At 68.8% G+C, this 55,732-nt stretch carries 58 protein-coding genes and 2 pseudogenes (2 of these 60 running past the window's edge); 28 read left to right on the top strand and 32 right to left on the bottom strand.

The genetic code is table 11. From position 1 onward, the window contains the following. Together H284_RS0117620 and H284_RS0117615 are read right to left on the bottom strand one after the other, a co-directional pair. Nucleotides 1–369: the 5' portion of a LacI family DNA-binding transcriptional regulator gene (locus H284_RS0117620; protein WP_020077267.1), read on the bottom strand. Its footprint begins 663 nt before the window's first position; 369 of the gene's 1,032 nt are visible here — the first part of the coding sequence; the start codon lies at nt 367–369; its stop codon lies off the left edge, out of view. A gap of 151 nt (nt 370–520) precedes the next feature. Next, a complete protein-coding gene (locus tag H284_RS0117615; protein ID WP_020077266.1) occupies nt 521–2,260 on the bottom strand; it encodes a PucR family transcriptional regulator in 1,740 nt (579 codons plus the stop codon). Between the two features lie 92 nt (nt 2,261–2,352). Here H284_RS0117615 and H284_RS0117610 point away from each other — a divergent pair, with 92 nt between their 5' ends. From H284_RS0117610 to H284_RS0117595, 4 genes are all read left to right on the top strand, one after another. Further along, on the top strand, nt 2,353–3,849 hold the full coding sequence (locus H284_RS0117610; RefSeq protein ID WP_020077265.1) for a CoA-acylating methylmalonate-semialdehyde dehydrogenase: 1,497 nt from the start codon (nt 2,353–2,355) through the stop codon (nt 3,847–3,849). A 14-nt stretch (nt 3,850–3,863) separates the two neighbouring features. Then, entirely contained in the window at nt 3,864–5,282 is a 1,419-nt protein-coding gene (locus tag H284_RS0117605; RefSeq protein WP_231371270.1) for an aspartate aminotransferase family protein, read from the top strand. A 108-nt stretch (nt 5,283–5,390) separates the two neighbouring features. Then, nucleotides 5,391–6,485, top strand: coding sequence for an NYN domain-containing protein (locus H284_RS0117600; RefSeq protein ID WP_081630429.1), 1,095 nt, complete (start codon nt 5,391–5,393; stop codon nt 6,483–6,485). Nucleotides 6,486–6,541: 56 nt separating this feature from the next. Further along, nucleotides 6,542–7,492, top strand: a complete 951-nt coding sequence (locus H284_RS0117595; RefSeq protein WP_020077262.1) for an NADP-dependent oxidoreductase — start codon at nt 6,542–6,544, stop codon at nt 7,490–7,492. 31 nt (nt 7,493–7,523) lie between these two features. On the opposite strand, the gene H284_RS0117590 is transcribed toward H284_RS0117595, so the two are convergent. The 3 genes from H284_RS0117590 to H284_RS0117580 are packed head-to-tail and all read right to left on the bottom strand — an operon-like array spanning nt 7,524 to nt 8,531. Continuing rightward, entirely contained in the window at nt 7,524–7,814 is a 291-nt protein-coding gene (locus tag H284_RS0117590; protein ID WP_018191525.1) for a DUF4287 domain-containing protein, read from the bottom strand. A 2-nt stretch (nt 7,815–7,816) separates the two neighbouring features. After that, on the bottom strand, nt 7,817–8,152 hold the full coding sequence (locus H284_RS0117585; RefSeq protein ID WP_020077261.1) for a DUF7882 family protein: 336 nt from the start codon (nt 8,150–8,152) through the stop codon (nt 7,817–7,819). Between the two features lies 1 nt (nt 8,153). Then, complete coding sequence (locus tag H284_RS0117580; RefSeq protein ID WP_018191527.1) at nt 8,154–8,531, bottom strand: DUF7882 family protein; 378 nt, start codon at nt 8,529–8,531, stop codon at nt 8,154–8,156. An 85-nt stretch (nt 8,532–8,616) separates the two neighbouring features. Here H284_RS0117580 and H284_RS0117575 point away from each other — a divergent pair, with 85 nt between their 5' ends. The 3 genes from H284_RS0117575 to H284_RS0117565 all read left to right on the top strand — a co-directional run bounded on the left by H284_RS0117575 (nt 8,617) and on the right by H284_RS0117565 (nt 11,458). After that, nucleotides 8,617–8,862: a hypothetical protein gene (locus H284_RS0117575; protein ID WP_018191528.1), complete on the top strand. Its 246-nt coding sequence runs from the start codon at nt 8,617–8,619 to the stop codon at nt 8,860–8,862. A gap of 27 nt (nt 8,863–8,889) precedes the next feature. Then, entirely contained in the window at nt 8,890–10,290 is a 1,401-nt protein-coding gene (locus H284_RS0117570; RefSeq protein ID WP_039731523.1) for an MFS transporter, read from the top strand. A gap of 490 nt (nt 10,291–10,780) precedes the next feature. Beyond that, nucleotides 10,781–11,458: an alpha/beta hydrolase family protein gene (locus H284_RS0117565; protein WP_020077259.1), complete on the top strand. Its 678-nt coding sequence runs from the start codon at nt 10,781–10,783 to the stop codon at nt 11,456–11,458. Nucleotides 11,459–11,467: 9 nt separating this feature from the next. Here H284_RS0117565 and H284_RS0117560 read toward each other — a convergent pair whose 3' ends face one another. Further along, the gene (locus H284_RS0117560; RefSeq protein WP_020077258.1) at nt 11,468–11,929 is read right to left on the bottom strand and encodes a DUF8821 family protein; all 462 of its coding nucleotides are present in this window, start codon (nt 11,927–11,929) and stop codon (nt 11,468–11,470) included. Between the two features lie 110 nt (nt 11,930–12,039). Between H284_RS0117560 and H284_RS0117555 the strand changes: the two genes are divergently transcribed. Continuing rightward, on the top strand, nt 12,040–12,579 hold the full coding sequence (locus H284_RS0117555; RefSeq protein ID WP_020077257.1) for a sugar O-acetyltransferase: 540 nt from the start codon (nt 12,040–12,042) through the stop codon (nt 12,577–12,579). A 139-nt stretch (nt 12,580–12,718) separates the two neighbouring features. Here H284_RS0117555 and H284_RS0117550 read toward each other — a convergent pair whose 3' ends face one another. Next, the gene (locus H284_RS0117550) at nt 12,719–13,111 is read right to left on the bottom strand and encodes a hypothetical protein (RefSeq protein ID WP_020077256.1); all 393 of its coding nucleotides are present in this window, start codon (nt 13,109–13,111) and stop codon (nt 12,719–12,721) included. A 221-nt stretch (nt 13,112–13,332) separates the two neighbouring features. Between H284_RS0117550 and H284_RS0117545 the strand changes: the two genes are divergently transcribed. Continuing rightward, a complete protein-coding gene (locus H284_RS0117545) occupies nt 13,333–13,887 on the top strand; it encodes a hypothetical protein (RefSeq protein WP_155885515.1) in 555 nt (184 codons plus the stop codon). 274 nt (nt 13,888–14,161) lie between these two features. Here the strand turns inward: H284_RS0117545 and H284_RS0117535 are convergent, their stop codons facing one another. The 4 genes from H284_RS0117535 to H284_RS0117520 form a co-directional block, all read right to left on the bottom strand. Then, a complete protein-coding gene (locus H284_RS0117535) occupies nt 14,162–14,554 on the bottom strand; it encodes a hypothetical protein (protein WP_020077253.1) in 393 nt (130 codons plus the stop codon). 580 nt (nt 14,555–15,134) lie between these two features. Continuing rightward, entirely contained in the window at nt 15,135–15,635 is a 501-nt protein-coding gene (locus H284_RS0117530) for a DUF4279 domain-containing protein (protein ID WP_020077252.1), read from the bottom strand. 86 nt (nt 15,636–15,721) lie between these two features. Continuing rightward, nucleotides 15,722–17,956, bottom strand: a complete 2,235-nt coding sequence (locus tag H284_RS0117525; protein ID WP_020077251.1) for a winged helix-turn-helix domain-containing protein — start codon at nt 17,954–17,956, stop codon at nt 15,722–15,724. Nucleotides 17,957–18,104: 148 nt separating this feature from the next. Continuing rightward, complete coding sequence (locus H284_RS0117520; protein WP_029043000.1) at nt 18,105–18,707, bottom strand: LON peptidase substrate-binding domain-containing protein; 603 nt, start codon at nt 18,705–18,707, stop codon at nt 18,105–18,107. 35 nt (nt 18,708–18,742) lie between these two features. Here H284_RS0117520 and H284_RS0117515 point away from each other — a divergent pair, with 35 nt between their 5' ends. Further along, complete coding sequence (locus H284_RS0117515; protein ID WP_039731422.1) at nt 18,743–19,240, top strand: DUF427 domain-containing protein; 498 nt, start codon at nt 18,743–18,745, stop codon at nt 19,238–19,240. Nucleotides 19,241–19,274: 34 nt separating this feature from the next. Here the strand turns inward: H284_RS0117515 and H284_RS20600 are convergent, their stop codons facing one another. Continuing rightward, nucleotides 19,275–19,718 carry a WapI family immunity protein gene (locus tag H284_RS20600; protein ID WP_020077248.1) on the bottom strand — a complete coding sequence of 148 codons (444 nt, stop codon included), beginning with the start codon at nt 19,716–19,718 and terminating at the stop codon, nt 19,275–19,277. Nucleotides 19,719–19,766: 48 nt separating this feature from the next. Then, nucleotides 19,767–20,108, bottom strand: a pseudogene (locus H284_RS0117505) (DUF933 domain-containing protein); the annotation flags it as partial. Between the two features lie 226 nt (nt 20,109–20,334). Here H284_RS0117505 and H284_RS20815 point away from each other — a divergent pair. Genes H284_RS20815 through H284_RS20805 form a run of 3 tightly spaced genes read left to right on the top strand, consistent with a single transcriptional unit; the run spans nt 20,335 to nt 24,649 of the window. Next, entirely contained in the window at nt 20,335–21,684 is a 1,350-nt protein-coding gene (locus H284_RS20815; protein ID WP_196802847.1) for a class I SAM-dependent DNA methyltransferase, read from the top strand. Next, on the top strand, nt 21,684–23,099 hold the full coding sequence (locus tag H284_RS20810; RefSeq protein WP_081630426.1) for a restriction endonuclease subunit S: 1,416 nt from the start codon (nt 21,684–21,686) through the stop codon (nt 23,097–23,099). Before H284_RS20815 ends, H284_RS20810 begins: the two co-directional genes overlap by 1 nt. Further along, nucleotides 23,096–24,649: an AAA family ATPase gene (locus H284_RS20805; RefSeq protein ID WP_029042998.1), complete on the top strand. Its 1,554-nt coding sequence runs from the start codon at nt 23,096–23,098 to the stop codon at nt 24,647–24,649. The genes H284_RS20810 and H284_RS20805 overlap by 4 nt, the downstream gene beginning before the upstream one ends. 1,468 nt (nt 24,650–26,117) lie before the next feature. Here H284_RS20805 and ychF read toward each other — a convergent pair. Continuing rightward, nucleotides 26,118–27,209, bottom strand: a complete 1,092-nt coding sequence (gene ychF, locus H284_RS0117485) for a redox-regulated ATPase YchF (protein ID WP_020077243.1) — start codon at nt 27,207–27,209, stop codon at nt 26,118–26,120. Between the two features lie 53 nt (nt 27,210–27,262). Continuing rightward, nucleotides 27,263–28,009: a class I SAM-dependent methyltransferase gene (locus H284_RS0117480; RefSeq protein ID WP_029042997.1), complete on the bottom strand. Its 747-nt coding sequence runs from the start codon at nt 28,007–28,009 to the stop codon at nt 27,263–27,265. Nucleotides 28,010–28,191: 182 nt separating this feature from the next. Here H284_RS0117480 and H284_RS0117475 point away from each other — a divergent pair, with 182 nt between their 5' ends. Both H284_RS0117475 and H284_RS0117470 read left to right on the top strand, forming a co-directional pair. Then, on the top strand, nt 28,192–28,773 hold the full coding sequence (locus tag H284_RS0117475; protein WP_039731421.1) for an exonuclease domain-containing protein: 582 nt from the start codon (nt 28,192–28,194) through the stop codon (nt 28,771–28,773). 124 nt (nt 28,774–28,897) lie between these two features. Beyond that, nucleotides 28,898–30,298, top strand: a complete 1,401-nt coding sequence (locus H284_RS0117470) for a DNA recombination protein RmuC (RefSeq protein WP_020077241.1) — start codon at nt 28,898–28,900, stop codon at nt 30,296–30,298. A gap of 15 nt (nt 30,299–30,313) precedes the next feature. On the opposite strand, the gene glpX is transcribed toward H284_RS0117470, so the two are convergent. Beyond that, nucleotides 30,314–31,315 carry a class II fructose-bisphosphatase gene (glpX, locus tag H284_RS0117465; protein WP_018191542.1) on the bottom strand — a complete coding sequence of 334 codons (1,002 nt, stop codon included), beginning with the start codon at nt 31,313–31,315 and terminating at the stop codon, nt 30,314–30,316. Nucleotides 31,316–31,537: 222 nt separating this feature from the next. Between glpX and fbaA the strand changes: the two genes are divergently transcribed. Both fbaA and H284_RS0117455 read left to right on the top strand, forming a co-directional pair. Continuing rightward, entirely contained in the window at nt 31,538–32,566 is a 1,029-nt protein-coding gene (fbaA, locus tag H284_RS0117460; RefSeq protein ID WP_020077240.1) for a class II fructose-bisphosphate aldolase, read from the top strand. 79 nt (nt 32,567–32,645) lie between these two features. Further along, a complete protein-coding gene (locus H284_RS0117455) occupies nt 32,646–33,260 on the top strand; it encodes a DUF6264 family protein (protein WP_020077239.1) in 615 nt (204 codons plus the stop codon). 26 nt (nt 33,261–33,286) lie between these two features. Here the strand turns inward: H284_RS0117455 and H284_RS0117450 are convergent, their stop codons facing one another. Next, a complete protein-coding gene (locus tag H284_RS0117450; protein ID WP_029042996.1) occupies nt 33,287–34,318 on the bottom strand; it encodes a 4-hydroxy-3-methylbut-2-enyl diphosphate reductase in 1,032 nt (343 codons plus the stop codon). Between the two features lie 73 nt (nt 34,319–34,391). Between H284_RS0117450 and xseA the strand changes: the two genes are divergently transcribed. The 6 genes from xseA (at nt 34,392) to H284_RS0117420 (ending at nt 39,406) form a co-directional block, all read left to right on the top strand. Further along, complete coding sequence (xseA, locus tag H284_RS0117445; protein ID WP_029042995.1) at nt 34,392–35,702, top strand: exodeoxyribonuclease VII large subunit; 1,311 nt, start codon at nt 34,392–34,394, stop codon at nt 35,700–35,702. 10 nt (nt 35,703–35,712) lie between these two features. Further along, nucleotides 35,713–35,991, top strand: a complete 279-nt coding sequence (locus H284_RS0117440; RefSeq protein ID WP_018191547.1) for an exodeoxyribonuclease VII small subunit — start codon at nt 35,713–35,715, stop codon at nt 35,989–35,991. After that, the gene (locus H284_RS0117435; protein WP_018191548.1) at nt 35,988–36,650 is read left to right on the top strand and encodes a DUF4245 domain-containing protein; all 663 of its coding nucleotides are present in this window, start codon (nt 35,988–35,990) and stop codon (nt 36,648–36,650) included. Before H284_RS0117440 ends, H284_RS0117435 begins: the two co-directional genes overlap by 4 nt. Before the next feature lie 38 nt (nt 36,651–36,688). After that, the gene (locus H284_RS0117430; RefSeq protein ID WP_172823249.1) at nt 36,689–37,285 is read left to right on the top strand and encodes a carbonic anhydrase; all 597 of its coding nucleotides are present in this window, start codon (nt 36,689–36,691) and stop codon (nt 37,283–37,285) included. A gap of 35 nt (nt 37,286–37,320) precedes the next feature. Then, nucleotides 37,321–38,727, top strand: a complete 1,407-nt coding sequence (locus H284_RS0117425; RefSeq protein WP_020077235.1) for a class II fumarate hydratase — start codon at nt 37,321–37,323, stop codon at nt 38,725–38,727. A 100-nt stretch (nt 38,728–38,827) separates the two neighbouring features. Further along, entirely contained in the window at nt 38,828–39,406 is a 579-nt protein-coding gene (locus H284_RS0117420; protein WP_231371269.1) for a P-loop NTPase family protein, read from the top strand. A 61-nt stretch (nt 39,407–39,467) separates the two neighbouring features. Here H284_RS0117420 and H284_RS21280 read toward each other — a convergent pair whose 3' ends face one another. The 5 genes and pseudogenes from H284_RS21280 to H284_RS0117400 form a co-directional block, all read right to left on the bottom strand. Further along, nucleotides 39,468–39,671 carry a MepB family protein gene (locus tag H284_RS21280; protein ID WP_286132325.1) on the bottom strand — a complete coding sequence of 68 codons (204 nt, stop codon included), beginning with the start codon at nt 39,669–39,671 and terminating at the stop codon, nt 39,468–39,470. 82 nt (nt 39,672–39,753) lie between these two features. After that, nucleotides 39,754–39,915 (bottom strand): annotated as a pseudogene (locus H284_RS21275) (MepB family protein); the annotation flags it as partial. A gap of 95 nt (nt 39,916–40,010) precedes the next feature. After that, nucleotides 40,011–41,375 carry an RNA 5'-3' helicase PhoH2 gene (phoH2, locus tag H284_RS0117410; protein WP_442911231.1) on the bottom strand — a complete coding sequence of 455 codons (1,365 nt, stop codon included), beginning with the start codon at nt 41,373–41,375 and terminating at the stop codon, nt 40,011–40,013. Nucleotides 41,376–41,627: 252 nt separating this feature from the next. Further along, entirely contained in the window at nt 41,628–42,746 is a 1,119-nt protein-coding gene (locus tag H284_RS0117405; RefSeq protein ID WP_020077233.1) for an aminotransferase class V-fold PLP-dependent enzyme, read from the bottom strand. 62 nt (nt 42,747–42,808) lie between these two features. Then, nucleotides 42,809–43,585, bottom strand: a complete 777-nt coding sequence (locus H284_RS0117400) for an isoprenyl transferase (RefSeq protein WP_020077232.1) — start codon at nt 43,583–43,585, stop codon at nt 42,809–42,811. Between the two features lie 97 nt (nt 43,586–43,682). On the opposite strand from H284_RS0117400, the gene trhA reads away from it, so the two are divergent. Next, complete coding sequence (gene trhA, locus H284_RS0117395; RefSeq protein WP_020077231.1) at nt 43,683–44,528, top strand: PAQR family membrane homeostasis protein TrhA; 846 nt, start codon at nt 43,683–43,685, stop codon at nt 44,526–44,528. Between the two features lie 40 nt (nt 44,529–44,568). Here the strand turns inward: trhA and H284_RS0117390 are convergent, their stop codons facing one another. Next, entirely contained in the window at nt 44,569–45,021 is a 453-nt protein-coding gene (locus H284_RS0117390) for an Lrp/AsnC family transcriptional regulator (RefSeq protein WP_020077230.1), read from the bottom strand. Nucleotides 45,022–45,135: 114 nt separating this feature from the next. On the opposite strand from H284_RS0117390, the gene H284_RS0117385 reads away from it, so the two are divergent. Then, the gene (locus H284_RS0117385) at nt 45,136–45,768 is read left to right on the top strand and encodes a LysE family translocator (RefSeq protein ID WP_020077229.1); all 633 of its coding nucleotides are present in this window, start codon (nt 45,136–45,138) and stop codon (nt 45,766–45,768) included. 6 nt (nt 45,769–45,774) lie between these two features. On the opposite strand, the gene H284_RS0117380 is transcribed toward H284_RS0117385, so the two are convergent. After that, a complete protein-coding gene (locus H284_RS0117380) occupies nt 45,775–46,062 on the bottom strand; it encodes a hypothetical protein (protein ID WP_020077228.1) in 288 nt (95 codons plus the stop codon). Beyond that, nucleotides 46,059–46,910 (bottom strand): mycothiol conjugate amidase Mca, encoded by an 852-nt coding sequence (mca, locus tag H284_RS0117375; protein ID WP_020077227.1) that lies wholly within the window; start codon nt 46,908–46,910, stop codon nt 46,059–46,061. The genes H284_RS0117380 and mca overlap by 4 nt, the downstream gene beginning before the upstream one ends. A gap of 115 nt (nt 46,911–47,025) precedes the next feature. Here mca and H284_RS0117370 point away from each other — a divergent pair, with 115 nt between their 5' ends. Further along, complete coding sequence (locus H284_RS0117370) at nt 47,026–47,436, top strand: DUF4307 domain-containing protein (RefSeq protein WP_020077226.1); 411 nt, start codon at nt 47,026–47,028, stop codon at nt 47,434–47,436. Between the two features lie 109 nt (nt 47,437–47,545). Beyond that, entirely contained in the window at nt 47,546–48,037 is a 492-nt protein-coding gene (greA, locus tag H284_RS0117365; RefSeq protein WP_018191562.1) for a transcription elongation factor GreA, read from the top strand. 97 nt (nt 48,038–48,134) lie between these two features. Here the strand turns inward: greA and ilvA are convergent, their stop codons facing one another. The 7 genes from ilvA to H284_RS0117330 all read right to left on the bottom strand — a co-directional run bounded on the left by ilvA (nt 48,135) and on the right by H284_RS0117330 (nt 55,517). Beyond that, nucleotides 48,135–49,397: a threonine ammonia-lyase gene (ilvA, locus tag H284_RS0117360; RefSeq protein WP_018191563.1), complete on the bottom strand. Its 1,263-nt coding sequence runs from the start codon at nt 49,395–49,397 to the stop codon at nt 48,135–48,137. Nucleotides 49,398–49,447: 50 nt separating this feature from the next. After that, nucleotides 49,448–50,710 (bottom strand): AI-2E family transporter, encoded by a 1,263-nt coding sequence (locus H284_RS0117355; RefSeq protein WP_018191564.1) that lies wholly within the window; start codon nt 50,708–50,710, stop codon nt 49,448–49,450. Nucleotides 50,711–50,839: 129 nt separating this feature from the next. Then, nucleotides 50,840–51,439: a hypothetical protein gene (locus H284_RS0117350; RefSeq protein ID WP_231371268.1), complete on the bottom strand. Its 600-nt coding sequence runs from the start codon at nt 51,437–51,439 to the stop codon at nt 50,840–50,842. Nucleotides 51,440–51,459: 20 nt separating this feature from the next. Continuing rightward, on the bottom strand, nt 51,460–52,548 hold the full coding sequence (locus H284_RS0117345; protein WP_018191566.1) for an ABC transporter ATP-binding protein: 1,089 nt from the start codon (nt 52,546–52,548) through the stop codon (nt 51,460–51,462). Nucleotide 52,549: 1 nt separating this feature from the next. Next, nucleotides 52,550–53,416, bottom strand: a complete 867-nt coding sequence (locus tag H284_RS0117340; RefSeq protein ID WP_020077224.1) for an ABC transporter permease — start codon at nt 53,414–53,416, stop codon at nt 52,550–52,552. Beyond that, a complete protein-coding gene (locus tag H284_RS0117335; protein WP_020077223.1) occupies nt 53,404–54,402 on the bottom strand; it encodes an ABC transporter permease in 999 nt (332 codons plus the stop codon). The genes H284_RS0117340 and H284_RS0117335 overlap by 13 nt, the downstream gene beginning before the upstream one ends. Continuing rightward, nucleotides 54,381–55,517 carry an ABC transporter substrate-binding protein gene (locus H284_RS0117330; RefSeq protein ID WP_020077222.1) on the bottom strand — a complete coding sequence of 379 codons (1,137 nt, stop codon included), beginning with the start codon at nt 55,515–55,517 and terminating at the stop codon, nt 54,381–54,383. The genes H284_RS0117335 and H284_RS0117330 overlap by 22 nt, the downstream gene beginning before the upstream one ends. A 140-nt stretch (nt 55,518–55,657) precedes the next feature. Between H284_RS0117330 and H284_RS0117325 the strand changes: the two genes are divergently transcribed. Beyond that, nucleotides 55,658–55,732, top strand: partial view of a winged helix-turn-helix domain-containing protein gene (locus H284_RS0117325; RefSeq protein WP_020077221.1) — the 5' portion only. It continues 1,155 nt past the right edge of the window; the window shows 75 of its 1,230 coding nt (coding positions 1–75); it begins with the start codon at nt 55,658–55,660; its stop codon lies beyond the right edge, outside the window.

Here is a 55,732-nt window from a genome sequence, read left to right as displayed (position 1 = left end):
GCTCCAGCGACGGTAGGCGGCGACCTCCTGACCTGCGTCCGTGCCGACCATGCGCAGCAGCAGCGACTGCCCGGTCTCGGACAGCTCCGACTCGACCCCGGCGAGCAGGCTCATGTAGTACGGCTCGGCGCCGAGCAGGCTGGGATCGCGGCGGAGGACGATGCCGATCGTGTCGGACCGCGCCCGTGACAGGGCACGGGCGGACGAGCTGGGATGCCATCCCAGCTGCTCCGCCAACGCCAGCACCCGCTCGCGCGTCTCGTCGCTCACTCCGGGCAGCCCGTTGAGCGCGTACGACACGGACGCCTTGGAGAGCCCCAGCTGGTCGGCCAGCCCCGCGATGGTCACGCGCCCCGCTCCGTTGCTCACGGCCGCCTCCCTTCATGGTGCGCGGCCAACAATACTTGTTCGCGCGTTTCGCGCACCCGTCGCATCGTGCGAGAGCGCTCAGGCGGCGAGGGGATGCGTTCCCAGGCACGACACGCGAGACTCGGCACGGATGCTGCAGCAGCGGCCGCCGTCAGGTCGCCGCACGACCCCGCGCCAGCACCGCGGCGTGAAGGGCCGCGACGGTCTCGCCGTCGTCCAGATCCATCCCGAGCAGCTCCTCGATCAGGGCGATCCGCTGGTAGAAGACCGACCGGGACAGGTGGCTCGCGGCAGCCGCACGCGTGCGGTTTCCGGGGTGGCTGAGGTAGGCGCGTAGCACCTCGACGAGGTCTCCGCCGGTCGCCAGGTCGTACTCGATCAGCGGCCGCAGCAGCTGCTCGGTGTGCTCCAGCAGCCGCGGATCGCTGCCGAGCGCGTTGACGAGCCGCAGCAGTGGCCGATGCTGCACGCGCTGGATGTGCGGCTTCCGCCCGAGACGCGCGTCGGCCCGCGCGGCGGAGCCGGCCGCCAGTTCGACCGCCTCCTCCAGCGACGACAACAGCCCGGTGATCCCGCGCGCGTCCGACCCGACGGCGACGACAGCAGCCGGGTCGTCGAGCCGCACAGACCCGACGGCGTCCGCGATCGCTCCGAACAGCCCATCCGTGAGCTGGCGCCCCGGCCGCGCGGACACAGCGACGACGAGCGTTCCCGGCTGCTCGGGATGCCGCCCGGCCACCGCGTCGGCACCCGCCGTCCGCGCCGCCTCGACGGCTCGCGCTGCGGCTGACACGGGCAGCGTCCCGGAACGCAGCCGCACCGCCGCCCCGGCGACCAGCCGGCCGGAGAGCGGGAAGCCCGCCGCCTCGAACCGGGCCGTCACGCCGCCCTCCCCGGAGAACCGCCGGCCGATCAGCGCCGCGAGCAGCGCGTCGTGGCTGCGCCGCGTCCACTCGTCGTCGTCGCGGTCGGAGAGCCGGCTGAGCGCGAGCGCGACCGCGGCCTGCTCCAGCACATTGGAGCGCCCGGCGGGATGCGGCTCCCCGGGCAGCGCGACGAGGTGCCCCCAGCGCATGCCCCGCGCTTCGACCGGGACGATCGTCCACCCGCTCGCGCCCGACCGGTGGGCCGCGCGCGAACGCTGCTCCCAGTCGGCGAGCTCGTCCTCGCCTGACGTGTTCGCCCCGCCCGAGACCGGGCCGCCGCCAGCCGCTGGGCCGCCGGCCCCTACCCCGCTGGCCGTCAGCCCGCTGGCCGCGATCACCCGGTGGCCGGTGTCCTCCAGCACCACCGGCGAACCGAGCACGCGCGCCGCCTGCTCCACGATGAAGTCGGCCGGGCTCCCGCGCAGGCTGAGCCCGGTGAAGAGCGCGTGGATGTCGTCCCGCGCCCGCAACGCCACCATCTGCTCCGCGATGATGCGCGAGTGAACGGCCTCCGTGATCGCGACGAAGCGCGCCTCCCGGTGGAGGACGACGAACGGCAGCCCGGCCGCCTGGAACTCCTGGACGAGCGCGGCGGGCGCGCTCGGCATCAGGGGTCCGAGTTCCAGCACAAGGCCGGCGACGCCCGCATCCACCAGCACGCGTCCGAGCCGCCGCAGGGCCGCGGCGTCGGCCGGCCAGCCGACGCCCGTGGCGAGCAGCAGTTCGCCGCCGGAGCCCAGCCGGGCCGCCTCGGCCGTCTCGGCGACGTGCACCCAGCGCACCGGCGCATCCAGCCGATCCCGGCCGGTCAGCACCTCGGGCAGGGCGACGGCGACCGGCTCCATGCGCAGCACCTCGCGCACCGTCGGCAGCACCGACGACGACGGCACGGCCGGCTGCGCGGCGCCGCCCGAGCCGTCCGGACGAACTGTTCGGACCGCGTTCGGGTCCCGACGATCTGGCATCGCTCCTACCGCCTCTGCTCTGTGATCATTGGGAGGAAAGCTTACTGTCACCGCCGGGCAGAACGTCCGGCGAAACCGCGAGGAGGATCCCCGTGGCCCTGATCCGCCACTTCATCGCCGGCGAAGAGACCGCCGCAGACTCGACCGGCGCCCTGCGCACCGGCCCGGTGTTCAACCCGGCCACCGGCGAGCGCCAGCACGAGGTCGCCCTTGCCGACGCCGCCGAGACCGAACGGGCGATCGCCGCCGCGCGTGCCGCCTTCCCCGCCTGGCGTGCCACCAGCCTGACCAAGCGCGCCGACGTGATGTTCCGCCTCCGTCACCTGCTCACGGAGCGCCGCGACGAGCTCGCCGCCATCGTCACCAGCGAGCACGGCAAGGTGCTCTCCGACGCTGCGGGCGAGATCGGCCGGGGGCTCGAGAACGTGGAGTTCGCGAGCGGCCTGATCGACAAGCTGAAGGGCGAGTACAGCGAGCAGGTGTCCACCGGCATCGACGTGCACAGCGTCAAGCAGCCGGTCGGTGTGGTCGCCTGCATCACCCCGTTCAACTTCCCGGTCATGGTGCCGCTGTGGATGGTCGCGAGCGCCATCGCCTGCGGCAACACCGTCGTGCTGAAGCCGAGCGAGAAGGACCCGAGCGCCTCCGTGTTCCTGGCGAAGCTGTTCCGCGAGGCCGGACTGCCGGACGGCGTGCTCAACGTCGTGCACGGCGACAAGGAGGCGGTGGACACCCTCCTCGACTCCCCCGACGTCGCCGCGGTGAGCTTCGTCGGATCCACGCCGATCGCCCGCTCGATCTACCAGCGCGCGTCGGCGAACGGCAAGCGCGTCCAGGCGCTCGGCGGCGCCAAGAACCACATGGTGGTGCTGGCGGACGCCGACATCGACGCCGCCGCCGACGCCGCGGTCTCGGCCGCCTACGGCTCCGCCGGCGAGCGCTGCATGGCGGTCAGCGTGGTGGTCGCGGTCGGCGACGTCGGCGACCGGCTGGTGCCGGCCATCCAGTCGCGCCTCGGCGCCTTGCGCATCGGGCCGGGCACGGATGCGGCCAGCGAGATGGGACCGCTCATCACGCGCGAGCACCGCGACAAGGTGGCGTCGTACGTCACAGGCGCCGCGGCGGAGGGCGCGACGGTCGTGGAGGACGGCACCGCGCGCTCGTTCGACGGCGACGGCTTCTTCGTCGGCGTCAGCCTGCTCGACAACGTGAAGCCGGGCATGAAGGCGTACGACGACGAGATCTTCGGCCCGGTGCTGTCAGTGGTCCGCGTCGACACCTTCGACGAGGCGATCGAGCTCATCAACGCCAACCCGTACGGCAACGGCGTCGCGCTGTTCACCCGTGACGGCGGGGCAGCGCGCCGCTTCGAGTTCGAGGTGGAGGTCGGGATGGTCGGCATCAACGTGCCCATTCCCGTGCCGGTCGGCGCCTACTCGTTCGGCGGCTGGAAGAACTCGCTGTTCGGCGACTCGCACATCTACGGACCCGAGTCGTTCCACTTCTACACGCGCAGCAAGGTGGTCACCACGCGCTGGCCCGACCCCCTGCACTCGCGCATCGAGCTGGCTTTCCCGGGCAACGCGTGAGCGAGGAGTCGACGATGACGGACACCATCCCGACCACCGGCACCCGGTCCGGCTACCTCGACCGGCATGGCGTCGAGCATCCGTTCGGGGATGCGGCGGCCGAGCGCCAGGTGCGCAGCGACGACCGCGCGCACGTCTTCCACTCGTGGAGCGCCCAGGCGAAGATCGACCCGCTGCCGATCGCCGCGGGCGAGGGCTCCACGTTCTGGGACTACGACGGGAATGCGTACCTCGACTTCAGCTCGCAGCTGGTGAACCTGAACCTGGGGCACCAGCATCCCGACCTCGTCGCCGCCATCCAGCAGCAGGCGGGCCGCCTCGCGACGGTGCAGCCGTCCATGGCGAACGACGTGCGCGGCGAGCTCGCGCGCCGTATCGCCGAGGTGGCTCCGGGGACGCTCAACAAGGTCTTCTTCACCAACGGCGGCGCGGATGCGAACGAGTACGCGGTGCGCCTGGCGCGCGCGGTGACCGGCCGCCGCAAGGTGCTGTCGATGTACCGCTCCTATCACGGCGGCACCTCGACCGCGATCGCCCTCACCGGCGACCCGCGGCGCTGGGCGAACGAGCCGAGCGACCCGTCGGTGGCGCACTTCTTCGGCCCCTACCCGTACCGGAGCGCGTTCCACTCGACCTCGCCCGAGGAGGAGACCCAGCGCGCGCTGGAGCACCTCGAGAGTGTGATCGTGCTGGAGGGCGCCGGCACGATCGCGGCGCTCATCGCCGAGACCGTCGTCGGCACGAACGGCGTGCTGGTGCCGCCGCCCGGGTACCTCGCGGGCGTGCGGGAGCTGTGCGACCGGTACGGGATCGTGTACATCGCCGACGAGGTCATGGTCGGCTTCGGGCGGATCGGCGAGTGGTTCGCCGTGGATGCGTTCGACGTCGTTCCCGACCTGATCACCTTCGCGAAGGGGGTCAACTCCGGGTATGTGCCGCTCGGGGGCGTCGTCATCTCGGACGCCATCGCCGCGCGGTTCGACGATGTGGCGTTCCAGGGCGGCCTCACCTATTCGGGACACCCGTTGGCCTGCGCCGCCGGGGTCGCGACGTTCGACGTGTTCGAGCGGGACGGCATCCTGGAGCGGGTGCGCGACCTCGGCTCGCGTGTGGTCGAGCCGGAGCTCCGGTCGTGGCAGGAGCGGCACCCGTCGCTCGGCGAGGTGCGCGGCCGCGGCCTGTTCTGGGCGCTGGAGTTGGTGCGCGACCGCGAGACGCGGGAGCCGCTGGTGCCGTTCAACGCGGCGGGACCGGATGCGGCGCCGATGGCCGAGGTCGCGGCGGCCTGCAAGGCCGCGGGCGTCTGGCCGTTCACCCACTTCAACCGCGTCCACGTCGCGCCGCCGCTGGTCATCGGAGAAGACGAGCTGCGTCGTGGTCTCGCCGCGATCGACGCGGCGCTCGACGTCGCGGACCGCTACGCACGGGTCTGACCGGCGAGTGGATGGGCGGCACCTGGTGTCGTCCATCCACAGCCGCAGCTTGTCCACATCCTGCTTCCCGCCGGTCGGCTCACGGCGGCCGCAAGCTATCGTGGCAGCATGAGTGAACCCGGAGACGGCCGTGTCGCTGTCTACATAGACTTCGACAACATCGTCATATCCCGTTACGACCAGGTGCACGGTCGTGGCTCCTATATGCGTGATCGGCCCAAGTCGAGTTCGACCGCGCCCAAGGCGGGCTTCGCCGAGAAGCTGGCGGAAGCGCGCGTCGACCTGGGTGCGGTGATCGACTTCTCCTCGTCGTTCGGCACGCTGGTGCTGACGCGGGCGTACGCCGACTGGTCGTCCGCCGTCAACGCCGAGTACCGCGGCCAGCTCGTGGGCCGCGCGGTCGACCTCGTTCAGCTCTTCCCGGCTGCCGCCTACGCCAAGAACGGCGCCGACATCCGGCTCGCGGTCGACGCGGTCGAAGACCTCTTCCGGCTTCCCGAGCTCACGCACGTCGTCATCGTCGCGGGCGACTCGGACTACATCCCGCTGGCCCAGCGGGTGAAGCGCCTCGGGCGCTATGTGATCGGGATCGGCGTCGCCGGCTCGACCGCGAAGTCGCTCGCCGCGGCGTGCGACGAGTTCGTCAGCTACGACGACCTCCCCGGCATCGCCCGTGACGAGGCGGAGGACGCGGACGACGTCGAGGTCGCGGCCGGCACCGAGCCGGTGACCGCGGTCGCCGCGGAGCCTGCGGGTGACCAGGCCGAGACGGATGGTGCCGCTGCCGAAGCCGGGGCGGTGGATGCGTCGACCCCAGCCGCCGAGCCTGCCCAGCGGCCGAAGCGCGGCAGCCGCAAGCGCGCCGCGGCCACGACCAGCGCGGACGACGCGGACGAGGAGCAGAGCGAGGACCCGCAGCACGTGGCCACCCGCCTCCTCGCCCGCGCCATGCAGCTCGGCCACGAGAAGGACGACTCGCCGTGGCTGCACAGCTCGACGGTCAAGGGCCAGATGAAGAGGATGGACCCGTCCTTCAGCGAGAAGGCCCTCGGGTACCGCTCGTTCAGCGACTTCATCAAGTCGCGCGGCGACCTGGTCGAGCTCGACGACAGCTCGACGGCTCAGATGCTCCGCCTCGCGCCGACCCGCCCGCGCCGTGCCCGGCACAGCGGCCGCGCTGCGGACCGCGTCTCCGCCACCTGAGACACCGTCGTGCGCTTCTTGAGCCGGCGCACAGCCGACGGGAGTTGACTGCGACCATGGCGAGCCAGAAGACAGGACGACAGTGGCGAGCGACCCGCTGGGGCGGGCCGGAGACATGGGAGTTCGCGGAGGTCGAGGTTCCGGAACCTCGGCAGGGCGAGGTCACGATCGAGGTCCGCGCCGCGGGCGTCAATCCGGCGGACTACAAGCACGTGTCCGCACCCCGAGAGGGCCTCGAGCTCCCGGTCCCGATCGGCTACGAGGTGGCCGGCGTCATCGCGGCCATGGGTCCGGATACCGAGATCGCGTCCGGCGGCGGGGCCGTCGGCGACGCGGTCGTCGCGTTCCGCATCCAGGGCGGCTATGCCACCGCCGTCACCGTCCCGGCGAAGGACGTCTTCGCCAAGCCCGCTCGGCTGGCCGACGAAGAGGCCGCGAACCTGCTGCTCGTCGGCACGACGGCCGCCCAGATGCTCGACGTGACCCACGTCCGCGCGGGCGAGACCATCCTCGTGCACGGAGCATCGGGTGCGGTCGGCGTGAGCATCCTCCAGCAGGCGGCCGAGATCGGCGCCCGCGTCATCGGAACGGCGAGCGAGGCGAGTTTCGCCCGAGTCCGCCGCTTCGGCGGCCTGCCCATCGCATACGGACCGGGGCTCGCAGAGCGGGCGACCGAGGCCGCCCAGGGTCCCATCGCCGCGGCGCTCGACACGGTCGGAACCGACGAGGCGATCGACGTCTCCCTCGAACTCGTCCCCGACCGGCTGCGCATCGTCACGATCGTCGCGGCGCAGCGCGCACAACAGGAGGGCTTCCACGCCGTCTTCGGCGCGCAGCCGGAGAGCCAGGCGTTCCGCGATTCCGTGCGCGGCCCGCTCCTCGAGCTGGCCGGCAGCGGCCGCCTCCAGGTCCCGATGGCGCGGACGTATCCACTCGCCGACGCGCCGGAGGCCCTCGCGTTCCTGAAGGAGGGACACCCGGGCGGCAAGCTCGCGCTGCTGCCCTGAGTGCGCCCAGGCGGGCCGCGAGGCGAAGGAATCAGCCGGCGGGCTTGGTCGCCTTCCCGTCGAGCCACAGCGTTGCCGACTCGTCCCGGTGCACGCCGTCCGTCCCGACGAACTTCGTGTCGATCTGCGGGCCCTTGGTGATCACATGCACCATCGCCATCCCGTGTCCGCGCCCCAGCCCGTAATCGTCCTTCAGCCAGGCGAGGATCTCACCCGCCTTGGTGCCCGGGCCGAACCCGCGCTCCCCCGCCTCCGCGACCAGTTCGCGCGGCGTCTTGCCGGTCTTGTCCTCGACGGCGTCGAGGTAAGCCTGGAACGACATCCTCAGTCCCCTCTCTCGTCGCGCTCGACGATGGCTTCCGCCTCCGCTTCGGAGACGACCACCATTCCACCAGTGCGCTGGCTCGTGCGCAGGAGCACATCCATCCACTTGTCGTTGAGTCGCGGCGGCTTGGTCCCGCTGAACACGAACGCGAGCGGGATGTCCCGGCTGATCCAGAGGCTCACCCGGCCTCCGCCGAGATCCGCGGGGATCTGCCAGTTCAGCAGGAAGCTCTCGTGGCGGCGCAGCTTCGTGACGACGGCGATCTTGACGTGCGCCAGGGTGCGGTCGTCGAACTCGTACTCCTGCGGCGCGGTCCCGTAGACCAGCCTGCCCACGTCACGCCCCCTCGCGGCGCTTGCCGTTCCTCGTCCGGCTCGCCCGGTAGGTTCCCTCCGGGATCTCTTCGCGGATCTCCGCGCGCAGGTCGTCCTCGAGCATCAGCCCGGAATTGCTGTTGGCGCGCTCGCCGAGGATGGTCAGCCAGTCGCGGTTCAGCTCCGGCAGCTCCGGCCGCGCGAACACGAACTGCAGCGAGATGGAGGGGTCGAGCCAGATCGACCGCAGCACACCCTCCGCTCCGGCCGTGCGATCCGTCCAGATGAGGAGGAAGCCCTCCCGGCGCCGCAGCTTGGTCTGGACCACCGCTTGGAGGTGCGCGAGCACCCGGTCGTCGAACGTGAAGCCGTCGGCCCCGTCGTAGATCAGCGTTCCCACGCGAGTCCTTCCTGTCGGGATCACTTTCTCCAAACCACCGCGCGCCGTCAAGTCACGGTTGTGCGAATCGCCGTAAAGTCCGGTCATGGACGCACTTACGCGAACCATCAAAGCGGCCCTCCTCTACGAGGACGGCCGGACCCTCGACAGCGTCGTGGTCGTGCCCCTGATCGGCGGATGCCCTCCCGGCGAGATCCGCGTCGCCACCCTGTTCGCCGGGGCCCTCGCCTACGACGTGTACGAGCTGGCCGACGAGGAGGAGTACTCGTCGATGCCCGCCTACCCCTACCGCTCCACCGTGCCCGTCACGACCGAGGACCTCGACGACTGATCGCGCGATCCGGGTAGCGTGGACGGGGTGACCCGCTCCGACGATCCTGCGCGCCCGCGCACGGGGGCGGCCGTCGCCGCGCTCAGCCTCGGCACGCTGCTGAACCCGCTCAACTCGTCGATGATCGCCGTGGCCCTCGTGCCGCTGCAACACGACTTCGGTGTGGATGTGACGGCCGTGACCTGGGTCATCACGTCGTTCTACCTGGCGTCGGCCGCCGGCCAGCCGCTGATGGGCCGGCTCGGCGACCGCTTCGGCCCGCGCCGCCTGTTCCTGTTCGGGATGCTGGTCGTCGTCCTCGCGTGCGCGCTCACGCCGTTCGCCGGCTCCCTCGCCGCCGTCTGCGTCGGCCGAGTGGCTCTCGCGGTGGGGACGGCGACCGCGTTCCCCTCGGCGATCGCCCTGCTGCGACCGCTCGCGGCGGCCTCCGGGGTGGGGACGCCGCGACTGCTCGGCCGCATCCAGATCGCCAACACTTCCGGCGCCGCGATCGGGCCGGTGCTCGGCGGCGCATTGATCACGTTCCTCGGCTGGCAGTCGATCTTCTGGGTGAACGTGCCGCTGGCCCTGATCGCCTTCGTCGGCGTGTGGTTCTTCGCACCGGCGGACGCCGAGCGGGAGCGGGTGCCGCTGGCGCGCACCCTGGCCGAGTCCGACATCCCGGGCATCCTGCTGTTCATCGCGACCCTCACGTCGCTGCTGATCTTCCTGCTCGACCTCGAACCGCACCCGCTCTGGTGGCTGCTGCCGGCGTGCGCCGTGGCCGCCGTACTGTTCGTCTGGCGGGAGTTGCGCACGGCGCACCCGTTCCTCGACCTGCGGCTGCTGGCGGCGAACCGGCGCCTGCTGCTCGTCTACCTCAGCTTCGCGATCTTCAACGTCGTCTACTACTCCGCCTTCTTCGGCCTGCCGCAGTACCTGCAGACGCACGGCGGCTACAGCGCGGGCGTCGCCGGGCTGCTGATGTTCCCTCTCGCGGCCGTGACCATCGTCGTCACGCCGCTCGCCGCGCGCGCGATCGAGTCCGTCGGGCTGCGGCCGACGTTGATCACCGGTGCGATCGCGCTCGTGGTCGGGGCCGCCCTTCTCGCCGTCGCCGCCGCGACGACGGCGCCCTGGGTCGTGCTCGTGCTCACCGCGGCGCTCGGCATCCCCTACTGCGTCGTCAGCATCGGGATGAATCAGGCGCTCTACTCGGCGGCCCGCCCGGAGGACAGCGGCGTCGCCGCGGGCATCTTCCAGACGTCGCGCTATGTCGGGGCGATCGTCGCGACCACGGTGCTCGGACTGCTGTTCAGCGGTGGGACGACCGCGGGCAGCTGGCTGACGGCCGTCGGCGTCGCGACCGTGCTGGCGGTGGTGCACCTGGCGCTGCTGGTGTTCGTGCGGCCCGGGCGGGCGGGGCGGGCGGCCGCCGCTGCCTCCTGATCGCGCCTGCTGGCGCCTTGGCCTGTGGGTCGCAACACGCCGTTATGGGCGCGCCAGAACGGCGTGTTGCGACCCACAGGCGGTCGGCCGGTCGCCTTCGCTCAGGCGACCAGGGTGGTGCCGGGCGGCACCATGCGCTGCTGCGCGATCGACGACGCGCGGCAGAGCGGATTTCGGCAGCCCACCGCGACCGTCACCACTGCCCATGCCCCGCGTGACGTCGGCACCAGCCGCCGTTCCGCAGAGATCGGCCCTCCGCACACTTTGCACACCCGTGAGTCCGCGACCATCGTGATCATCCCCATCCGACCCGTGGCGCCCGCATCGCCTCTTCCATGGTCCGCCCGGCGGCGTGCGGAAGCAAGAGTTGCGACGAATGCCGGGCGGTCGGGATGTGCGCAATTCCGTCCCCAGCGCAGACCCTCTCCCGCTTTTCCACAGTTCCCTCGCCGACCGTCCCCCGCTGAGCCGAACGGGTAGCGTCGACTCCATGCAGATCGACGTCCCCACCACGGTCGGCCCCGGCCGCCTGACCGTCTCCGCGGCCGAACGCCCCACCGCAGTGCTCTGGTTGGGCCACGGCGCCGGCGGCGGCATCGAGGCGGCCGACCTCGCAGTGCTCGCCTCCCGGCTGCCCGAGGACGGCATCACCGTCGTGCGCTACGAGCAGCCGTGGCGCGTCGCGGGCAAGCGCGTGGCCGCCCGTCCGGCCACCCTCGACATCGCGTGGCAGGAGACGGCCCCGCGGGTCCGGGAGCTCGCCGGCGACCTCCCGCTGGTGACCGGCGGCCGCAGCGCGGGCGCGCGGGTCGCTTGCCGGACGGCGACGGCCCTCGGCGTTCGAGCTGTCGTCTGCCTTGCGTTCCCGTTGCACCCGCCGGGCAAGGCCGATCGGTCGCGGCTCGACGAACTGCTCGAGCCGGTGGTGCCTGTGCTCGTCGTCCAGGGCGGAGGCGACCCGTTCGGATCAGCGGCTCTCGTCGCCTCCGAAGTGGGCGCGGAGGCAGTCGGCGCCTCCTCGGCCGAGGCAGCCGATCGCATCCGGGTGGTGGAGATCCCGGGCGCCGATCACGGCATGAGGGTGCCGAAGGCGTCCCCGCTGGGCGCAGCCGGTGTGCGAGACCTCATCGCTTCGACCGTCGCGGAGTTCGTCCGCGCCGTCATGTGACGGAGGAGGTCAGTACTCGCCCTTGATCACGAAATAGGACCCGCGGATGGTCCCCGCGAGCCGGGACTTCTGGCGCGCGAACTTGAACGACGACAGCTCCTCCGGCACGTCCATCCCGTCGGAGAGCTTGAATCCGACCGCCCGCTTGCCGCCCTCGGCGAGCGTGTACATCACGTTGATCGACAGCCCGGACTCGTAGAAGACGTACGTCATCCGCATCCCGTCGACCTCGAAGTCCGTGGCCTCGAGCGCCGGAGAGCCGATGACGATGCCGCGCTCCTCCTTCAGGACGCGCGCGACCCGGTCCACCGCATCCTGCTCTTCCTCCGCGGTCCCGACGGTGAAGACGTGGTCGTACTTGTTGCGGTAGTACCGCGCTTCGTTCGCGCGGAGGCCGGCGAGCGCGTCCGCGACGGGCGACGATTCCAGCCCGACGGTGGAGACGTTCGCGAAGTCGACGACGTACGGCATGGGTCCTCCTGGATGTGCGGTGTCGAGCCTTACCGTAGCGTGCGTCACGCTCTGAATGCGCGCTGGCGTGTCCGCTGCCCGCACGCTCGGCGCCGCGTCAGGATCGTGGGATGTCCGAGCTGCTGATGCGCATCCACAGTCCCGAGTTCCAGGCGATGTCCGAGCGGGTGCTGGAGGTGACCGCGATCACCTCGCGGCTGAACGTCCTCCCCTTCGACGACGAGGAGGGCAAGTCCGCACTGTTCGAGCAGATCCTGGGCCGCCCGCTCCCGCCACGGGTGACCATCTACCCGCCGTTCTTCACCGACCACGGCCGCAACCTGGAGCTGGCGGAGCGGGTGTTCATCAACCAGAACTGCACGTTCCTCGACTACGCGGGCATCACCCTCGGCGAGCGCGTCATGGTCGCCCCGAAGGCGACCTTCATCACCGTCGGCCACCCCGTCGACACCGACGACCGCCGCATCTGGTTGACCGGCGGCCCCATCACGGTCGAGGAGAACCTGTGGATCGGCGCGGGAGCCACCATCCTCCCCGGCGTCACCATCGGCCGCGACTCCGTGATCGCCGCGGGCGCGACCGTCGCGGAGGACGTGCCCGCGCGGACGCTGGTCGCCGGCCCGAAGGCGGCGGTGCTGCGGAGCTGGTGAAGGGGCCGGCGGCCGCGGAAACGGAGGATTCCCGCTCCGACGCACCGCGAGCCCGCAGGAAACGGAGGACCGCTCGCTCCCGAGGTGGCGCTCTAGCCTCCGTTTCGGCTGAATCGGCGCCCCGATGCATCCCGAGTCGTCAGAAACGCACGCTCGACTTTCCCGCGCGCCGACGGCTCCACTCCCGTGGCGTCCGCGCCGCGAGAACGAGGGAACCGACGATCAGCGCCGCGCCCGCGGACATCCCGACGAAGGCGAGTTCGGCATGGTCGCGCCAGAAATGGCGGGCACGAGGCATCAGGCGGAGCGGAAGGCCTCCCGCCATGACGATGACCGTCGTCACGATGGCTGCCGCGGCGCTTAGCATGAACCACCCGATCATCGTCGGAATGCCGTCATAAGAGCCCGCCGCGATGCAGACGACCAGCCCTGCGAAGCCCATTACGGCGAGGGTCAATGCCGACTGTCCACCCGCCTCCAGGAGCCCGCGCAGTATGCCGGCCGTCACGCCGTTCTGCTGCCCGCCACGCATGCGTCCACGCTAGTGAGGCGCAGCCCCCGAGGGATCATCCCTCAGAGGGATTCTCGCCGGGGCACGAGCACACGCGTCCGCGGTCGGAGGTCAGGTCGAGCGGCATGAGATGACAGTATCGACCCGTGACCGCCGAATCGACCGCCGAGCCGCTGAAGCGACCTGCCGGCTCCGGGCGGACGACGGAGGTCCGGCTGCGGCAATCGAGTCGCGGTTCACGCGTGGCGGCCATCACCACGTTGATCGTCTTCCTGCTCGCCTGCCTGCTGGGTCTGCTCAATCTATCCCCGGATCAGTCAACGCTCGATCGGAGTCTGGCCCCGCTCATCTGGGCTGCCGTCTGCCTGCTCGCTGTCGCTGTGGTGCGGTCGCTGTTCGTCGGTGTCTACCTGTCCGACCGCCACATCCGGGTGCGGAGCTGGTTCCGCACCTACACGATCCCGCTCGATGCCGAAACCCGGTGCAGAACCGACAGGTGGAGCAGTTGGTTCGTCACCCGCGGCACCCCGTACCGGTCGGTGCAGATGCTGTTTCTGTCCTGGACGCGCGAAGGAAGACGCACCTCCCGCTCGTTTCCGGCGACGGCCGTACGCCGCTCCCGCGCTATCGCCCAGGTAGACGTCGTCAACGCGTTCATCAGCGCCACCGCAGCGGGCGCGGCGCCGGCTGTACGCGACTTCGCTCGCGGATCCGAATGGCTCCGGATCACCGCCGACTCCCGTCGACGGCTGGCTGAGCGGGACGCCGAACGGGACCGCCGCGGCACGCACGCGTGAATGGTCGCGAACCGCAGGCTGCTACTTGGTGAAGACCGCGTCGAGGACGCGCCCGTCGACGAGGTTCAATCGCACGCGCCAGCACGACCACGTATGAGCGACGACGGCGTCATCCACCAGCCGAGCATCCGTCCATGCGTCATCGGAGCCGAAACCGGTCGGAGTCGCAGTCCAGAGGACGGCCCCATCGGGCTGGACAAGAGAGACGGACTCGAACAGATTCCCATCCGGGTGTGGGTCCAGCCGGAGGGTGACTCCTCCACCGCTGTCATGGTCACTCACGGTCGTGGGCCTCCACCACATCGCCGTCCGGCCCGCGTCGGAAGCTGCGCGTCACCTCGATGCGCCCGACGATGTTGCCGTTGAGGTCCTCGAGCTGCTCGGCGGGAATCCAATACTCGAGGATGGTCTCACCACCGACCTGCTGCACCTCGAAACTGTCCAGAAAGTCCTTTCGCACGCGGAAGCGGGTGACGTGCCCGACGCCGGACGCTTTGACGTTCCAATCTCGCGCAATGCGGACCGCGTAGTCCTCGTTGAGCACCGGATAGAAGATCGGCTGGTCCGGCAACCGCGGAGGCCATCGCGTCCAGCCGGATTCCTCCACCAGCACCAGCTCTTCGGGCCCCGTCGGACGCCAAAGCGTGACGGTTTCGACGTCGGTCATGGCTCATATGCTAGACGGCCGTTCGAGCCTCGCTTCGACTATTGCGACCCGCGGTCTGCAAGGAGGTCGGCGACATCCCTCGCACACCGGCTGAGTTCTTCCCCGGGCTCGATGAGCAGCATCGACCGAGCGGACCAACGACGATGCGGTCCCTCCCGAAGGCGCACGTCGAGTGACCCCGGAGGAGACCGACCTGCTCGCGGGAACTCGATACGACGATGTCGCGCTTGTCTGGGCCCTGATCCACCTCGGAATCAGGACCAATCCGCCGCCGACTCCCGACTGGCGACCAAGCGACGACGATATTGCCGCGGCCTTCGGCAGCTTCGAAAAGCTCAGCGCCCTGGGTCTCATCAGCGTCGGACGCATGGAGTATATCGACGGAGGTCCGCCTGGCCGCCATGCGCCCGTTCGTCACGTTCCGGAAGCCCTCGAGGACGTCAGAGCACGGGTTCAGAGCGAAGTGGCGGCCTCGAAGGTAGCGACCGATTGGGAGTTCGCCTGCTGGATCGTCGCGACAGAGGCAGGGCTGGCCGTCGCGGAGGAAGCCAGCGTAGAGATTCGGCCACGGAAACGGTCACTACGGGAGATGTTTTCGAGACGCTCTCGCGCTTGGTGAATTCGGAGAATCCGCGTCGGGCTCGCCGTCATTCAGATACGCCGTCCCCTGGAACTCGCACCCGAGCGAGGCGAGGTCCGCCAGCAAGTCCGGTGGCATGACGAATGTCCCTTGAGTGCTGTCAGAGGAACCGGACCACCAGATGACCGTCTCGCACTCCGGCCTCAGCGATTGGAGCGCATTGACCCTCTGCCGAAACACGTCGACGAGCGCTCTCAGGGAGGCGACCCCTTGGTCGTCACTCACATCCAGGGTCGATGCACCCACGTCGAAGGACCACTGAGCGCGCTGATGGATCATGTACTCGGCGGCGAGCACTCGGCCAGCCACGGCCGCTCTCGTAGGATCGCCCACATCCGCGCTGCTGCTCGGCTCAAGCCCGAGCGCGGCACTGATCTCAGACACCGTTCGTTCGTGACTGTAGACCGAGAGAGTGGACCGGTTCGCGAGGATCACAGCCATCTCTCTTTCGCTCAGAACGCGGGTGATCCATCACCCGGCTACCCAAGCGAATCTAGCGTGCTGACAGGGGATTTCCGCCGCCCGCATCAGATCGGCGCGAGCTCGGTCGCCTTGCCGAGGAGCTCCAACTCGACCCCCCGCCGCACCGCTTCTGAACGCGACGACACCCCGAATTTCTGGAAGATCGCGCTGATGTGGGTCTTGACGGTGTTGGGCGAGACGTAAAGGCGCTGTGCGATCTCCGGTCGGGTCAGGTGAGTCTGCAGGTACGGAAGCACACGCTGTTCGGCTTCGGTGAGCGCCACGGAGTCGGCACGACGCTCCCGTGTCCGCGTGTGCTCGGCAAGCAGATTCCGGGCGAACGCTCTCCGTGTGTCCAAGGCGTCGCCTGGGAGGCCCGGGGGAAGGACTTCATCGATCTCATCGAGGAGGATCCGGGCCGCATCCGCATCCCCGACGGACAATTGCGCACGGACGAGGAGCAGCCGGGTCGGGATGCTGAGGAGCGGCACGGCGCTCCCGCATCGTTGGCGTTCTGACATGGCCCTCGCCAGGTACCGTCTTCCCGACAGGGTTCGGCCGGCATGGAGTTCCAGACAGGCGGCGGACGCGTGCGCGTACGCGGACATGACGTAGCCTTCGATGCCTCCCGCCCGGATGGTGTCCAAGGCTCTCTGGACGTGCGGCGCCGCCTGCTCCCACGCTCCGGCCTCGATCGCGAGGAAGGCGAGCTCGGACTCGCAGATCACGATGGAGGCGGGATTGCCGTGGACGCTGGCGATGTGGATCGCCTCACCGAGCACGATCCTGGCGCGCTCTTCATGGCCGGCATGGAGCAGGGTGCTTCCCAGTATCTGAACGGCGGGGTCTCGCCACGGACTCTCGAGCGGTTCGACCTCGGCCGCGAACTCCGCGTCCTCGAGGGCTGATTCGATGCCGTCGCGCATCATGATGGCCCGGATCATCGCCTTCGCCGAAGCGACATTGATTCCGGCGGCTGCAGCGTTGTCGGGAACCATCCCCAGCAGGGTTCCCCACTTGCGGGCGTCGTCATCCGATCCCGCGAGGACCGCGAACCAGGCGAAGACGACGACGGCTGACGGGTTCGCCAGGAGGTTGGCGTCGCCGATCTCGCGCAGCCACCGGCCGAGTGTCGCGCTCTGGCCCGCCTCGTAGGCCGGGAGACCGGCGGCGGTCACGAGGGCCGTCGCGGTAGGGAAGTCCCCCGCCGCGATGGCATGATCGATGGCCGCGGGGAGTTGCCCGCGCTCGGCGAACCACTGCGACGCTCGAGCGTGCAAGGCCGGCACCAGCGAGGCGGACTCGAGCTGCAGCTCATCCGACAGGTACTCCCTGAACAGGGGATGCAGGCGGAACGCGCGGCCGTCCACGTCCGCGGTGACGAAAAGCTGGCGCGCTTCCAGGTCCCGAAGGATCCGGATCGAATCGTCACGTTCCAGTACGGCATCGCACAGGTCCGGGATGTGGGTGCTGAGGATCGAGGTGCGGAGCAGAAACTGGCGGGTGTCCTCCGGGAGGTCGCGCACGCATTCTCGATAGAGGTAGTCGGCGAGCGCGCTGTGGTCGCTCGTGACGGCGAACGGCCGGCTTCTGGAGAGCAGTGCGTACATGTGCAGCCCGGCCGCCCAGCCCTCGCACCGCTCCACCCAGTCCTCAAGGATGCTCTGGTCCACGTGAGCGCCCGCTTCGTCGGCGATCCGCGCCGCCCCGTCGAGGTCGATCCGCAGCTCGGCCGCCCCGACCCTGGCTGCCGACATCTCGACGCGACCTCGGGCCAAGGCCGCCAGATGCTGCCGGCTCGCCAGCACCACCTGCGATCCCGCCGGCACCCGAGCCAGAGCCACCTCCAAGGCGTCGATGCACCCGATCGTTCTCAGCACGTGGACGTCGTCGATGAACAGGACGAACGGGCGTTCGCACCGAGAGAGCGCGAGCGCCAGCGCAGGAGCGAGCCTGCTCAGCACTCCCGTCTGGGTGGTCGCGATCTGCGTGAAGACCGACTCGGCCTCCGAAGCGAACGCTGTGCACACGCGGGCCAGGAGGCGGATCAGCGCCGCCGGATCGTCATCGTCTTCGCGGAGCGTGAGCCAACCGGTCGCCCGATCTTCGTCGTGTTCCCATTCGGCGAGGAGCGACGTCTTCCCGTAGCCCGCGGGCGCCTCGACCGTGACGATCCGGGAGGTACTGGCGCGCAGCGATTGGATGAGGTCCTGCCGGCGAACATAGGCCGGGTCGAAGAGCGGAGCGGTGGTCTTGCTCTCGAAGAGCAGAGTTTCCAGATCGTCGTTCGCCGAACCCATCCGATATCCCATCGCCGCACGGGCTGGAAGGCTCGTGCGAGCCACCAGGACATAACCGCATCACCTGCATTTATACCGGGGCGGCCCGCCGCCATGGAGAAAGTGGTTCGTCACGCACAGTGAAGCGGGAGTCCACGCGTCAGACGCCTCACTCGGCGGACCAGAGCTCCTCGGCTTCGATCACCAGATCGATCGTCTGACGCAGGAGATCTCCCAGCGATGTCGATCTCAGCAGCGTGTACCTGTCGTACTCGCCCAGTGGGGCGATCGCCGCCAGTTGCCACGCGGCCTCGACGGGGTCGTTCGACAGCTCGATATCGGCATCCGACTGCGGCTCCGCGACGCGGGCGACCACGCGGCGGACAACCGATTCCGCCTCGGCCCGTAGAGGATCGAGTGCCTCGGACCACTCCAGATCCGGCAGCATCGAGAGCTCAGCCCGGGGATACGGGTCGTCGTCGAGCCATCGCTCGACCGTGAACCGCCGGGTCCCCACGCCGACGATGAGCAGGTCGTCGGCGCCCACGGCGGCGCTCACAAGACGCGCCATCGTCCCGACCGAGGCGCGCTGGTCGCCGCCCCCGGCTTCGAATCCGCGCTCGATGAGCACGACGCCGAACTCGAAACCCGGTTCCACCTCGTCGAGCAAACGTCCGACCAGCGTGAGATACCGCGGCTCGAACACCCGCAACGGGATGGGCACGGAGGGAAACAGCACTGATCCGAGCGGGAACATCGGTGAGGCGGCCATGCTCCAGTGAAGCACCGCGGACGTAGAGTGAACAGGTGCCCCGACCGCGCCCCGAGATCCCCGGACCGGGGCAGGAGTCTGTGTGGGACTACCCGAGGCCGCCGCGCATCGAGAGCGTCGCCGTGCCTGTCACGATCCGTCTGGGCGGGCAGCTCATCGTCGAAACCCGGGACGTCGTCCGAGTGCTCGAGACAAGCCATCCGCCGGTCTACTACCTCCCGATAGCGGACTTCGCGACCGGCGCCCTGGTCGACGCCGACGGCTCGTCGTTCTGCGAGTTCAAAGGCACCGCACGCTATTTCGACGTGCGCGGCGGAGGCGAGATTCGGCCCGCGTGCGCGTGGAACTACCCGCATCCGTCGCCGGGGTTCGAGCCGCTCCGCGACCGCGTCGCCGTCTACGCCCAGCAGATGGACCAGTGCACGGTCGACGGCGAGGTCGTCACGCCGCAGCCCGGAGACTTCTACGGCGGCTGGATCACGAGAGCAGTGGTCGGGCCCTTCAAGGGGTCGCCCGGGTCACAACGGTGGTGAATGCTCTTGTCGTGCCCGCGCGGGCACATCACGGTCATCGCATCGGATAGGCGGCGAGCTCCTTCTCCCACTCTGTGGCGGCCGTCGCGAGCTCTTGCGGCGTCAATCTCAGGATGACCTGATCGGGCGCCGCTGAATCGTCTCGTGGGGCTGACTCGTGCGAGAACGTGACGCGCACGGTGACGCACTCTGCGGTCTTGTCGCTCAGACCGAAGACCAGATTCGGCTCCAGGAACCAGAGATCCTCCGGCGAGCCCCCTCTGGCCGCATCACGCAGCCAACGCCCGAGTTCTTGCGCCTCGACCGTCAACAGACAAGGGTCGTCGAATGACCAGCCGACGCCATCAATGTCGATGACACCATGAATCTCCAACCAATTGGCATCGTGGTCGAACGACCGCGAGCGGGACGACGCATCGGGGAACTGATAACCGTTGATGGTCAACTCGAGAGTCGACCCATGTGAGCGCAGCCTCATGGTCTGACAAGACTAGCCACGGCGCATGAACCGAAAAGAACCTCAGGTCTACACGCTGAAGCGGAACTCGACCACGTCGCCGTCCTGCATGACGTAGTCCTTGCCCTCCATGCGCGCCTTGCCGCGCGAGCGGGCCTCGGCAACGCTACCGGCCTCCATCAGGTCGTCGAAGGAGATGACCTCCGCCTTGATGAAGCCCTTCTCGAAGTCGGTGTGGATGACGCCGGCCGCCTGCGGGGCCTTCGCACCCTTGGGGATGGTCCAGGCGCGCGATTCCTTCGGGCTGGCCGTCAGGTAGGGCTGCAGGCCGAGGGTGTCGAATCCAATGCGGGCGAGCTGGTCGAGGCCGGACTCCTCCTGGCCCGTCGACGCGAGCAGTTCGGCGGCGTCCGTGAGCAGGATTGGCATAATCGGCGGCATCCTTACTTTCATTGGGGGACGCACTGGATCGTGCGAACGACGCGCCCGGTTGCAGTGCGCACTGCTGACCGAGCGGACCAAAAGTAGACTAGGCGCGTGGCGTTCTGCTCAGAAGCCTCCTCGCGTTGTCCCACACTGCCTTTCCCGAGCTCGGATGGGGCCATTTGCGAAACGCGTTCATGTGGATGGGAGAATTATGCAGGTCGGACCAATCCTGTGGCGCTACTGCCATATTTTGAGGCACGATGGCGTGGATTATGGTCAGTATTTGGACCAGCTGACCTACCTGCTTTTTCTCAAGATGTGGGACAGTGACGAGAGTGCCACCGACTCATCCTGGGCAACGCTCGAGCGGGCCATTCCTTCAGAGATCCTCACCACCTATGAGCGCGAACTCGCGAGACTCGCCAACCGAGACGATCTCGTCGGGGCAATCTTCGCCGGCGCTCGCTCAGAATTTACTTCGGGTGACGCGCTTGCTCGACTGATCAAATTGATCGACGAATTGCGGTGGAACGACCTTGATCGCGATGTTCAGGCAGATGCGTTTGAGTATCTGCTAGAGCAAGCCGCCGCAGAAGGTAAGAAGGGCGCCGGCCAATATTTCACTCCTCGCTCTCTCATGCGCTCCATAGTTGCTTGCGTAAAGCCCGGCGCAGTCAGCACGGATGTAATCATCGGAGATCCAGCCGCTGGTACGGGCGGCTTCTTGATAACCGCCAACGAGTGGGCCACAGACAACATCCCGCAGCGGCGCGCTCTGCGCTATTGGGGCCGTGAACTGGTTCAGCGTCCACGACGACTGGCTCTGATGAACGCAATGCTCCACGGGCTCGACGGCGCAACGATTGAACTGGGAGATGCTCTCGCTGCCGAGACATCGGCTGTGTCTGCGGACGTAATCCTCGCTAATCCACCTTTCGGCAGTCAGGGCAGCCAGATTCCCCCGAGGGGCGACTTCTGGTTCCGAACCAGTAACAAGCAAGCCAACTTCATCCAACAAATCGCATTGTCACTGTCCGAGGTTGGACGCGCAGCAGTTGTGGTTCCTGACAACTGCCTCTTCGGTGATGTTGCGCGAGGCTTGATGCCAGAGTTGGTGCAGCGCGTTGACTTGCACACTGTACTGAGGCTTCCAGATGGAACCTTCTCTCCGTATACTTCGGGAACTCGCACCAACGTACTTTTTTTCACGAATGCGCGCCCCACGACTTCCACATGGATATACGACGCTCGCACGCGCGAACATGCCGGGCGCCGGCCCCTCGAAAAGGGTGAACTTGACGAGTTCGTGAAGTGCTTTGGCACCGATCCGCTCTCGGTTTCCCACCGAACAGAAAGCGACTCGGCGGCGGGTAGATGGAAGCGGTTCGACCTGAGTGAGTTGCGCGATTGCGCCTACGAAATCGATCGCCTGCCTTGGAGGATGGCCACCCCGCCTAGGCACCAAGCCAACCACCTAAAGCCACTTTTGGAAGCACGCGCTGAGATGGAGTCAGCCCTAAGACAAATAGACGCTTTAGTCCAGCAGCTCGAGGCATCTTGATGACAGGCTTCGCCACGCTCGACCAACTGGCGGAAATCAGTGGGGGATGGACTACGGCCGCGGCCGATACAGGGAGCGTCCGGCTGCTTCGCACAACGGATATCGCTGGCGGCAGCGTCGATTGGGCTGCCGTTCCATATTGCAAAACCCCTCCGCGTGGCGGGGGCCGAATGCTGCTCAAGCACGGTGATCTTGTCATCGCGCGTACCGGGGTGGGTTCAGTTGGCAATGTCGCCATCGTCTTAGACCCGCCCGCCGCCGTACATGCCTCGTATCTAATCCGCCTTCGGGTCAACCAGGCGATCTCCCCACATTTCCTCCTCTGGTACCTGCGTACATCCGAAGGGCGTGCGCAGCTTATGGACCGCTCGGTCGGAAGCGTGATTCCCAACTTGAGCGCGAAGCGCTTGGGCGGCGTCCGAGTGCCCGAAAGAGAGTTGGCGGACCAACTCGAAATTGCGGACGCAATCGAGACGTCGGCACACTCGTATGAACTTGCGGCCCAAGCTCTCAAGCGCGCAAGAAGTCACGTCGACGGCATTAGAAAGAACTCTTGGCAAGTTGCGATTGAGGCAAACAAAATTGATCCCAACTCATGGCCAACCGCACCTTTGGAAGAAGTCGCTACGTTCCGCGATCGCGATCGCGTCCCACTCAATCGTTCACAAAGAGGGCTTCAGCCGGGGCATACGCCGTATTACGGTGCCTCGGGCGTCATAGATCGCATATCGGGTCATACACACGCTGGTGAATTCCTGTTGGTGAGCGAGGACGGCCAAAATTTGGAATCGCGTAAACAGGACATCGCCTTTGCGGTTGACGGCGAATTCTGGGCGAATAACCACATTCATGTACTTGAGCTTCGCGAAGGTTTGATCCCTAGCTTTATCGCAGCGTACCTAAACGGGACGCGGCTGGTCGAGTACCTGACAGGAACCGCGCAGCCGAAACTTCCGCTGAACAGACTTCGCCGCATCCCCGTACCTTTGCCGTCCATTGAGACACAGCGAGCGATCGCTTCATCAGTCAACACGCTGCGAGCGAACACGACCCAGTGGTCATCCAGCCTGCAGGATATGGAGTCAGCGATGAGCGCTGCGTGGCAAGCGTACCTAGACCGCGTCTACGGGCAGCAAGTTGCAGACGAGTCGGAAAAGATGGCCGGGCCGGCCCCCGCCGAGAGACTTACAGGTGAACTACGGCGGGAGACGGTGGTGTACAAGACAATCGAAGAGGCGCTGCGGGCCAATCCAGAAGGATTAACTCCGGAACATCTCTATGACGACGTGGAGTTACCGGGCGCAGACGACGAAGAACGCGTCGATAGGTTCTACGAGAGTCTTCGGAGCCTGCTCGCGGACGGCAAGGTAATTGAACAACGCGAGGAAGACCGCATCATGTTGAGGCTGTCATGAGACTGAGGCGCGTCTCGATCACACGCTTCAAGAACCTTCATGAGTTCACGGCGGACTTCAGTTCGGATTCGCCCGTTTCGGTGATCGTTGGAAGAAACGGGACGGGAAAATCAAACCTACTTGAAGCGCTGACAATCATTTTCCGAGACCTGGATCTCGGCATCATCCCGAATCTGGACTTCACTCTTGAGTACGAGTGTCGGGGCCGAGAGATTCGCCTTTCGGCGTCAACGCGGCCGAAGCGCCTCGACGTCAAAGTGGACGGCGTGAAGCGGCCTCGCTCGTGGCTGAGTGGAGCGAACAGCGGGGAACGTCTTCTCCCCGACTTCGTGTTTGGGTATTATTCAGGCCCATCGAATCGACTTGCTTCTCATTATCTACAACATCAGGAAGCTTTCAGCCGGGCGCTTCGCGAGGGCAACGATATTCCACTGCGCCGCCTCTTCTATGCACAACCCATTCATAGCCAGTTCGTACTGCTCGCCTTCTTTCTCTCGGCAGAACCGGATGTCGTCCTCAAGGACTTCCTGCGCATCGGCGATTTCGATTCGGCCCTGTTCGTACTCAAGGAACCATATTGGGCCCAACGACGGGCTGTATCGAACGCCGGCAACGCCCGTTTCTGGGGCGCAAGAGGTACCGTATCCGGCTTGCTCGACGCCCTATGGGAACTTGCCCTTGCCCCTATGCGCACACTCGCTGAGCCCTCTCGACCAACATCGCGCCGAGAGAGACGATCCGAATTGCTGTACCTCTACCTGAAGGAGAAGTCAGACCTCGTGCGGCTCGCCAGAGAGCGATATGGCGGCAGTCCACAGGAACTTTTCAAGGCTTTCGAAAGCATACTTTCTGCCGATCTTCTCGACGAGGTGCGAGTTCGCGTGCGAATGCTGGATAACCAAGGTTCCCTCGTGTTTCGAGAGCTTAGCGAAGGCGAACAACAGTTGTTGATGGTTCTTGGCCTACTGCGGTTTACTACTGAGGATGAGTCACTTTTCCTGCTCGACGAGCCCGACACTCACTTAAATCCAGCGTGGAGCCTCGAATACGTGAAGATGCTGGAAGAAGGCGCAGGTGCATCGAGTTCCTCGAGCCAACTGCTGATGGCTACGCACGACCCTCTCGTAATTTCTGGTCTGCTAAAAGAGCAGGTCATCTTGCTCGAACGTAGAAATGGTGCGACACGCGCCCGGCATCCGCGCGATGATCCGCAGGGTCAGGGAGTAGCGGGCCTGCTCACCAGTGAGATTTACGGGCTTGCATCCGACCTCGATCCGACCACCCTTGAGAAACTCGAACGGCATCGCCTGCTCGCCGCGCGAGAGAACCTCTCAAGCGATGAAGAGTCCGAGCTTGGAACTCTCGCCGAGCAATTGGGCGATCTCGGCTTCACGTTCACCACGCGCGACCCCCTCTACACGACGTTCGAAAAGGCAATGTTGGCGCGGCCAGAGAAGCTTGAGCCTACCCTTTCCGCCGAGGAGCAAGAGAAGAAGGCAATGCGCGCGAGAGTGATCCTCGATGAAATCTTCGAGGGAGACCCTGGTTGAGGTACATCGACAATGATCGACTCGAGACGCCCGAGGGATGGTGTGATGATGCCGCTGTAAAGTCCGCGGCGATACGGGCGGCGGCGATAGAGGGGAACCGAGAAGAACTTACTGCACAATTGAGATCTGCTGCCGGCCTGTGGTCGAGACTCAAGCGGCCTCTTTCTGGATTGTCGCACCACAAGTGTTGGTACTGCGAAACCCGTGAAATTCGATCGGACTATGAGGTCGACCATTTTCGCCCCAAAGCGAAGGTGAGCGAGTGTCCGCGGCACTCGGGGTATTGGTGGCTCGCTCTTGATCCGTCGAACATGCGACTTTCTTGCCGTTTCTGCAATCAGCGGAGAGTGGGAGTAGAAACCAGCGGTGGAAAGGCAGATCACTTTCCAGTGCGCGACGAATCTTGCCGCGCACTTGGGCCCTCCGATGACCTCGACGCAGAGCAGCATGTGTTGCTGGACCCGACTAGAGCACTGGACGCGTCATTGCTCACGTTTGGTCTCGACGGAAAAGCGTCAGCCAACCCAGACCGGTGCCCGCCTGGGTCTTTTGACCTGTTGCGAGCCGAGAAGAGTGTTGAACTCTTTCATTTGAACCATGAAAAGCTGGTCGATGCGCGGAAGAGCATGAACCGTCAACTGAAGAGGGCGTTCGACGATGCAGTCCGCTACATGGACGGTGACTTGGGGGACCCAAGCACTAAGCATGCTCTGAACTCGTGCGTAAATGAATTGAAACGAGCACTATCCGAGAGTTCAGAGTTGTCGTCGGCGGCCAGGGCATATATTCGCAGTCGCCGCGGAGACGGTGCAACAGGGCGAGAACTTGCGAATCGACTTCTTGAGACTTGATCCTCAAGCCCGCTCATATCTCTTAGGTCGCCCACATTAGCTTCCGATGGCCGCTTTCTATTGCGCTCGCTAAGTCGGGAAGCGTAGATCGGCAGAGACGGCTGCGAGTTGAACCTGGGCTCGACCACGTCGCCGCCCTCGTCGCGACGGAAGCTGCGGGGCAATTCGATGGCACCGACCAAATCGTCGTTGAACTCTCGAGCTGCTCGGCGGGGGACTAGCACTCCAAGATCGTCTGGCCCCCGACCTGCTGGCTGTCGAAATCTTCCAGAAAGTCCGGCGAGTCCGTAGCCCGTGACATACCATATGCCGGAGGCTTTGACGTTCCAGTCCCGGATGGTGTGGTCGTCGTCGAGTGGCGGATTGAGATCGGGTGGCCGGCCAGCCTCGGCGACCAGCGAGCCAAGCCGGTTCGCTCGCCCAATTGATATTCTTCGGTCTGTCGGCGCCCCAAGGTGACGTCGTCAGAGCGCTCCCGGCTTAGCTGAACATAACAAGAGTTGGGAAGGCCGTGGTCGCGTTTGCTGCCCGAATCGCAAAGGCCTCATGTCCTCGCTGCGCCAAGTGAGCGTCTAGGGATCTCTGTGAGCAGCACGACATGATCCTAGGCCGGTCAGTTAGCCCTTCGACGTTGACTGCGATCCAAAGCGGAACTCCACCACGTCGCCGTCCTGCATGACGTAGTCCTTGCCCTCCATGCGCGCCTTGCCGCGCGAGCGGGCCTCGGCGACGCTTCCGGCATCCATCAGGTCGTCGAACGAGATGACCTCCGCCTTGATGAAGCCCTTCTCGAAGTCGGTGTGGATGACGCCGGCCGCCTGCGGGGCCTTCCAGCCCTTGTGGATGGTCCAGGCACGCGACTCTTTCGGGCCGGCCGTCAGGTAGGTCTGCAGGCCGAGGGTGTCGAAGCCGATGCGGGCGAGCTGGTCGAGGCCGGACTCCTCCTGGCCGGTCGACGCCAGCAGTTCGGCGGCGTCGGCCGCATCAAGGTCGATGAGTTCCGACTCCAGCTTTGCGTCCAGGAAGACGGCCTGCGCGGGCGCGACCAGGGCGGCCAGCTCGGCTCGACGGGACTCGTCGGTGAGCACATCCTCGTCCACGTTGAAGACGTAGATGAAGGGCTTGGCGGTGAGCAGGCCCAGCTCGCGGACCGGCTCCAGGTCGATCGACGAGGTCGACAGCGGCTTGCCCGAGTTGAGGTACTCGATCGCGGCGCGCGCGGTCTCCAGGACCACCGGCTCCAGCTTGCGGCCCTTGACCTCCTTCTCGTACCGCTGCTCCGCCTTCTCGAGGGTCTGCAGGTCGGCGAGGATGAGCTCGGTGTTGATGGTCTCCATGTCGCCCGCCGGGTCGGTCTTCCCGGCCACATGGACGACGTCGGCGTCGCTGAACCCGCGCACGACCTGGGCGATGGCGTCCGCCTCGCGGATGTTCGCCAGGAACTTGTTGCCCAGGCCCTCGCCCTCGCTCGCGCCCTTCACGATGCCGGCGATGTCGACGAACGACACGGGAGCCGGCACGGTCCGCTCGCTGTGGAACAGCTCGGCGAGGCGATCCAGCCGCGGGTCGGGCAGGTTCACCACGCCGACGTTCGGCTCGATGGTCGCGAACGGGTAGTTCGCGGCGAGCGCGTCGTTCTTGGTCAGCGCGTTGAACAGGGTGGACTTGCCCACATTGGGCAGCCCGACGATTCCGATAGTGAGAGCCACGGTCGTCCATTCTACGGGGCGGGTGGGATGCGGCCGGCCGACGGTCGGGCGGCTCAGCCCTCCAGCGTGGCCCGGTAACTGCGGGTCACGTACGGCAGCTCGAAGGTGTCGCGCCCGGCGAGGTCGGGATGCTCGCGAGCGAGGCGCCGCAGCGACTGGATCACGGCGGCCTGGCCGTCCGGGTCCTTCGTGATGAAGTAGCTGCGGGAGCGCGCCAGATCGAGCAGGCCGTCGACGGTGAGCGCCTGCACCCAGCGGGTCTCGTGACGTTCGAGCGGACCGAACGGCGGCGGCACCACCGGGTCGGCCTCGTCGTCGAACACGGCCGAGCCCGCATCCATCAGCTCGCCCAGCTCGCGCACCCAGCCGACGCTCTCGTCGCGCTCGTTCCAGACCAGTCCGAGCCGGCCGCCGGGGCGGAGCACCCGGGCGACCTCGGGAACCGCTCGGTCGGCGTCCACCCAGTGCCACGCCTGCGCGACGACCACCAGGCCGAACGCGTCGTCCGGCAAGGGAATGCGCTCGGCGGCGCCCCCGCGCGCATCCACGTCGGGGAGACGCTCCTGGAGCACGCGCAGCATCTCGGGCGACGGGTCCACGGCGGCGACCTCGAGTCCGCGCTCGACGAGCGATGCCGTGAGCTTGCCCGTCCCTGCGCCGAGGTCGAGCACCGGCCCCTCCACCCCGTCGAGGAGCCATCTGACCGCCTCCGCCGGGTACGTCGGCCGGGCCGCGTCGTAGAGGTCGGCGGCGCGGTCGAACGAGGCGGAATGGAGGTCGCGCTGCTGACGGGATCGCATGCCGCCGATCGTACGCGTCGCGACCGATACACGCCCGGCCGCGCGGTTGAGGTGCACGTAGGTGCGCATTCACACGGCGTGTCGACCGCAACAACGTGCACCTCGCGGCGGGATGCGGCGGGATGCGGCGGCGCGCGGGCGGGATGCCGGGCGGCGTCGGTGGGCCGTGTCAGCATGACGACGTGACCCTGGACTTCACCGCCATCGACTTCGAGACCGCCAACTCCTCCGCCGCATCGGCCTGTTCGGTCGGACTCGTCAAGGTCAGAGACGGCAAGGTGGTCGACCGGGCGGGATGGTTCATCCGGCCGCCGCTGGGGCACGACGTCTTCCAGGAGTGGAATGTGCGCATCCACGGCATCCGGCCCGAGGATGTGGCCGACGCGGCGGGCTGGGTCGACCAGCTGGCCGATCTGGTCGAGTTCGCGGAGGACGACCACCTCGTCGCCCACAACGCGGGCTTCGACATGGGTGTGATCCGGGCCGCATGCGCGGCGACCTTCGTGGCCTGCCCCGAGTACAGCTACCTGTGCAGCCTGCAGGTGGCGCGCAAGACGTACCACCTGGAGTCGTACCGTCTGCCCGTCGCGGCGATGGCGGCCGGGTTCGAGGACTTCGCGCACCACGACGCGTTGGCGGACGCCGAGGCGTGCGCGGCCATCATGATCCACGCCGCCCGGCGGCACGACGCGGCCACGATCGCCGACCTCGCCGAGCTGACCGGCGCGCGGCTCGGACGCATCGGCGTTCCCATCGCCGCCTGATCGAGGCGTGACATGTGCGGCGATCCGCCGCGGATTGGAGCGATTCCGCGCGTCTCGGCGGGGCGGGATCGGACTCGCGGGCCGCGGAAGCGGCAGTGTCGGCGGCTGCTGACACACTGAGGGCATGGACATCCTCGCCCTGCTCCTCGGCCTCCTGATCGGCCTCGTCGTCGGCGCCATCGGCGCGGGCGTCGCCGTCCTGCGCCTCCTGCGTTCGCGGACGTCGGCCGAGCCCGCCGCGCCGGTCGTCGACCCGGTCGTGCTCGCTGCACAGCACCAGGCCGAGCTCGCCGAGCTGCGGGCGGCCGAGACGGCGGTGCAGTCGGAGATCCGGGCCGATCTCGCCGCTGCCCACAGCCGGGTGGATGCGCTGCAGGATCAGCTGCGCGCCGCCCAGGAGCAGTACCGCGAGACGGTGGAGCAGCATCGCGCCGAGGCGGAGGCCCGCGCCGAGCGCGAGCGCGCCGAGAGCAAGGTGCTGCAGGCCCTCGCGCCGGTGCGCGAGAGCCTGACGGACATGCAGCGCAAGGTCATCGAGCTCGAGACCCAGCGCAACCAGCAACACGGGCAGCTCGCCCAGCAGCTGCGGTCGGCGGCGGAGTCGGAGGAGCGGCTGCGCAGCACGGCGGAGGCCCTCGCGTCGGCCCTCCGCTCCAACAGCACCCGCGGTGTCTGGGGCGAGACCCAGCTGCGGAGCGTCGTGGAGGCCGCGGGTCTCATCGAGCGCGTCGACTTCGACGTGCAGTCGAGCATCCACTCGGAGTCCGGCGCAGGCCGCCCCGACATGATCGTGCGTCTCCCCGGCGGCAAGAGCATCGCGCTCGACGCCAAGGTGCCCTTCAACGCGTACCTCGAGGCCAGCCAGATCCCGGCGACGGCGACCGGTTCGGAGGCCGCACAGCGGGAGGCGCTGCTCAAGCAGCACGTCAAGGCCGTCCGCGACCACATCACGGCTCTGGGCAGCAAGGCGTACTGGACCGGTCTCGAGTCCTCCCCCGAGCTCGTCATCGCGTTCATCCCGAGCGAGTCGCTCGTGTCGTCGGCTCTCGAAGCCGATCCCTCCATCATGGAATTCGCCTTCGGCAAGCGGGTCGCGCTCGCGTCGCCCGTGACCCTGTGGTCCGTACTCAAGACCGTGGCCTTCAGCTGGCAGCAGGATGTGCTGACGCAGGAGGCGAAGCAGCTGTTCGACCTGAGCCGGACGCTGTACAGCCGTCTCTCCACCACGGCCGGTCACATCGAGAAGCTGGGCCGGTCGCTGGAGCGCACGGTCAAGGACTACAACGGCTTCGTCGGGTCGTTCGAGCGCCAGGTCTTCCCCGCGGCCCGCAAGCTCAACGCGCTCGACGAGTCGAAGGTCATCGGCGTGATCGAGGGCATCGAGGAGGCGCCGCGCGAGCTGACGGCGTTCGAACTCGTCAGCGAGCTGGAGCCCCGCGACATGCACGGGATCGACAAGCTGGCCATCGAAGAGCAGGAGCGCGCCCACGCCCTCGAGGCGGAGCGCGACACCGGCGCAGCCTAACCCGCGCGCCGGACCTCAGAGCTGGTCGGGCTCCAGCCACTTCTCCGCGAGGTGGTCCGCCACCACGCGACGGGCGGTGCCCGACTTCGACCGGAGCACGATCGACTCCGTCCGGATGATCGGTCCCTTGCGGCGCACGCCCTCCACCAGGCCGCCGTCGGTCACACCGGTCGCGACGAAGAACGTGTTGTCGCCCTGCACCAGGTCGTCCGCGCTCAGAATGGTGTCCATCTTCAGTCCCGCGGCGATGCCCTTCGCCCGCTCCTCGTCGTCGCTCGGGGCCAGCATGCCCTGCATGAACCCGCCGAGGGCCTTGATCGCCGCCGCCGTGATCACGCCCTCCGGGCTGCCGCCGATGCCGACGCACATGTCGATCCGCGACTCGTAACGCGCCGCGTTGATGCCACCCGCGACATCGCCGTCGAGCAGCAGCCGCGTCCCGGCTCCCGCCGCCCGGATCTCCTCGATCAGGCCCTCATGCCGCGGCCGGTCGAGCACCGCCACCCGAACCTCCGTGACCGGCTTGCCCAGCGCCTTCGCCAGCGCCCGGATGTTCTCACCGATCGACTGCGAGAGGTCCACGACACCGTGGCCGGCCGGACCGGTCACGATCTTGTTCATCCGGAACACGCTCGACGCGTCCAGCATCGATCCCCGGTCGGACACCGCGATGACCGACAGCGCGTTCTGCCGCCCGGCCGCCGTCAGCGAGGTGCCGTCGATCGGGTCGACCGCGATATCCACCGCGGGCCCGCGTCCGTTTCCGACGTGCTCGCCGTTGAACAGCATCGGCGCGTTGTCCTTCTCGCCCTCGCCGATCACGATGACGCCGTCGAAGTTGACCGTCCCGAGGAACTTGCGCATCGCATCCACCGCCGCACCGTCGGCCGCGTTCTTGTCGCCGCGCCCGATCCACGGCGTCGCCCGGATCGCCGCCGCCTCCGTCGCCCGCACCAGCTCCATCGCCAGGTTCCTGTCCGGGTGCTGGAAGTGCGTGGCGGTGTCGGTCATGCTCATGGTGGGTCCTCCCGGACGGATTCGGAACGTCGTCGTCGATACCGGAGCGGGATGCCCGCCGCCGGACGCTGCCAGTGTATCGACCGCCCCCTGCCGCGTCAGGGGGTCCGCACGGATGTGCACCCGCGCGGAGCCCGGGCGTCCGCGAGACGAGCCCCCGGGCGCACCGGGGCGCCTCGGTATGATGAGGGCGTTCGACACCCCGATCCTCAAGGAGCCGCAATGCCCATCGCCACGCCGGACCAGTACGCAGAGATGCTCGACAAAGCGAAGGCCGGCGGCTTCGCCTACCCGGCGTTCAACGTGTCGTCGTCGCAGACGATCAACGCCGTGCTGCAGGGTCTCACCGAGGCGGGGAGCGACGGGATCATCCAGGTCACCACCGGCGGTGCGGACTACTTCGCGGGCCAGACCGTCAAGGCCAGGGCGACCGGCGCGCTCGCGTTCGCCCGCTTCGCCACCGAGGTCGCCAAGAACTACCCCATCACGGTCGCGCTGCACACCGACCACTGCCCGAAGAACGCCCTCGACGACTTCGTGCTGCCCCTCATCGCCGCCTCCGAGGAGGAGGTGAAGGCGGGCCGCAACCCGATCTTCCAGTCGCACATGTGGGACGGCTCGGCGGTCCCGCTCGACGAGAACCTCGAGATCGCGCAGGAGATGCTCAAGCGCACCAAGGCCATCAACGCCATCCTTGAGGTCGAGATCGGCGTCGTCGGCGGCGAGGAGGACGGCGTCCGTCACGAAGGCTCCAACGAGGCCCTCTACACGACCCTCGCGGACGCGGAGAAGGCGGTCGACGCGCTCGGCCTCGGCGAGAACGGCCGCTACATGGCCGCACTGACGTTCGGCAACGTCCACGGCGTCTACAAGCCCGGCAACGTCAAGCTGCGCCCGGAGCTGCTCAAGGAGATCCAGGACGGCCTGGCCGCCAAGTACGGCCACGGCCCGAAGCCGCTCGACCTCGTCTTCCACGGCGGATCGGGCTCGACCGACGAGGAGATCGCCGAGGCGGTCCGCAACGGCGTCGTCAAGATGAACATCGACACCGACACGCAGTACGCGTTCACGCGCTCGGTCGCCGGCTACATGTTCGAGAACTACGACGGCGTGCTCAAGATCGACGGCGAGGTCGGCAACAAGAAGGCGTACGACCCGCGCGCCTGGGGCAAGGTCGCCGAGACCGGGATGGCCGCGCGCGTCGTCGAGGCGACGCAGCAGCTCGGCTCGGCCGGCCACTCCGGCAAGTAGCACTCACGGGCGGCGGTCGCGTCACGCGCCGCCGCCCGCACCACGCGAGCCACGGGCTCCAGCAAGGGAGGCGGCCACGATGGCCGAGCAGGAACCGCAGCCGGACGACCGGCCGCGCCCGCAGTACGGGGAGCTCGCGCCTCCCGGCTGGGTGTGGCGTCCGCCCGCGGATGCCGACCGTCTCGACACCTCGCGCCCGCTGGAGCGGGAGGACGACGTTCCGCCCGTGCCGGCGACCCCGGTCCTCGGGCCGCGTCCACCGGCCCCCGGTGCTCCGCCGGCGAACGTGGACGGCCGGCCGGCGCCCACCTGGAACCTCACGCTGACGGTCCTGCTCGGCGTCTTCGGCTTCTTCGGGATGACGTACTCGATCGCGACGCTGCAGGCGATCCCCGCATCCATGCAACTGCTGCACAGCACGAACGGGCTCGGCGAATACGTGCCCGTGCCGCTGGTCGGCACGCTCGTGCTCATCGGCTCGATCGTGATCGCGGTCATCTGGGCGGTGTCGGCCGGATTCGCCGCCTGGCTGCTGGTGAAGCGCCGCCTGGCGTTCTGGGTGCCGCTCGTCGCGGGGATCGTCGCCATGCTCGCGCTGATCATCTTCGCGGGGGCCATCCTCGCGACGGACCCGGTGCTGCTCGGGTTCTACGGGGGCGTCACGCCGCCGTCGGCTCCGGTGCAGACGCCGTAGCGCGCCGGCTCAGCGCCCGCGATCGCTCAGCGCCCGCGACCACCAAGCGCCCGCGCATCCTGCTTGCCCGTGATGTCCTTGCGGAGCTCCTTCGGCAGCGAGAACATGAGGTCCTCCTCCGCCGTCTTGACCTCCTCGATGTCCTGGTAGCCGGCACCGGCGAGGTCGTCGAGCACCTCCTGCACCAGGACCTCGGGAACGGATGCGCCGCTCGTCACACCGACGGAGGAGACGCCGTCCAGCCACTCCTGCTTGATCTCGCTGGCGTAGTCGACGCGGTAGGCGGCCTTCGCGCCGTACTCCAGCGCGACCTCCACCAGGCGAACCGAGTTGGACGAATTGGCGGAGCCGACGACGATGACGAGGTCGGCCTGCTCGGCGACCTTCTTGATGGCGACCTGCCGGTTCTGGGTCGCGTAGCAGATGTCGTCGCTCGGCGGGTCCTGCAGGTTCGGGAAGCGCTCACGGAGGCGACGGACCGTCTCCATCGTCTCGTCGACAGAGAGCGTGGTCTGCGACAGCCAGACGACCTTGTCCGGGTCTTTCACGACGATCGAGTCGACGTCGTCCGGTCCGTTGACCAGGGCCACGTGGTCCGGAGCCTCGCCCGCGGTGCCCTCGACCTCTTCGTGACCGGCGTGGCCGATCAGCAGGATCTGGAAGTCGTCGCGCGAGAAGCGCACGGCCTCGCGGTGCACCTTGGTCACGAGCGGGCAGGTCGCGTCGATGGCGCGGAGCCCGCGCTCGGCTGCGGCGTTCACGACGGCCGGGGACACCCCGTGCGCCGAGAACACGACGTGCGCGCCCGACGGCACCTCGTCGACTTCGTCCACGAAGATGGCGCCCTGCTGCTCCAGCTCGGACACGACGTGCACGTTGTGGACGATCTGTTTGCGCACGTAGACGGGGGCACCGTACAGGTCGAGCGCCTTCTCGACGGCGACCACGGCGCGGTCGACACCGGCGCAGTAGCCGCGGGGCGCGGCCAGCAGCACCCGCTTATGTCCGACGACCGGGTTATCCTGAAGCCGTCGCCTGGCGCCGGGAATGCGCGGCATCGGGAGGCTGATGGTTGCGTCGCTCACCCCTCGATCCTACGTGAGCGCGCTGAGCACGGAATGGGAGACGGCGGTGAGCCAGACGACCACGGTCGCAATGCAGGCGGCACCGCCGACCGTCGACGCACCGTGGCCGGTCGCGCTGCTCAACAGCAAGATCAAGGGATGGATCGACCGGCTGGGCACCGCCTGGGTCGAGGGCGAGATCACCCAGTGGGGCATCTCGGGCGGAAACGTCTACGGAAAGCTCAAAGACCTCAACGAGGACGCCACGATCAGCTTCACGATCTGGTCGTCGGTGAAGGCGCGCATCCCGGCCGACCTCAAGCAGGGTGACCGTGTGGTGGCCGCCATCAAGCCCAACTTCTGGGTCAAGGGCGGCACGCTCACCATGCAGGTCTACGACATGAAGCACGTCGGCCTCGGCGACCTGCTCGAGCGGCTGGAGCGGCTGCGTCAGCAGCTCGCCGCCGAGGGCCTGTTCGCGGTCGAGCGCAAGAAGCGCCTGCCGTTCCTCCCCCACACCATCGGTCTGGTGACCGGCAAAGACTCCGACGCCGAGAAGGATGTGCTCCGCAACGCGCAGCTGCGCTGGCCGCAGGTGCGCTTCCGGGTCGTGCACGCATCCGTCCAGGGCGAGCGCACCGTGACGGAGGTCGTCTCGGCCATCCGCACATTGGATGCCGACCCCGAGGTCGAGGTCATCATCGTCGCGCGCGGCGGCGGCGACTTCCAGAATCTCCTCGGCTTCAGCGACGAGCGGCTGGTGCGGGCGGCCGCGGCCGCGCTCACGCCCATCGTCAGCGCCATCGGGCACGAGGCCGACCGGCCGCTGCTCGACGAGGTCGCCGATCTGCGCGCATCCACCCCGACGGATGCCGCGAAGCGCGTGGTGCCGGACGTCGCCGAGGAGCTCGCGCGCGTCCAGCAGGCGCGCGCCCGGATGGGTGTGCGCGTCACGCAGCGGATCGCGCACGAGATCGACCGGATCGGGCACCTGCGCACGCGACCCGTGCTCGCCTCCCCCTCGTGGATCGTCGACGCGCGGGCCGAAGAGCTCACCCGCTACGTCGCCCGTGGCACCGAGCTCGTCGGCCGCTGCGTCGAGCGCGAGACCACGCGCGTCGCGGAGCTGCGCGGCCAGCTCCGTGCGCTGTCCCCGCAGGGGACGCTCGACCGCGGCTACGCGATCGTGCAGACGTCCGCCGGTCACGTCGTCACCGAACCGGCCGAGGCAGGGGTCGGCACCGAACTGCGGGTCACCGTGTCGGGCGGTTCCTTCGCCGCCACGGCCGGCGACGAGCTCCCGTCGCCCGCGGGTCACGGCACGTCGGCCGGAGCCGATGGATCGTCGGCTCCAGCGGACCCTCAGCGGGACAAATAGAATGGACGTCATGCCCAGTTCCGAGACCGCCCCCGCGGGCGACCCGCTCAGCGCGCTCAGCTACGAAGAGGCGCGCGACGAGCTGATCCGCGTGGTCGGAGAGCTCGAGCAGGGGTCGGCGACGCTCGAAGAGTCGATCGCCCTGTGGGAGCGCGGCGAGGCTCTCGCCCGTCACTGCGAGGAGTGGCTGATCGGCGCGAAGGCGCGACTCGATGCGGCGCGGTCGGGCGCAGGAGCCGCTTCGCAGTCGTCAGAAGCCCCACAGTCCTCAGAAGTCATGGGCGGATGAGCCCCCGCACCAGCAAGCCGCCCGCGGTCGTCGCCGAACTCGGCCGTCCGGAGACGCCGGAGGAGACGGCCGCCCGCAAGGCGCAGAACTCGGCGAACCACCGCAATCGCCAGACGATCAACAACCTGATCTACTCGCTGATCGCGACGCTGGCGCTGGTCGCCGTGATCGTGCTTGTCGTGCCGCGCGGCAACCCGACGGCGACGAAGCCGCCGGTCGACTACGCGTCCGTCGCGCAGGAGGCGCAGGGCAGCGAGCCGGACCGCCTGCTCGTGCCGAAACTCCCCTCGACCTGGAAGTCGAACAACGCCGAGCTGCGCACCAAGACCGCCGATGGCGTCGACTCCTGGTACATCGGGCTGATCACGCCCAAGGAGCAGTTCATCGGCGTCACGCAGGGATTCGGCGCGAACGACAGCTGGGTGTCCGATCAGGTCGCCAAGTCTCGGATCGCGGGTACCCGCGAGATCGACGGCGTGACCTGGGACGTCTACGACAATCGTGCAGCGGGGTCGGGCAACGGGAACGTCGAGTACGCCCTGGTGACCCACGCCGGGGACAGCTCCATCATCGTGTTCGGCACCGCGATCGACGCCGAGTTCCGCACGGTGGCGTCGTCGCTGGCCGATCAGATCCACTCACTCGGAGGAGAACGATAACCGTGCCCACCACGCGCCCCGGAAAGATCTGGAACGCCATGCTCGAGGGCAACGCCCGCTTCGTCGCGGGCGAGCCGCAGCATCCCCATCAGGATGTGACCCGCCGCGAGGTCGTCGCCGGCGGCCAGGAGCCGGTGGCCGCCATCTTCGGGTGCGCCGATTCCCGTCTCGCTGCCGAGATCATCTTCGACCTCGGGCTGGGCGACGCCTTCGTGGTGCGCAATGCCGGGCAGGTCGTCTCCGACTCGGTCGTCGGGTCGCTGGAGTACGCGGTGGCGGTGCTCAACGTCCCGCTCATCCTGGTGCTCGGCCACGACAGCTGCGGCGCGGTGGCGTCGGCCATCGCCTCCCAGGCCGCGGACGCGGATCCGCTCCCGCCGCACATCGCCGACCTGATCGCGCCGATCGTCCCGGCCGTGCACCGCGTCGCCGGACCGGGTGCGGTCGAGCCGTCCGCGGTCGACGCCTCGGCCGTGGGCCGCGAGCACCTGCGCGACACCGTCTCCGAGCTGCTCGCGCAGTCGGAGATCATCTCTTCCGCGGTCGCCGAGAACACCCTCGCGATCGTGGGCGCCAACTACCGGCTCGCGGAGGGCCGGGTCGTCCCCGACGTCGTCGTCGGCATGCGCGACTGACACCAGCTCCCGCCAACAGAAAGGAAATACACACCGTGGTGGACACCCAGGCGGACGCCGAGTACCGCATCGAACACGACACGATGGGCGAGGTGCGCGTCCCGAAGGACGCCCTGTACAGCGCGCAGACGCAGCGCGCGGTCGAGAACTTCCCCATCTCGGGCGACGTGCTCGAGCCGGCCCAGATCGCCGCACTGGCACGCATCAAGAAGTCGGCCGCCCTCGCGAACGCCCGCCTCGGCGTGCTCGACCAGGAGATCGCCGACGCGATCGCCGCGGCCGCAGACGAGGTGGCCTCCGGCGCGCACAACGCCGAGTTCCCGATCGACGTGTACCAGACGGGCTCCGGCACGTCCTCGAACATGAACATGAACGAGGTGCTGGCGACCCTCGCGTCGCGTCGCCTCGGCCGTCCGGTGCACCCGAACGACCACGTGAACGCCTCCCAGTCGTCGAACGACGTCTTCCCGACCTCGGTGCACATCGCCGTGACCGGCGCGCTCATCGACGAGCTCATCCCGGCCCTCGATCACCTCGCGGTCTCGCTGGAGGCCAAGGCGGAGCTGTGGGCGGAGGCCGTGAAGAGCGGCCGCACGCACCTCATGGATGCGACCCCGGTCACCCTGGGCCAGGAGTTCGGCGGCTACGCCGCGCAGATCCGCTACGGCATCGAGCGCATCCGCGCCGCCCTCCCCCGCGTCGCCGAGGTCCCGCTCGGCGGCACCGCGGTCGGAACCGGAATCAACACGCCGCTCGGCTTCCCGCAGCTCGTCATCGAGCTGCTGACGGACGAGACCGAGCTGCCGATCACGGAGGCGCGCAACCACTTCGAGGCGCAGGCCAACCGCGACGCGCTCGTGGAGGCGTCCGGCGCCCTCCGCACGATCGCCGTCTCGCTGACCAAGATCGCGAACGACCTCCGCTGGATGGGCTCCGGCCCGAACACGGGCCTCGGCGAGCTGCACATCCCGGACCTCCAGCCCGGATCCTCGATCATGCCCGGCAAGGTCAACCCGGTCATCCCGGAGGCCGTGCTCATGGTGGCGTCGCGGGTCGTCGGCAACGACGCGACGATCGCCTGGAGCGGGGCGTCGGGCCTGTTCGAGCTGAACGTCGCCATCCCGGTCATGGGGACCGCGCTGCTGGAGTCGATCCGGCTGCTCACGCAGGCCAGCCGCGTGCTCGCCGACAAGACGATCGACGGCCTCGAGGCCAACCTCGACCGTGCCCGCGCTTTCGCCGAGTCGAGCCCCTCGATCGTGACCCCGCTCAACCGGGTGATCGGCTACGAGGCCGCCGCGAAGGTCGCCAAGCACGCCGTCGCCAAGGGCATCACCGTGCGCGAGGCCGTCATCGACCTCGGCTTCGTCGAGCGCGGCGAGGTCACCCTCGACCAGCTGGACGCGGCCCTCGACGTCCTCTCCATGACCCACCCCGGCTGAGGTCTCCCACCCCCGTCGACTACGCAAAAACTGCACGCAGAATCCCCACTCTGCGTGCAGTTTTTGCGTACTCGATGGGGGGCGGAACTAGGGTCGAGGGGTGTTGTCGTACGGGGATGCGCTGCCGGGGAGGCCGCGCCGGGTGGTGGTCGCGGGCGTGTCCGGCAGCGGCAAGACGACGCTCGCCGGGCGCATCGCACAGCTGACCGGCGGACCGCACACCGAGATCGACGGACTCCGACACGGGCCAGGATGGGAGCCGCGGCCGGAGTTCGTGGATGACGTCCGCACCTTCACCGCGGCCGACTCGTGGACGACCGAGTGGCAGTACTCCGCGGTCCGCGACCTGCTGGCCGAACGCGCCGACCTCCTCGTCTGGCTCGACCTGCCGTTTGCCCGGGTGACCCTGCCGCGGGTCGTCCGCCGGACGCTGCACCGCCGCATCCACCGCACGGAGCTCTGGAACGGGAACCGCGAGCCGCGGCTCCGCACGATCTTCCGCGACCCGGAGCACATCATCCGCTGGTCGATCTCGTCCCGCAACACGTACGCGGAGCGCGTCCCAGTCGCCGAGCGCGCACACCCGCGCCTCGTCGTCGTGCGCCTCCGTTCGACGCGCGAGGTCGAACACTGGCTCGCCGGCCCGCTTCAAGCCGCCACCGCAGCCAACAGCTCCTGAGTTTTTCGCGCGACACGCCGCCTTTCGCGCGAAAAACTCAGGAGCGGATTGCGTGGGTCGGTCAGAACAGACGGCGCGCGGCGTCGAGGGCTCCCGGTGCGTCGTCGGTGAGCGGGAGGAACGACGCGCACTGCCAGCGCTGGGTCGTCGCGGCCTGCGGACTGGTCACCTCGGACCAGGGCGGATAGACCCGGAACCCGCGCTTGCCGCCCGCGCCGTCGACTGCCACCACGCCGCGCGAGGCGAGGACCTCGCTCGGGAACACGAACGCCCCGAAGCCGCTCCCGGGCGACGACCACGAGCCGCCGCTGATCGCCCGTGTCGAACGGCTCGGAACCGCCGTCGGCCGCACGGCGCCAGACGGCGACGAACAGCCCGGTCTTGCGGGGCGTCACCCGCGCCACCCGGAACCGAACGAGACCGTCCGGGGTGTCGCACACGGCCGCGTCGTACCCGCCGTTCTCGCCCTCCGGCCGGAGCGCACCGTGCGGAACGCCCAGAGCATCCATCACTCCCAGCACCCGCTGGATGTCGGCAGCAGTCATGCGCCCTCCCCCGTCACCATGGAGACGAGGGAGGGCGGCGATGTATGACGCGCGATGGGCTACGCGAGCTCGTTGGCCTCCAGCATCTCGGTGACGAGGGCCGCGATCGCGGAGCGCTCCGAGCGGCTCAGCGTGACGTGCGCGAACAGCGGGTGGCCCTTGAGGGTCTCGATCACGCTGGCGACGCCGTCGTGCCGGCCGACGCGGAGGTTGTCGCGCTGCGCGACATCGTGAGTGAGCACGACGCGCGAGTTCTGGCCGATCCGGCTGAGCACCGTGAGCAGCACGTTGCGCTCCAGCGACTGCGCCTCGTCGACGATCACGAACGCGTCGTGCAGCGACCGGCCGCGGATGTGCGTGAGCGGCAGGACCTCGAGGATGCCGCGGTCGAGCACCTCGTCCAGCACGTTCTGCGACACCAGCGCGCCGAGCGTGTCGAAGACCGCCTGACCCCACGGGTTCATCTTCTCGCCCGCGTCGCCGGGCAGGTAGCCGAGTTCCTGGCCACCGACCGCGTACAGCGGGCGGAACACCATGATCTTCTTGTGCTGGCGCCGCTCCAGCACGGCTTCGAGGCCGGCGCAGAGCGCGAGCGCCGACTTGCCGGTGCCCGCGCGACCGCCGAGCGAGAGGATGCCGATCTCCGGGTCGAGCAGCAGGTCGATCGCGAGCCGCTGCTCCGCCGAGCGCCCGTGCAGCCCGAAGACGTCGCGGTCGCCGCGGACCAGCTTCACCTCGCCCTCGGCGACGACGCGGCCCAGGGCCGAGCCGCGGTCCGAGTGGATGACGAGGCCGGTGTTGACGGGGAAGTCCGCGGCCAGCTCGGTGCGCATCCACTCGTCTTCGTACAGCGCGGCCATCTGGTCGCTGCCGAGCGAGATGTCGGCGAGCCCGGTCCAGCCGGAGTCGACGACCTGCTCGTGCCGGTACTCCTCCGCGGCGAGGCCGATCGAGGCCGCCTTCACGCGCAGCGGGAGGTCTTTCGAGACGACGGTGACGTCGAGCCCGTCGTTGGACAGGTTGAGGGCGACCGCGAGGATGCGCGAGTCGTTGTCGCCGAGCTGCATGCCGCTCGGCAGGACGGACATGTTCGAGTGGTTGAGCTCCACCCGCAGCGAGCCGCCGTCACCGACGGGGATCGGGAAGTCGAGCCGTTCGTGCTCGACCCGGAGGTCGTCGAGGTTGCGCAGCGCCTGCCGCGCGAAGTACCCCAGCTCGGGGTCGTTGCGCTTGCCCTCGAGCTCGCTGACGACGACGACGGGGATGACGACAGCATGTTCCGCGAAACGGAAGATGGCCTTCGGATCGGAGAGGAGGACGGACGTGTCGAGCACATACGTGCGCTCTTTCGTCTTCGCCGCTCCCGCTGCCTCGCCGTTCGACCGGGTTGCTGCCTGTCGGGTTGCTGATTCCGCCACGACCACTCCCACCCCGCCGCTCCCTCGGGAGCCGGCGGATCTCACTGACGAGACGGCCGCTTGGTTTCGAGACGAACTTTTGTGGCCGTCTCGATCGGGCGCGGTGCCCGATGGGTTGAACCTACGCCCGGGCACCGACATCGGTTCGACCGCGCCGCCGCGTGTCGTGTTACGACGACGTGAACAATCGCCCCCACTTCGGGGAGGGCCCCGAGGCGGGTCAGGCGACCGGATGAGGGGATGCCCGTGAACCGCGGATCAGGCCGCCGACGCGTACGACGTGAAGGCCGCCCGCAGCATGTCGAGCGTCTCCTCCGTCGTCCCCGCGTGCACGCTGATGCGCGCGTTCGTCGCACGCACCGAGGCCGTCACGCCGTGGTTGTGGAGGGACGCGCCGAGCACGGTCAGCTGCTCCGGCAGCGGCTCCAGCACGATCATCCCGGCGCGCTCGGCGGGGCTCCGCGAGGAGCTGACCGGCACGGCGAACTCGTCGGCGAGCTGCAGCACGCGCTCGACGTTGTCGGAGATGGCCGCGGAGATCGCGCTCACGCCGACCGCGTCGACCTCTTCGAGCGCCGCCGCGAAGCGCGCCTCCGCGACGAGGTCCGGGTTGGAGATCGAGAAGGCGCCGGCGCCCCGCACCGGCTCGAGCACCGCGTCCCACGGCTGCTGCGGCCCGGAGCCGGTCCAGCCGCTGAAGACGGGCGTCAGGTGGTCGATCGCGCGCTCGCTGAGCGCGAGGAATCCCGTGCCCCAGCCCGCGCGCATCCACTTCTGACCGCCCGACACGACGACGTCGGCGACCTCCCACGGGGCGTCGACGACACCGAAGCCCTGGATCGCGTCCACGATGAGCAGGCGGTCGCCGATCACCTGACGGATGCCGTCGATGTCGGCGAGGTAGCCGGTGCGCGAGTCGACGAGGCTCACCATGACGGCCGAGGTGCTGTCGGTCAGTTGCTCGCGGATGCGCGACGGCGTCACACGGCCGCCGTCGGTCTCCAGCCAGGTCGGCGTGATGACGCGCAGGGCCCGGGCCGCGCGCTCGGCGGCGTAGGTGAGGGACGGGAACTCGGACAGCGACAGCAGCACGTCGCCGCCGGTCAGCCCGAAGGTGGCGTGCAGCAGGCCGCTCGACGCGTTCGGCTGGAAGCTGACCTGGTCGGCTGGGAACCCGGTGAGGGCGCTGACGCCGTCGCGCACGCGCTCGTCCTCCGTGCGCATCCGCTCGATGGTGCCGTAGCGCGCCTTGGAGAGGATCTCGTACTGCCCGATCGCCTCCGCACGCACGGTCGCGGACAGCGGTCCGACCCGTCCGTAGTCCAGATATCCGGGCTCTTCGCCGAACCCGCGGGCGTACTCCTCGACCGTCGTCACCCTCCGATTCTGGCCGAACCCGACCGGCCTCCGGAAATCGGCGACGAAACGAACGCGCCCGCTCAGCCGCCGAAGCGGCGGTGCCGCCGCGAGTAGTCGCGGACGGCGCGCAGGAAGTCGACCTCGCGCAGGTCCGGCCCCAGCGCCTCCACGAAGTAGAACTCGCTGTGGGCGCTCTGCCAGAGCATGAAGTCGCTGAGGCGCTGCTCCCCCGATGTGCGGATGACGAGGTCGGGATCGGGCTGGCCGCCGGTGTAGAGGTGCTCGCCGATGAGGTCGGGGGTCAGGAGGTCCGCGAGGGTCTCCAGGCTGCCGCCCTCGGCGTGGTGCGCGGCCACGATGCTGCGCATGGCGTCGGTGATCTCCTTGCGGCCGCCGTAGCCGACCGCGAGGTTGATATGCATCCCGGTGTTGGCGGCGGTGCGCTTCTCCGCATCCGCCAGCGCCTCCAGCAGGCGGGGCGGGAGGCCCGTGGCCGAGCCCACGTGCTTGACCCGCCAGTCGCGGTAGTGGGACAGGTCGTCGGCCAGCTGGGCGATGATGTCGATCAGGTCGCCGAGCTCGCCGCTCTCGCGGTTGGTGAGATTGTCGGACGACAGCAGATACAGCGTGACGACCTGGATGCCGAGCTCGTCGCACCACTCCAGGAACTCGCGCATCTTCGCCGCACCGGCCCGGTGGCCGTGCGCGACGGTGGTCAGCCCGGCCTGCCGGGCCCACCGCCGGTTGCCATCGATGATCATGGCGACGTGCTTCGGCAGCGACTCGCGATTGAGGTCGCGGCGAAGACGCTTCTGGTAGAGCCCGTACAGCAGCCCGCTACCCTCCCGCCGGCCCATCCCCGGCGTTCCGCGTCTGCTCACGCTGCTACGTTAGCGCGGCCGACGGTGCCCGGCTCACAGCATCCGGCCACCCGTCCTCCCCTACTCTTGGTCTATGTCGCCCCGAGAGAGTCAGAACCCCGGTACGACCGACGACCGCGAAGCCGATGAAGACGTTGCCGAGCTCCTCGCGGAGCCGACGACCGACCTGAGCAGCTCGGATGCGGCCGTTCAGGCGGACGAGCGCGAGGCGCGCGACGGCGGACCGGAGCTGCCGAACATCCCGCTGCTGGATGCCTCCCCTGCCTTCCCCGGCGAGGTCAAGCCGACCTGGCGTGGCTGGATCCACGCCGCGACCTTCCCGGTCACCATCGTGGCGGGCATCGTGCTGATCTCCCTTGCGCACGGCGCTCCGGCCAAGTGGGCGTCCGCGGTGTTCATGCTCACCTCGATGCTGCTGTTCGGGAACTCCGCCCTGTACCACCGCTTCAACTGGCGGCCGCGCGCCAAGATCATCCTGAAGCGCATCGACCACGCGAACATCTTCCTGCTGATCGCGGGCACGTACACTCCGCTCGCCGTGCTGGCGCTGCCGCCGGAGAAGGGCATCCTGCTGCTCACCCTGGTGTGGGCCGGCGCCCTCATCGGCATCGGCTTCCGCGTCTTCTGGATCAGCGCCCCGCGCTGGCTGTACGTGCCGATCTACGTCGCACTCGGCTGGGCCGCGATGATGTACATCGTCGACCTCGTCGACGCCAACGTCGCGATGATGGTGCTCGTGCTCGTCGGCGGACTGATGTACACGGTGGGCGCGGTCATCTACGGCATGAAGCGCCCGAACCCGTTCCCCGGGCGCTTCGGGTTCCACGAGATCTTCCACACGCTGACGGTGCTGGCGTTCCTCTGTCACTGGACGGCGACGCTCCTGATCGCACTGCATCCCGCCTACAACGCCGGCTGAGACCTGCCGCGCTCGGGCGGCGCGGAGCGGCGGCGCGGGATCAGGTGGGCAGCGCCCGCCGCCCGGTCACCTGCTTCATGACCAGGGTCGAGGACAGCTTGCGGACGCCCGGAAGCGCTCCGAGCGGCCCGTCGAACAGCTCCTGGTACCCGGTGAGGTCGGCGGTCAGCACCCGCAGCATGTAGTCCGGGTTGCCGAACAGGCGCTCGGCCTGCACGATGTTCGGGATGGCCAGCACGCCCTCCTCGAAGGCTCCGACGGTCTCCGGGTCGGTCCGGTCGATGGTGACGAACACGATCGCCTCGAAGTCGAGCCCGACCGCCGCGGGAGAGACGACCGCGCGGTACTGCTCGATCACGCCGGCGCGCTCCAGTTCGCGCACCCGGCGGTGGCACGGCGACAGTGTCAGGCCGACGCGTGCGGCCAGGTCGGTGAGGCTGAGCCGGCCGTCCTCCTGCAGCGCAGCGAGGATCTCCCGATCGATGGCGTCCATGCAGCAGATTCTTCCACGAATGGATGCAGAAGGCACGAAAGTCGCAAGCACTTTCGGACGCTCACGCCATAGCTTTCCGGTAGACCGCAGAGCGCGGGCGGAGGGAGGACGGCGATGGATCCGGCACTGGTCTTCGGCTTCTGGGGAGTGGCCGCCCTCCTCGTCTGCACGCCCGGTGCCGACTGGGCGTACGCGGTGACGGCCGGGCTCGGCGGCCGGACCCTCCTGCCCTCGATCGGCGGCATCCTCTTCGGGTACCTCGTGGTCGTCATCGCGGTCGCGGTCGGCCTGGGAGCGCTCGTCGCCGCCAACCCGGTGCTGCTCGACGTGCTCACGGTGGGCGGCGCGCTGTACCTGCTCTGGCTCGGGATCAGCGGGCTGACGCGGTCGGCGACGCCGATCGCCGCGCAGACTGGCACGGCGACGGGCGGTTCGTCGTCGGTCGCGTCCTTCCTGCGGGGAGCCGGCGTCAGCGGCTTCAACCCGAAGGGTCTGCTGGTGCTGGTCGCGCTCGTGCCGCAGTTCACCACCGCGCACGGCGGGTGGGCACCGGCGGCTCAGATGCTGATGCTCGGCGGGCTGTTCGTGGCGACGTGCGCCGTCGTCTACCTGACCGTCGCCGTGCTCGCCCGGCGCCTGCTGGCGGCGCGCCCGCGCGGAACCGTGGTCATGGCGCGCGTGTCGGCGATCGCCATGACGCTGATCGGCGTCGCGCTGCTCGCCGAGCGGGTGGCGCAGGCGTTCTGACGAGCCCTACGGCCGGTCGGAGCCGTCGGAGCCGTCAGGCCCGCCGGAACCGTCGCCGCGGCGCTCCGCTTCTTCCGCATCCAGCTTCTCCGCGATCTCGGCGCGGTACCGCACGCGACGGATCCGGCGCACCATGTCGAGCACCAGCAGGACGACGACCACGGCCAGCAGGAACGTGACGACGAACCCGAGCACGCCCGGGGTGACCGAGTCGTCATCGGGCGTGCCGGACGGCGTGGGGGTCGGGGTGGCGGCCAGCCAGACGGAGGCGCGCAGCAGGGCGTCGGCGATCACGCACGCACCCCCGCGAAGAGGTCGGTCTCGGGCATCTCGGTCTCCACTTTCGAGTCGATGAGCTGGAACTCCTCCGTCGGCCAGGCGGCGCGCAGGATGTCGTTGGGCCAGAAGAAGAATGCGCTGTCGGGCGCGACCTGGCTGGCGTGGGAGCGCAGGGCGGCATCCCGCGTCTCCAGCACGTCGCCGACGGGGACGCGCGTCGTCGCGAGCGGCGGCTGGTCGTCCATCCAGGAACGCATCTGCCGGAGCTGGTCGAGGAGCGGCGACGACGGGTCCGCCGCGAGCAGGGCGTCGTGCACCGCGCGGATGCGCTCTCCGTTGAAGATGCGGTCGTAGTAGAGCTTCGACACCTGCCACGGCTCCCCGAGCTCCGGGAAGCGGTCGGGGTCGGCGGCGGCGCGGTACGCCTCGACGCCGACGACGTGCGCACGGATGTGGTCGGGATGCGGGTATCCGCCGTTCTCGTCGTACGTGACGAGCACGTGCGGGCGGAACGAGCGGATCAGCTTCACCAGCGGCGCGACGGAGGTCTCGAGCGGGATGGACGCGAACGAGTTGAGGGGGAGGGAGCCGTCCTCCCGCGCCATGCCGGAGTCGACGTAGCCGAGCCACCGGTGCTGGATGCCGAGCACGGCCTGGGCCGCCGCCATCTCCTTCCGGCGGAGTCCGGGCAGATCGCGGGCCGCCATCGCGAGAGCGTCGGCGGGGAGCCGCTCGTTGAGCACGTCGCCGCGCTCCCCTCCGGTGCAGCTGACGACCATGACCTCGTCGCCGCGACGGACGTACGACGCGTACGTCCCCGCGCCCTTGCTGGACTCGTCGTCCGGGTGGGCGTGCACGGCCATCAGCCTGCGGGCGGCAGCATTCACAGCTTTCTCTCCTAGTCTGGTCTCAGCCTACCGTCGCCCGACGGGGGGCTCCTGAGCGGAAGGCGGGGCTGGACGGCATGGCGGTGCACGCATGACGACGACCCACCGCGTCCCCACCCTCGACACCCGCTACGGCCGGACGCCTCAGCGCAAGCGGCGCGACCGGTGGCTGCTCATCTTCGGGGGGATCGCCGCGGTCGCCATCGCCACGGTCTGGGCGTTCTGGGCCGGCTGGGACAACGATCAGGCGAACCTCGAGACCACCGACACCGCCTACACGATCCCCGACGACAGCCATGTCGACATCTCGTTCTCGATCAACGCGCCCGTCGGGACCCCGGTGACGTGCGCCCTCCAGGCCCTCAACGAGGACTTCGCCATCGTCGGCTGGCGCATCGTCGAATACCCCGGTTCCGCGAGCCGGTTGACCGCCCACACCGAGTCGATCCGCACGATCATGAAGCCCAACACGGGTTTGATCAACACCTGCTGGCTGTCCTAGTATTGTGCGGATACGCCCCGGCCGTGGCCGGGGCGTCGACTTTAGCACCGGTACCGAACCGGACCATCAGCCGAGGCGGCATTCAGCCGCAGGCGCGAAGGAGTTCATCATGTCTCAGGAGTCTCAGGTCACGTTTCTGACCCAGGACGCGTACGACCGTCTCTCGGCCGAACTCGAGGAGCTCAGCGTCAACGGCCGTAACGAGATCGCGAAGCGCATCGAGGCGGCCCGCGAGGAGGGCGACCTCAAGGAGAACGGCGGCTACCACGCGGCCAAGGACGAGCAGGGCAAGATCGAGGCCCGCATCGTCCAGCTGACCAACCTGCTGCGGAGCGCCACCGTCGGCGCGGCGCCGGAGAGCCACGGCGTCGTCGAGCCGGGCACCGTCATCACCGCGACGATCGCGGGCGACGAGAGCGTGTTCCTCATCGGCAACCGCGAGATCGCGGCCGGCACCGATCTCCCCGTCTACAGCGAGCAGAGCCCGCTCGGCGCGGCCATCCTCGGCCTGAAGGTCGGCGACAAGACGGAGTACACGGCTCCGAACGGCCGTCAGATCGCCGTCGAGGTCACCAAGGTCGAGACCTACACCGGCCAGTAAGCCGCTCCCCCGCATCCACGCGAACAGCTCCTGAGTTTTTCCGCCGTTTCATCGCGAAACGGGCGAAAAACTCAGGAGCTGTTGGCGTGTGTGGGGGCTACTCGTCGTCGACGACGACGGGGTCGTATCCGGCGGCGCGGAGGGCGTCGATGACGTGCCGGCGGTGGTCGGTGCCGCGCGTCTCGACGCTGACGTTCAGCTCGACCTGGGTGATCTGCATCCCGCGCCCGTGCCGGGTGTGCAGCACCTCGACCACGTTCGCGTTGACGCCCGCGAGGATCTCAGCGATGCGCGCCAGCTGGCCGGGGCGGTCCGGGAGCATGATCGTCAGTTTGAGGTAGCGGTCGGAGGCGGCAAGACCCTGGCTGATCACGCGCTGCATGAGCAGGGGGTCGATGTTGCCACCGGAGAGGATGGCGACGGTCGTGCCGTCGGCGGTGACCGACCCGGCGAGGATGGCGGCGACGCCGGCCGCGCCCGCGGGCTCGACCACGAGCTTGGCACGCTCCAGGAGCACGACCATGGCGCGAGCGATGTCGTCCTCCGACACGGTGACGATCTCGTCCACCGCCTCGCGGATGATCTCGAAGTTGAGGGCGCCGGGCCGCCGCACGGCGATGCCGTCGGCGATCGTGCCGGTGAGGGAGATGTCGGTCGGCTCCCCCGCGGCGAGCGACGGCGGGTACGCGGCGGCGTTGGCCGCCTGCACGCCGACGATGCGGACGGTCCGACCCGTGATCGCCGCGCGCTGCTTGATCGCGCTGGCGACACCGGAGATGAGGCCGCCTCCGCCGATCGGCACGACGACGGTCGAGACGTCGGGGACGGCGTCGAGGATCTCGAGGCCGAGCGTCCCCTGGCCGGCGACCACGTCCGGGTGGTCGAACGGCGGGATGAGCACGGCGCCGGTCTCGGCGGCGAAGTCGGCGGCCGCCTGCAGCGTCTCGTCGACGATGCTGCCGCTGAGCACCACATCCGCCCCGTAGGCGCGTGTGGCCTGGAACTTCGGGATGGCGACACCGACCGGCATGAAGATCGTCGCGTGGATGCCGAGCTCGCGCGCGGCGAAGGCGACGCCCTGCGCGTGGTTGCCCGCGGAGGCGGCGACGACGCCGCGTGCGCGCTCCTCGGCGCTCAGCTTCGACATCCGGTTGTAGGCGCCGCGGATCTTGTAGGAGCCGGTGCGCTGCAGGTTCTCGCACTTGAGCAGCACCGGGGCGCCGAGGATCTCGGTCAGGAACCGCGAGCTCTCCATCGGCGTCGGCTGGGCGACGTGGGCGACGATGGCGCGCGCAGCCTCGAACTCGTCCAGGCTGGGGCCTGCGAACGGGGTGCGCGTGTGATCGGTCGCGGTTGCCACGCGCTCAGCCTAGCGGCGCTCGTATGCCGGCGACTGTATGCGTGCTCGTGCTACGACCGCGCGGGCGGGCGGCGCACCGGCCGCGGGACCGTCTCCCAGATCGCCCGCTCGGGTGGCGTGTAATCCGTGGGCGGCACATTCCGCCACACGCCGCTCGCGATGTAGTGCACCATCACGTTCAGCACGGCGACGAACGGCACGGCGAACAGGGCGCCGGGGATGCCGGCCAGCAGCGAACCGGCCGCGACGGCGAGCACCACGGCGAGCGGGTGCACCTTGACGGCGCTGCCCATGATGAGCGGCTGCAGGATGTGTCCCTCGATCTGCTGCACCAGCAGCACCACGCCGAGCATGATCAGCGCGAACACCCAGCCCTTGAAGACGAGCGCGATGAAGATCGCCAGCGCTCCGGTGACGACCGCACCGACGACCGGGATGAACGAGCCGAGGAACACCAGCACCGAGATCGGGATGACGAGCGGCAGCCCGAGGAAGAACGCCCCGAGGCCGATGCCGAGCGCGTCGATCGAGGCGACCAGCACCTGCACCTTCGCGAAGTTCTTGAGCGTGACCCAGCCGGCCTGTCCTGCCCCGTCGATCGCCGCGCGCGACCGCTTCGGGAAGACGCGGACGATCCATCCCCAGATGCTCTTGCCGTCGATGAGGATGAAGATGGTGCTGAACAGCACGAGCAGCGCGCCCGCGAAGACGTGGCCGAGGGTGGAGCCGACCGACAGCGCACCCGAGAGGAAGACCTGCCCGTCCTGCTGGATCGACTTCCCGATCGACGCGAACGCGTTGCTGATCTGGTCGGGGCTGAGTCCGAGCGGTCCGCTCGTCAGCCAGGCCTGCAGGTCGTTGAAGGACGCGACCGACTGCTTCTGCAGCTCCCCGCTCTGCCGCGTCACCTGCCAGATCGCCAGGTAGAGCAGCCCGCCCACGACGACGACCAGCGTGATCAGCACGACGACGATCGCCAGCCACTTCGGCCAGCGGTGCCGCACCAGGAAATCCTTGAACGGAACCAGCAGGCCCGCCAGCAGCACCGCGATGAGCACGGGGATGACGATGAGCTTCAGCTGGATGATCAGGAAGATGACGACGGCGAGGACCGCACCGATCACCAGGAGGCGCCACGACCACGCGCCGGCGATGCGCATCCCGCGCGGGACCGTCTCGTCGGCGGATTCGATCGGCTCGCCGAGCTCTCGGCGGCGGCGCTGGAACCAGGCGCGGGCCGGTGCGCGGTTGGCCTCGGGGCCGGCTCCGGGCGCAGTCGTGGGCGACGGGACGGGGCGGTCGATGTCGGACATGACCGTCAGTGTAGGCCGCGGCTCCGCTCGTTCGCCGAAACGGGGCCGCGGCTCCCGGCCCCTTGACAGCCGGGCGGATCCGGGGCCGGCCGGGGCCTTGGATCGGTGCCTCGGCTCAGGGGCGCCGGCTCACAGCTGCAGGATCAGCGGCGGATACTCGATGGCCGTGCGGTACCACTGCCAGGTGGCTCCCCCGGTCTGCTGGATGGAGGCATACGTCACCTGCGTCGGCGGCACGTGTTTGAGCCCGACGACGATGGCGACGTTCCCGTTCACGATCCGCGGGCCGAGCCCGGTGGGCATCGTGCCGCCCGCGTAGCCGCCGACCGTGAGGTTCACGCTGCCGTTCGCCGCGATGACGAAGGTGACGACGTAGTCGCCGACCGCCGTCGCCCCGTAGTCGCCCGGCGTGAAGTGCACCGAGACCCCCGGACCGCCGGACGGTGTCGGGCGGTACGTGAACGACGCGTACGGGGTGCCGGTCGTGTCCGTCTGCATGATGTCGGACGCGATGAGGGTCAGGTTGGTCCGCCCCTTCCCCACGGTGTGCGTGGGGCTGATGGTGTCGATGGGGCGGTACCAGGGAAAAGTGATGACATCGTGCACCGAGATGCGGTGCGCGATGTCCGTGAGGGACTGGGTCTTCTCGAACGTTGCGGGATCGATCTGCACAGCGACTTCTGCGTCCTCCCCCGCACGCCCACCCCGATTCGGAGTCTCGCTGGACATGCGCGGACTCTACTCCGCGGTCAGCGCGCCGGGACTGCCCCATTTCCGGCGTCCCGCGGCGCGACGGTGACCGGAGACCCGGTGAGCCCCACGGCGACCCGCTCGCCCGGTTCCGGCCGCTCGCGGGCGCCGTGCTGAAGCGACAGCTCGGTGCCGTCCTCCAGCCGGACGCGCGTGCGGCGCAGCGCGCCGAGGAAGCTCGTCGTGAGCACCACAGCCGGGATGCCGCCGCCGGCGAGCACGACGTCCTCCGGCCGCAGATACGCGGTCACGGGGCCGTCGACCGCATCGGAGGCGAGCGGCACCTCGTGTCCGAGGACGGTGAGCCGCCCGCCGGCGACCACGCCGTCCACCCGGTTCGTGAGGCCCACGAACTCGGCGACGAACGCGGTCGCGGGGCGGTGGTACAGCTCCTCCGGGCTGCCGATCTGCTCGATCCGGCCCGCGCGCATCACGGCGACCCGGTCGGCGACGGCGAGCGCCTCCTCCTGGTCGTGCGTGACGAAGAACGTGGTGATGCCGAGCTCGGTCTGGATGCGGCGGATCTCATCCCGGAGCTGGACCCTGACCTTCGCGTCGAGCGCCGACAGCGGTTCGTCGAGCAGCAGGACGCGCGGCTCGGTGACGAGGGCGCGGGCGAGGGCGACACGCTGCTGCTGGCCGCCGGACAGCTGGTGCGCGTACCGGCCCGCGTGGTGGTCGAGGCCGACCAGCTCGAGGGCCTCAGCGGCGCGGCGGCGGCGGTCCGCCGGGGCGACCTTGCGCATCCGCAGCCCGAACTCGACGTTCTGGCCCGCGGTGAGGTGCGGGAACAGCGAGTACGACTGGAACACCATCCCCAGGTCGCGGCGGCTGGTGGGCTCGTCGGTGACGTCACGTCCGTCGATGAGGATGCTGCCGCTGTCCACCCGCTCGAGTCCGGCGAGCGAGCGGAGCGCAGTGGTCTTTCCGCACCCGCTGGGGCCGAGGAGGGCGATCAGCTCCCCCGGCGCGGCCTCGAGGTCGAACCCCGACAGGCCGACGCCGCCGCCGAAGTCGCGGACGAGGTCGCGCAGCTCGACGGTGGAGCCGGTGCGGGAGGAGAGGAGCGGGGTCTCGAGGGCGGTCATGTCAGCCTTTCGCGGTGCGGCGCCGGACGCTCACGAGGCGGTCGACGACGACGAGGAGGACGAACGCGAACACCAGCGCGAGGAGCGCGAAGATGACCGCGACGAAGGGGTCGGACTGCGACACCAGCAGCAGGGAGGTCTGCAGGTTGACGCGGGAGAGCAGCGAGGCGATGGTGAACTCGCCCAGCACGACGGCGACGGAGAGGGCGGAGGCGGCGAGGATGCCGCGCCGAAGGTTCGGCACGAGGACCCGCGAGAACACCGTCCACCAGCCGGCGCCGAGCGACCGGGCGGCCTCGCTGAGGGTGATCATGTCGACGGCGGCGACGTTGCTCTGGATCGCCCGGTAGGCGTACGGCAGCACGGTGATGCCGTACGCGAAGGCGAGCGTCCAGGCGCCGGAGCCGAAGACCTCGGTCACCACCGCGTAGGTCGGAGCGAGACCGACGACCATCACGATCGCCGGGATCATGATCGGCAGCAGGCAGATGCCCTCCAGCAGCCTCCGCAGCTTCGGGAATCGCAGTTCGACGAGCACGATCGTCGGCAGCAGCACGAGGAGCACGATCGCGACCGTCACCACCGCCAGAACGAGCGAATTGCCGAGGCCCTGGTAGACGCGGTCGTACCGGGTGGTCTCGCCCGAGAACACGGCCACCCAGCGGTCGAGGTTGTACACGCCGGGCTTCGCGGTGCGCAGGGTGAACTCGACCATCGAGAACAGCGGGATGAGGAAGAACAGCCCGAGCAGCGTCCAGATCACGGCACGCACCACGGGACCGGGGCCGAGCCGCAGCTCGGGGGCTCGACGGCGGACCGGGCGCGGGCGGACCGGGCGCGACTCGACCGCGCGGCTCATCGCTGCCACCGCGCCGTCCGTCGCACCAGGGCCGAGTAGCCGAGCATGACGACGACCATGACCAGCAGCATCCCGAGAGCCATCGCCCCGGCCAGGTTCGCCCGGCCGAGCACGGTCTCGCTGATGAGCGCCTGCCGGATCTGCAACGACACGATGTTGTTCGCCTGGCCGACGAGGGCCGCGGCCGTCGCGTACGACGAGAACGCGTTGGCGAACAGCAGAAGCAGACTGCCGAGGAACGACGGGAGCAGGATGGGGCCGCCCACGCGCGTCCAGTACGTCCAGCGGCTGCCGCCGAGGGTCGCCGTCGCCTCCAGCCATTGCGGGCGGAGACCTTCCAACGCAGGCATGAAGGTGATGACCATGAGGGGAATCTGGAAGTAGAGGTACGGGAGGATGAGGCCGGGCACCGTGTACAGCCAGACGCCGTTCTCGTAGATGTTGATGTGCGCGACGTTCCGCAGCAGCACCGTCACCAGGCCCTGCGCGCCGATCGTGGCGATGAAGGCGAAGGCGAGCATGACACCGCCGAACTGGGCGAGGACGCTGCTGGCCGAATCCACCAGGGAGCGGGTCACCCCGCCGGACCGCGAGCGGAGCAAGGCGAAGCAGAGCGCGGCTCCGGCGATCGCGCCGACGACGGCGGTCACGGCCGAGAGCCAGAACGCGCCGAAGAAGGAACCGGCGATGGCCGGCTCGGCGAGACCGGTGAGGTTCGCCCAGGTGAAGCGGCCGGCGTCGTCGAGGAACCCGCTGCCCACCGCGACGACGGTCGGGATGGCGAGGAACACGATGACGTAGAACGCGAACGGGGTCAGCCCCAGCACGGCGGCCGCGCCCGTCCGGCGGCGGCGTGCCGGCCGCTCGACAGCGGGCCGGGCCGACGACGGCCGCCGCCGGGTCTCCGTCTCGGAGACTCCGGCGGCGGTGCGTCCGACCGCAGGCGCCGCGGCGCCTGTGACGGTCTCGGTCATCAGCCGACCGCGTTCGCCCACTTGGCGTTCAGCAGGGTGCCGGCGTCGGTGGCCTGCTTGTCGCTCATGACGGCCACCTCATCCAGCTTGCCCGGGAACTCGTCCTTGTCGAGCGTCCCGGCTTTCTCCATCGCGTCGACGCGCGCCGGGTAGGCGCCGCCCTTCAGCCATGCGTTCTGGGCGGCGTCGCTGTAGAGGTACTCCTCCCAGAGGCGCGCGGCCGCGGGGTGCGGGGCGTCCTTGTTGATGGCCTGGTTGTAGTAGCCGACGTATGCGGTGCCCGGGAGCACGACGTACTTCCAGTTCACGCCGCCGCCCTTGATGGTGTCGGAGGTGGCGTAGCCCTTCTGGTTGAACGACCAGTCGAGAAGCACCGGGGTCTCACCCGAGGCGATGGTGTTCGGCTTGCCGTCGGCGGCGTTCCAGTTGCCGGCCTTCTTCAGCTTGGTGAACCAGTCGATGCCGGGGGTCAGGTCGTCGAGCGTTCCGCCGTTCTGCAGGGTGGCGTACGCGACGGCGCCGGCCGCTGCCGCCGCCTGGGTCGGGTTGCCGTTGAGCGCGACCGCGCCCTTGAACTCCGGCTTCAGGAGGTCGTCGAACGACTTCGGAGCGGTCTTGATCTTGTTGGCGTCGTAGCCGACCGCCATGACGCCGTAGTAGCCGACCTTCCAGAGGCCGTCCTTCTCCTTCTGGTTGTCGGGGATGTCGTCCCAGCCGGTCGGCTTGTACGGCGCGAAGTACTCGGTGTTCGCGAGCGCGACCGAGGAGCCGACGTCGAAGGTGTCCGGAGCGGTGTCCTGGCCCTTGAGCTTCTTGGCGGCGTCGATCTCCTCCTGGCTGGAGGCGCTGTCCTGGCTCGGGTTGATCGTGATGCCGTACTTCTTGGTGAAGCCGTCGAAGATCTCCTGGTAGTTCGCCCAGTCGCCCGGCGTCGCGATGATGTTGAGGCTGCCCTCCTTCTTCGCGGCCGCGACCAGCGCGTCCATCCCGCCGGCCGACGCGACGTCGGTGGCGGAGTTGATCTTCGCGGTGTCTGCGGTGCTGGCGCTCGCGCCACCGGAGCAGGCGGAGAGCGAGAGTGCGACGACGGCGGCCGCGGCGGCGAAGCCGGCGACACGTGCGCGCTTGTTGATCACGGGTTTCCTCCAGTGCAAGGTGTCGACCGGGCGGAGCGCCCGGACGTGGTCACGGTAGGAAGGCCAGGCGTCCGGGCGGTCGCGTGCCGGTGACGCGGCGGTGAACGTCCGGTGTCCGGGGTTGTCGATAGGGTCGTCGCGTGGTCGAACAGGTCTCCCCCGCACTCGCACGTCGCATCGCGCTGGCCGCGCAGGGCTTCGGCCGGCCGCATCCC

It is taken from the genome of Cryocola sp. 340MFSha3.1 (assembly GCF_000383315.1).
GTDB lineage: Bacteria > Actinomycetota > Actinomycetes > Actinomycetales > Microbacteriaceae > Leifsonia.
The sequence above is the reverse complement of the archived record's forward strand: the minus strand, read 5'-3'. Positions and strand labels throughout refer to the sequence as shown.

What these genes read in the sequence shown, in the direction of transcription:
- trhA (WP_020077231.1), top strand. Translation starts at nt 43,683, where the DNA reads ATGTCGCCCCGAGAGAGTCAGAACCCCGGTACGACCGACGACCGCGAA.
- fbaA (WP_020077240.1), top strand. Translation starts at nt 31,538, where the DNA reads ATGCCCATCGCCACGCCGGACCAGTACGCAGAGATGCTCGACAAAGCG.
- H284_RS0117595 (WP_020077262.1), top strand. Translation starts at nt 6,542, where the DNA reads ATGGCGAGCCAGAAGACAGGACGACAGTGGCGAGCGACCCGCTGGGGC.
- H284_RS0117575 (WP_018191528.1), top strand. Translation starts at nt 8,617, where the DNA reads ATGGACGCACTTACGCGAACCATCAAAGCGGCCCTCCTCTACGAGGAC.
- H284_RS0117400 (WP_020077232.1), bottom strand. Translation starts at nt 43,585, where the DNA reads ATGGGCCGGCGGGAGGGTAGCGGGCTGCTGTACGGGCTCTACCAGAAG.
- H284_RS0117455 (WP_020077239.1), top strand. Translation starts at nt 32,646, where the DNA reads ATGGCCGAGCAGGAACCGCAGCCGGACGACCGGCCGCGCCCGCAGTAC.
- H284_RS20805 (WP_029042998.1), top strand. Translation starts at nt 23,096, where the DNA reads ATGAGACTGAGGCGCGTCTCGATCACACGCTTCAAGAACCTTCATGAG.
- H284_RS0117435 (WP_018191548.1), top strand. Translation starts at nt 35,988, where the DNA reads ATGAGCCCCCGCACCAGCAAGCCGCCCGCGGTCGTCGCCGAACTCGGC.
- H284_RS0117530 (WP_020077252.1), bottom strand. Translation starts at nt 15,635, where the DNA reads ATGGCTGTGATCCTCGCGAACCGGTCCACTCTCTCGGTCTACAGTCAC.
- H284_RS0117590 (WP_018191525.1), bottom strand. Translation starts at nt 7,814, where the DNA reads ATGTCGTTCCAGGCTTACCTCGACGCCGTCGAGGACAAGACCGGCAAG.
- greA (WP_018191562.1), top strand. Translation starts at nt 47,546, where the DNA reads ATGTCTCAGGAGTCTCAGGTCACGTTTCTGACCCAGGACGCGTACGAC.
- H284_RS0117385 (WP_020077229.1), top strand. Translation starts at nt 45,136, where the DNA reads ATGGATCCGGCACTGGTCTTCGGCTTCTGGGGAGTGGCCGCCCTCCTC.
- H284_RS0117350 (WP_231371268.1), bottom strand. Translation starts at nt 51,439, where the DNA reads ATGTCCAGCGAGACTCCGAATCGGGGTGGGCGTGCGGGGGAGGACGCA.
- H284_RS0117615 (WP_020077266.1), bottom strand. Translation starts at nt 2,260, where the DNA reads ATGCCAGATCGTCGGGACCCGAACGCGGTCCGAACAGTTCGTCCGGAC.
- H284_RS0117390 (WP_020077230.1), bottom strand. Translation starts at nt 45,021, where the DNA reads ATGGACGCCATCGATCGGGAGATCCTCGCTGCGCTGCAGGAGGACGGC.
- H284_RS20810 (WP_081630426.1), top strand. Translation starts at nt 21,684, where the DNA reads ATGACAGGCTTCGCCACGCTCGACCAACTGGCGGAAATCAGTGGGGGA.
- H284_RS0117440 (WP_018191547.1), top strand. Translation starts at nt 35,713, where the DNA reads ATGCCCAGTTCCGAGACCGCCCCCGCGGGCGACCCGCTCAGCGCGCTC.
- H284_RS0117355 (WP_018191564.1), bottom strand. Translation starts at nt 50,710, where the DNA reads ATGTCCGACATCGACCGCCCCGTCCCGTCGCCCACGACTGCGCCCGGA.
- H284_RS0117450 (WP_029042996.1), bottom strand. Translation starts at nt 34,318, where the DNA reads ATGCCGCGCATTCCCGGCGCCAGGCGACGGCTTCAGGATAACCCGGTC.
- H284_RS0117560 (WP_020077258.1), bottom strand. Translation starts at nt 11,929, where the DNA reads ATGCCGTACGTCGTCGACTTCGCGAACGTCTCCACCGTCGGGCTGGAA.
- H284_RS0117565 (WP_020077259.1), top strand. Translation starts at nt 10,781, where the DNA reads ATGCAGATCGACGTCCCCACCACGGTCGGCCCCGGCCGCCTGACCGTC.
- H284_RS0117550 (WP_020077256.1), bottom strand. Translation starts at nt 13,111, where the DNA reads ATGCGTGGCGGGCAGCAGAACGGCGTGACGGCCGGCATACTGCGCGGG.
- H284_RS0117605 (WP_231371270.1), top strand. Translation starts at nt 3,864, where the DNA reads ATGACGGACACCATCCCGACCACCGGCACCCGGTCCGGCTACCTCGAC.
- mca (WP_020077227.1), bottom strand. Translation starts at nt 46,910, where the DNA reads ATGGCCGTGCACGCCCACCCGGACGACGAGTCCAGCAAGGGCGCGGGG.
- H284_RS0117480 (WP_029042997.1), bottom strand. Translation starts at nt 28,009, where the DNA reads ATGCGATCCCGTCAGCAGCGCGACCTCCATTCCGCCTCGTTCGACCGC.
- H284_RS0117345 (WP_018191566.1), bottom strand. Translation starts at nt 52,548, where the DNA reads ATGACCGCCCTCGAGACCCCGCTCCTCTCCTCCCGCACCGGCTCCACC.
- H284_RS0117525 (WP_020077251.1), bottom strand. Translation starts at nt 17,956, where the DNA reads ATGGGTTCGGCGAACGACGATCTGGAAACTCTGCTCTTCGAGAGCAAG.
- H284_RS0117555 (WP_020077257.1), top strand. Translation starts at nt 12,040, where the DNA reads ATGTCCGAGCTGCTGATGCGCATCCACAGTCCCGAGTTCCAGGCGATG.
- H284_RS20815 (WP_196802847.1), top strand. Translation starts at nt 20,335, where the DNA reads ATGCAGGTCGGACCAATCCTGTGGCGCTACTGCCATATTTTGAGGCAC.
- H284_RS0117600 (WP_081630429.1), top strand. Translation starts at nt 5,391, where the DNA reads ATGAGTGAACCCGGAGACGGCCGTGTCGCTGTCTACATAGACTTCGAC.
- H284_RS20600 (WP_020077248.1), bottom strand. Translation starts at nt 19,718, where the DNA reads ATGAGGCTGCGCTCACATGGGTCGACTCTCGAGTTGACCATCAACGGT.
- H284_RS0117535 (WP_020077253.1), bottom strand. Translation starts at nt 14,554, where the DNA reads ATGACCGACGTCGAAACCGTCACGCTTTGGCGTCCGACGGGGCCCGAA.
- H284_RS0117430 (WP_172823249.1), top strand. Translation starts at nt 36,689, where the DNA reads ATGCTCGAGGGCAACGCCCGCTTCGTCGCGGGCGAGCCGCAGCATCCC.
- glpX (WP_018191542.1), bottom strand. Translation starts at nt 31,315, where the DNA reads ATGAGCATGACCGACACCGCCACGCACTTCCAGCACCCGGACAGGAAC.
- H284_RS0117470 (WP_020077241.1), top strand. Translation starts at nt 28,898, where the DNA reads ATGGACATCCTCGCCCTGCTCCTCGGCCTCCTGATCGGCCTCGTCGTC.
- H284_RS0117520 (WP_029043000.1), bottom strand. Translation starts at nt 18,707, where the DNA reads ATGGCCGCCTCACCGATGTTCCCGCTCGGATCAGTGCTGTTTCCCTCC.
- H284_RS0117370 (WP_020077226.1), top strand. Translation starts at nt 47,026, where the DNA reads ATGACGACGACCCACCGCGTCCCCACCCTCGACACCCGCTACGGCCGG.